The organism is Burkholderia sp. SRS-W-2-2016 (genome assembly GCF_001931485.1).
Taxonomy (GTDB): Bacteria; Pseudomonadota; Gammaproteobacteria; order Burkholderiales; family Burkholderiaceae; genus Paraburkholderia.
Window position 1 is genome coordinate 1 of the sequence record NZ_MSDV01000020.1, and the last position, 57671, is coordinate 57671.

Consider the following 57671-nt stretch of genomic DNA (forward strand, 5'->3'; position numbering starts at 1 on the left):
GGTGGAACCTGGCCGGACGTGCGGGCCTTCATGCACAGTCAGGCTTACGGTGACGCGAAGCAGTACGTCGAATCGTTCGACTGGTCGGGGGGCGGGAAGAATGCTCAGGCCGAGACTCAGGCGTGGTTGAAGGTGCTGAAGGAGGAAGACGACAAGCTACGGGCGGCATCGAGCCTGGTTGCTTTTGTGGCTCCCGACAATTCGCCGTGGCTGAGAAGTCCCCCCGTCTTCGACGTGCCCAACCCCGTACTTCCCGCCGCAGCGGAAGCGGAAGCATCGGTCCTGACGCGGATATTGACGAAACTGACATCGCTGCCAGTCATTGCCGGGATTGCACTGCTTACCTATTCACCGGGTCTGAACGAAGGGGAAGACGAGGAGCTGGAAAAAATCCGCCGGCAGCAGGAAACCTATGCGCGTCAGAAGAAGCTGGCGATTCCTGCGCCGCAGGTGAAGACCGTTGTCCAGGTCAATACGGTCAACAACGAGTGCAAGCCGCAGACGGAAATCAACAAGCAGAACGGGGCGAAATGCGAGAACGATGGCTACGTCCTGATGGAGAGGTCGCTTCGCTACAAACGGCTTGTCGATCCACCGAAGGGCCGGGGCCTCGACGGCCTGTTCGAGAAGCAGGGCGATATGAGCGCACCGAACCCGATGCCGAATATCGTGAGCGAGCCACCACCCGGAGGCAAGCTCGTGTTCATTCCTGAAACCATGAGGCCGCCGAAGCCAGAATACAAGATGCTCAGCCCGGAGGCGACGAGTCCGGTAGCCTATCCGCTGTTCGTGGTATTCGAAGCAAAGCACATATCGAAGAGCTTCGATCCCGACGATACCGAGGGTATAAAGAAGGAAACAAAGCGGCGGCTGGGGGAAACCTGTGATGGCACGCAGATGAGTGTGCCGTGGACTGAAGAACGGATTCCTCAGGCTCTGAACCGAGGTACTAGAGCTGGGAATCTGACTCTAGAGGCTAGTCTAAAAAAAGAACAAAAGATTCGTGATAGCCGATATGCGCGTTGGATTTTCGTTTGCCTCCCCGGCGCAACCGGATCATCGTCCAAGCTGTTCGTGTTGATTGATGTGGTAAGGGCTGGAATGAACATTGACAAGCCAGCCCAGCCTGCCTCACCTTCTCCTGGTACTAGTACATCTGAGAGTTTCGAATGACTGATTTCAACAAAACCCGGCGGCAGAAATTTCTGGATGAGAAGACGTACCTGGATAATAAGTACAGCTATAGCTATGGTATTGAACTCGCAAGTGAATCGCTGGCTTCAGACAAGCCTAAGGCACCCGGCGCCGATGCGAGTAACCGATGGGCAATAGCGTCCAAGAGTCTGCAATTGCTTCTCCTGCAGTACACGGCAGGCTCTCCAGTCGGAGAATTGAAGGCGCTGTTACCTGAGATTATCGAGCGCTTTGATATCTACATTCAGCACGAGGTTTCGCCACGCAGTAAGAACCCGCCCGAGAATGTGGCTGACACACTGGAGATTACCCAGCTTGACGCGTACGTGTATGTGTTCTGGCTGCTGGCGCTATGCAGGCTACTGGGCCATTCCGAGTTCATTCCCAAGATAATCGGTTGGGTGGACAAGACCCGGGAGTACAACCGGGGGCGTGACGGCCTTTTCGAAAACGTAGTGCAGGCACTGACTGGCACGCACGTTGAAGCGCCTCGCGTGGTGCTCCATGCCGTGCCGTATCGCCCGCTCGCGAGTGCGACGGTAAGAGCGCCACAAGAGAGGCCCGCGCTGGTCAATGAGTTTGTCGATGGCTGGTACAAAGGCATGAAGCCGGCTTACTGGCATGGCGCGCACACGGACGGCCTGTACTTCGGCTACTGGTGCCTGGAAGCCGCGCTGGTGACGGTGCTGTGGGACATTGATGACAGCAGCTATCGCGACAATCTCGTGTATCCGAAGGACCTGGTGGACTACGCGCGCCAGCAACAGGCCGCAGCCCGCGCCGCTGACACGCCGAAGCCGCATATCTCGCGTCGAACCGGCGAGCAATGCCCGCATGCAGGGCGCTGGGGGGTTCTCGAATCGCCGGGGGCATTCGTCCAGGAGCGCTTCTTCAAGGAGGGCGATACGTTCCCCGCGGGCATCGGTCGCGACGGCAAGGAAGGCCCGGTGACGTGGGTCGTGATGGGTCGTGAGGATGGTGGTCCGACCCGCGAAGACTGAAGGCATGATCCTTGAGGGAAATTTCGGCACCCGGACGCGGTGCCGCTTTTCGTGTCACCGCTAGCCTCGGTGCTCGTCCACGAGCGCACGCCTGGTGAATTGCGCGTCGCCACGGAAAGCGCAGATGAAGGCCGCGCGGTTCTCTGCTTGTTGATGTTCGTCCAAAACTGACCCACGGGGAGTGCGGCGCGGTCATTGCTTCCGTCTGGCTCGCCAATAGAAAACGTAAGCCAGAGCTTCGGCTGACTGTCGGGCTGAAGGTCCTGCTTGGACGGCGGTCCGCGTTATGCGCCGACGGGGCGGTTTGTTATGCTGTCGCTTCAATTCCGGCGGCGGCTTGCGGGCCCCGCTCGCCAGCCACCGCCTGATCCGAATCCATGCTTCAACTCTTCTACTCGAACCGCTACGAAACGCTGGTCGGCGCGCTGCTCGACGACCTCGGAGAGGCGCCGTCCGACCCGTGGACCGCGCGTCCGGTGATCGTGCCGAGCGCGGCCGTGCGCCGGCGGCTCGAACTCGATATCGCCGCGCGCCAGGGCATCTGCGCGAACATCGACTTCGGTTATCTCGCGCAATGGCTGTGGGCGCGGATCGGCGGCGTGATCGACGTGCCGAAGCATTCGCCGTTCGCGCCGGACCGGCTCGTGTGGCGCTGCTACCGGCTGCTCGCCGACGCGGACGAAGCGCTGCCGTGGAACGCGTCGCCGCGTCTGCGCACCTATCTGGACGCGGCCGATCCGTCGATGCGCTACGAACTCGCGCGACGCGTCGCGACCGTGCTCGACCACTATCTGACCTATCGCCCGGAGTGGCTGCTGCAATGGCAGAAGGGCGGCTCGATCTTCGCGAGCGGCACACCCGACGACACGGGTCCCCGTTTGACCGGCGCGAGCGAGTCGGCGCGCGAGGACGAGCGCTGGCAGGCCGCGTTGTGGCGCGCGGTGCTGGCCGAACTGGCGCAAAGCGCGGAAGAAGCGAGCGGCGCCGCGCGCGGTTCCGTCAACGCGCTGCCGCCCGCGTATCGCTTCCTCGATGAAATCGGCAAGCTCGATCTCGACGCGATTTCGAAAGCGCAGTGGCCCGAGGCGGTCAGCGTGTTCGCGCTGCCGACCATGCCGCCGCTGCATGTCGCGCTGCTACGCGCGTTGTCGCGCTGGATCGACGTACGCCTGTACGTGATGAATCCGTGCCGCGAGTTCTGGTTCGACGTGGTCAGCGAAGGGCGCGTGCAGGCGCTCGACGCGGCCGGCAAGCTCGACTATCAGGAAGTCGGCCATCCGCTGCTGGCCGAATGGGGCCGCCAGACCCAGGCGCAACTGCATATGCTGCACGAGCTGACCGAAAGCGCGGCGTCGGCGGAGACCGGCGAGTTCAGCGAGAACCCCGAACCGAGCTGGCTCGCCGCGGTGCAGAACGGCATCCTCGAACTGCGCGCGGAGAGCGACGCGGAAGAGTTGCCGATCGAACGCGGGATCGAGGTGCACGTGTGCCACAGCCTGTCGCGCCAGCTCGAAGTGCTGCACGACCGCCTGCTCGGCTGGTTCGACGAATTCGACGACTTGCAGCCGTCGGATGTGCTGGTCGCGGTCTCGGATCTGGCCGCGGCCGGCCCGCTGATCGACGCCGTGTTCGGCACCACGCCGGCCGGCGACACGCGTCGCATTCCGTACCGGATCACCGGCTTGCCGCCGTCGCAGGCGAACCCGGTCGCGCGTCTGCTGCTCGACTGGCTCGCGCTGCCCGAGCGCAGCGTCGGCGCGCCGGATCTGATCGAATGGCTGCGCGTCGATGCGATCGCTGTGCGCTACGGGATCGATGCGAACGCTTTGGAGGCCGCGCAGGAATGGCTCGCGGCGGCCGGCGCGCGGCGCGGGCTCGCGCCGCTCGAACCGGTCGGCGAGCACGTGCCGGTCGCGCGCCATACGTTCGCCGATGCGCTGACGCGGCTCTATCTCGGCTACGCGATGCCGGCCGGCGGCGAGCCGGTCGATGCGTGGCTGCCGGTCGAAGGCGCGGACGGCTCGGGCGCGGAACTGCTCGGCCGGCTGTCGCGCTTCGTTGAAGATGTCGAGAGCTTCGCGGCGAACTGCGCGCTCGAACGCACGCCGGCCGAGTGGTCGCAGCTGCTGCTCGAAACGCTCGGCCAATGCTTCGACGGCGGCGTCGAGTTCGCCGATTCGCTGGCGGCGGTGCGCGATGCGCTCGACGCGATGAGCGCCGCGATGCAGGCGGGCGCGCAGCAGGTGCCGTTGCCGGCGTCGGTGGTGCGCAGCGCGCTCAGCGAAGCGCTCGACGACCCCGCGCGCGGCGGCGTGCCGTGGGGCAGCGTGACGTTCTCATCGCTGACCAGCTTGCGCGGCTTGCCGTTCCGCGTCGTGTGTCTGGTCGGCATGGACGACGGCGTGCTGCCGTCGCTCGCGCGGGCCGACGAGTTCGATCTGATGGCCGCGTTCGGCAAGGCCGGTGACCGCCAGCGCCGCGACGACGAGCGCAATCTGTTTCTCGAGCTGCTGCTGGCCGCGCGCGAGCGGCTCTTCATTTCGTACACCGGCCGCAGCATTCGCGACAACGCGCCGTTGCCGCCGGCCGCGCTGGTCGATGAACTGCTCGACCACCTCGCGCAGGTGTCGGCGGGCGAACACGCGAGTCCCGCGGAGGTCGAGCACGCGCGGCGCGAGTTCCTGGTCGAGCATCCGTTGCAGGCGTTCGCATCGGACTATTTCGCCGCGCAGCCCGATCTGTTCACTTACGACGCCGACCGCGCCGAACTCGCGACGCTGCTCGCCGAACCGCAGCATGCGCCCGCCGCGCCGTTCTTCGACCAGCCGTTGCCGCCGGAAGACACGCGGGAAATCGAGTTCGACGACTTCGTGCGTTTCTGGCGTCATCCGGCGCGCGCGCTGCTGCGCGATCGCCTCGGCATCGCGCTCGCCGATGCGCAGGGCGAGCTGCTCGATACCGAGCCGTTCGAACTCGACTACGCGGGCCGCGACGCGCTCGCCGACCGTCTGCTGCCGGTGCTGCTCGATACCGATACCGACGACGACACGATGTTCGGCCGCGTACAGCGCGTCGCCGCCGCAAGCCCCGAACTGCCCAACGGCGCGACCGGCGCGGTATGGCGTTCGCGCGAACTGAACGCGTTGCGTCAACTGGCGCTCGCGGTGCGCCGCGAAGTGGCGTCGGGCGTCGAGCGCCTGCCGTTCGCGCTGGAGATCAAGCCGCGCTGGCCGTCGTTCGACGACAGCGCCGCTCACGGCCAAGGCCCGATCCGGCTGTTCGGTGCGTACGACGCGCCGCTGCGCGAGGCCGCGGAGGCCACCGCTGCCACCGCTGCAACCCAACCACCGCTGCAATTGCGCGGCACCCTGAATCTGCTGACTGGAACCGGACAGGTGATTTTTCGTTACGCCAAGGCCACCGCGCGCGACTACCTGTCCGCGTGGCTCGCGCATCTGGTCTATTGCGCGGCGCAGCCTCAGGGGCCGCGCCGCACGGTCTGGCATGGCAGCGGCGAGAGCTTCGAGTTCGCGCCGGTCGCCGCGCCGCTCGAACAACTCGCGCCGCTCGTCGCGCTGTATCGCGCGGGCCGCCGGTTGCCGCTGCGCTTTTTCCCGAAGAGCGCGTGGACCAAGGTCAGCGAGAGCGACTCCGCTGCACAAGGCGTGTGGATCAACGACCGCGTGCGCGGCGAATCCGACGACCCGGCATTGCGCATCGCGCTGCGCGGCACGCCGCTCACGCTCGACGAACCGTTCGGCAGCCTCGCCGCGCTGGTCTACAAGCCGTTGCTGCAACATCTGCGGAGCGTGTCATGAGCGACGCGCTGCATCATCAGGCACTGGTCGCCGACGAACTCGACGTATTCGCGTGCGCGCTCGACGGCGTGAACCAGATCGAAGCATCGGCGGGCACCGGCAAGACGTGGAATATCTGCGCGCTGTACGTGCGCCTGCTGCTCGAAAAGAACCTGAACGCCGATCAGATCCTCGTCGTCACGTTCACGAAGGCGGCGACCGCCGAGCTGCATGAGCGGATTCGCGGCCGGCTCGCGGAGCTGCATCGCGCGATCGAGATGGACGACGACGGCGGCGATCCGTTCGTGCGCCGGCTGTTCGAAACGACGCTCGCGCCGGAAAACGGCATTGAGCGCGACGCCGCGTTGAAGGTCGTGCGCCGCGCGCTGCGCACCTTCGATCAGGCCGCGATCCACACGATCCACGCGTTCTGCCAACGCGCGTTGCAGGAGGCGCCGTTCGCCGCCGCGATGCCGTTCGCGTTCGAGATGGAAGCCGACGACGCCGCGCTGCGCTTCGAGCTCGCCGCCGATTTCTGGCGCGAGCAGGTCGAGCCGGTCGCGCACGCGCATCCGGCGTTCGCCGCGTGGCTGGTCGCGAAACGCGCGGGCCCCGCGTCGCTCGACGAGCAGCTCGCGCGACGCCTGAAAAAGCCGCTCGCGCAGCTGCGCTGGGGCAATGTCGCGGCCGATGGCGCGAGCGCCGATGCGCAGGCCGGCTTCGACGCCGCGTGCGAACTGTGGCAGGCCGAGCGCGACGCGATCGTCGCGCTGCTCAACGACGCGCAGGAGCGTCTGAGCAAGACCAGCCACAAGCCCGAGCACGTTAGCGCCGCGATTGCCGCGTGGAACGACTACTTCGCGCAGGGCGACTGCCACGCGGCGCCGCCGCGCGCCGCGTTGAAGCTGACCGTGTCGGCGTTGAAGAAGGCGACCAAGGTCAAGTTCGAGCCGCCCGCGCATCCGTTCTTCGAGCACGCGGAGGCGCTCGCGGCGGCGGTGGTCGCGGCCGAAGCCGCGCAGCGCGCGCGCTGGCTCGCGCTGGTGCAGACGTGGCTCGACTACGCGCCGGTCGAACTGGTCGCGCGCAAACGCACCCGCCGGGTGGTGTCGTTCGACGATCTGCTCGCGAACCTGTATCGCGCGCTGGCCGCGCATCCGTGGCTCGCCGAGGCGCTGCGCAGCCGCTATCCGGCCGCGCTGATCGACGAGTTCCAGGATACCGATCCGTTGCAGTTCGCGATCTTCAGCCGGATCTTCGCGCCGGCCGGGCCGCTGTTTCTGGTCGGCGATCCGAAGCAGGCGATCTACAGCTTCCGCGCGGCCGATCTGCACACCTATCTGGCGGCGCGCGAGTCGGCTTCCGCGTGCTACACGCTGGCGGTCAACCAGCGCTCGACCGCGCCGATCGTCGACGCGTGCAACCGGGTGTTCGAAGCGAACCCGCGCGCGTTCGTGCTCGACGGGCTCGACTATCAGCCGGTGCGCGCGGGCGAGCGGCGCCGCGCGCCGTTCGTCGATGCGGATGTTGCCGCGGACGAACGCGATTTCCGCGTCTGGACATTGCCGCAAGGCGACGCCGCGCTAAGCAAACGCGACGCGCAGCGCGCCGCGAGCGAGGCGTGCGCGGCCGAGATCGTGCGGCTGCTGCGCGGCGCGCGCGGCGGCGCGGTGACGCTCGGCGAACGGGCGCTCGCGCCGGGCGATATCGCGGTGCTGGTGCAGACCCACAAGCAGGGCAGCCTCGTCAAACGGGTGCTGGCGGCGTGGGGCGTCGGCAGCGTGGAGCTCGCGCAGGCGTCGGTGTTCGCGACGCTCGACGCTGAGCAGATCGAACGCGTGCTGGCGGCAATCGATACCCCCGGCGATCTGCGCCGGCTGCGCGCCGCGCTCGCGACCGACTGGCTCGGGCTCGACGCGGCCGCGCTATGGCGTCTGACCCAGGTCGCGGACGCGCCGGCGGTGCCTGACGATCCGACGCAAGCCGCCGATGCGATGGGCTGGGTCGAACGTTTCTCGCGCTACCGGATGCTGTGGCACGACCGCGGCTTCGCGGTGATGTGGCGCACGCTGATGCGCGAGTTGCGGGTCGCGCAACGGCTCGTCGCCGGTGTGGATGGCGAGCGCCGTCTGACCAACGTGAACCACCTCGCCGAACTGATGCAGGCGCGCGCGGCGACCCAGCCGGGCATCGCGCCGACCTTGCGCTGGCTCGCCGCGCAGCGCGAGCAGGGCGGCGGCGAAGACGCGCAATTGCGGCTCGAATCGGACCGCAACCTGGTGCAGATCGTCACCGTGCACAAGTCGAAGGGTCTCGAATACGCGGTCGTGTTCTGCCCGTTCCTGAACGACGGCGGCTTGCGCGAACCGCCGTCGTCGGGCTTGCCCGATGCGCGCGAATATCACGACGACAGCGGCGACGCGGTGCTGCATTACGGCTGCGACGACGAAGAGGCCGAGCGGGCGTCGCGTTACGCGGTGCGCGAGCAGGCGGCGGAGCGCGCGCGGCTCGTCTACGTGGCGCTCACGCGCGCGGTGTATCGCTGCTATCTGGTCGCCGGCACCTATCTGTCGGCGCGCTCGACCAAGGAGTCGCGCCGCAGCGTGCTGAACTGGCTGATCGGCGGCGCGGGCCACACGTTCGACGCCTGGCTCGCGGAGCCGCCCGACGAAGCGGCGCTCGCCGCCAGCTGGCAGGCGCTCGGCGGCGGCTCGATCAGCTTGCAGCCGCTGCCCGAAGTGACGCGCCGCGTGCCGCTCGAAACCTTGCAGGATCAGAGCGCGCATCTGCTGGCGCGCGCAACCCGGCGGCCGCTGCGCGATCAGTGGCGGATGGCGAGCTTCAGCGGACTGATCGCGGCGGGCGGCAGGAGCGCCGACGCGCACGTGCAGGCGCCGCACGAAGAGGTGCGGCCCGATCACGATGAAATCGTCGACGCGCTGGAGGCGGCGCCGCTGCTCGCGCCGCTGCCGGCGACGCCGGCGCCCACCCACGCGGACGACGACATTCTCGGGTTCCCGCGCGGCGCGGCGGCCGGCGAGTGTCTGCACCGGATGTTCGAACTCGCCGATTTCAGCGATCCCGACACGTGGCGCGACGCGATCATCGGCGCGCTGCGCGAGCGGCCCGCGCCGGCCGAACCGGAACTCGCGGTGCGTTTGCCCGCGATGATGCAGCGGCTGCTGGCCGATGTGGTCTCGACCGAGCTGGTGCCGGGGATGACGCTCGCGCAGCTGAATCCGCGTCGCCGGCTGAACGAAATGGAGTTTCTGTTCGCCGCGCCGTCGCTCGATTTTCCGGCGCTGCGCGAGCTGCTGATCGAATACGGTTACCCCGATGTCGCGCTGGAGCCCGGTGTGCTGCGCGGCTTCGTCAAAGGATTTATCGACATGATCGTCGAGCATGACGGCCGCTTCTGGATCGTCGACTGGAAATCGAACCATCTCGGCGATAGCGCCGCCGATTACTCGGCCGCGCCGCTCGAAGCGGCGATGGCGAGCCACGCGTACCACCTGCAGGCGCTGCTTTATACGGTCGCGCTGCATCGCTATCTGAAGACGCGGGTGCGCAACTATGCGTACGACACGCATATCGGCGGCTACCTGTATCTGTTCGTGCGCGGCGTGCGGCCCGACTGGCGCGATGCCGACGGCGCGGCCGGCGTGCACGTGCGGCGCGCGCCGTTCGAACTGGTGGCGCTGCTCGATGCGGCGATGATCGGAGGTGGCGCATGAGCATGCTCGAACAGGACGTGCCGGCGCCGCTTGGGCTCGAAGACATCGGCGTCAATCTGCCCGCGCCGGCCGACTTCAGCATTGCGCTGGCCGAAGGTTTCGCGCGGCGTATCGGGATGCTGGCGCGGCGCGGCGGCGCGTCGACCGAGATCGTGAAGTGGGCCGCGCGCGCCGCGTTCGCGGCGAGCCGCGCGACCGCCGAAGGGCACGTGTGCGTGCCGCTGGCGACGCTCGCGCGCCGCTTCGATGCGTCGAGCGCCGAAGTGCGCGCGGCGCTGTCCGCGAGCGGGATGGCGAGCGTGCTGAGCCACGACGATGCGCAACCGGCCGCCGCGTTGCGGCCGCTCGTGATCGATGCGCAGGGGCGGCTGTATCTCGCGCGTTACTACGATTACGAGCGGCGCCTTGCGCGCGCGCTCGTCGCGCATGCGGCGGGCGACGAGCAGGGTGCGGCTCTCGACAGCGATCCCGCCGCGTTGCGCGAACGTCTGTTGCGCTATTTCGGGGTGCCAAAGGACGACCAGGTCGACTGGCAACGCGTCGCGGCGGTGATGGCGCTGTCGGGGCGGCTGACGATCGTCAGCGGCGGCCCCGGCACCGGCAAGACCACCACCGTGGTCGGCGTGCTCGCGTGTCTGCTCGATGCGCGCGCCGATCTGCGGATCGCGCTCGCCGCGCCGACCGGCAAGGCCGCGCAACGGATGCAGGAAGCGCTGCTCGCGCGCGCCGGCGACTTGCCGCCGGCGCTTGCCGCACGCTTGCCGCAGACTTCGTACACGCTGCATCGGCTGCTGGGCTCGGGGCCGGGCGGGCGCTTCCGGCATCATCGCGACAACCCGCTGCCGTACGACGTGGTGGTGATCGACGAGGCGTCGATGATCGACGTCGCGATGGCCACCCATCTGCTCGACGCGATCGCGCCGCACACGCGGCTCGTGATGCTCGGCGACAAGGACCAGCTCGCGGCGGTCGAGGCCGGCGCGGTGTTCGCCGAACTGAGCGCGCGGCCGGCGCTGACGCCGAGCGGCTTGCGGCGGGTCGCGCAGGCGCTCGATCTCGACGAGGCGCGGCTCGCGAACGCGTTGCCGCGCGCGGCGGGTGAATTCGACGACGCGCCGCCGGACGATTTCTTCGTGCCGCCGGAAGCGTTGGAGCCCGCGTTCGATCAGCGGCCGGGCGCGGGCGGCGATCTGTTCGACGCGCTTGCCGATGAGGGTGCCGAGGCGGACGGTGGTCTGGCCGAAGCGCAACCGCACTCGGTACGCTCGACACGGATCGCGCAATCAGCGCAATCAGCGCAATCAGCGCAGCCCGCGCGCGGCGCCAATCCGCTCGCCGATTGCGTAGTCTGGCTCGAGCGCAACTACCGGTTCGGACTCGAATCGCCGATCGGCCGGTTGTCGCTGGCGATCCGCAACGGCTCGCCCAGCGACGCGCTCGGCGTGCTGCAAATCGACCCGGTCGAACCGTGCGCGGCGGCGTTGCACGAGGACGCGCACACGACGCTGACCGAGCGCACGATCGCGCGACTCGCGGCCGGCTTCGCGCCGTACGCGCGGGCACTGGCCGCGGCGCTCGCCGGCGACGCGCCCGATCCGCTGCCGCTGTTCGACGCGCTGAATCGCTTCCGGATTCTGTGCGCGACGCGGCTCGGCGCGCGCGGCGTCGATCAGGTGAATGCGGCGATGGCGGCCCAGGTGCGCCGGGCGGCGGGCGTCACACTCGCGGTCGGCGCGCAATGGTTCGCCGGCCGGCCGGTGATGGTCACGCGCAACGACTACGCGCTCGGGCTGTTCAACGGCGATATCGGGATTGCGCTGCCGGGCGCGGGCGGCGCGCTGCGGGTCTATTTCCGCAGCGGCGACGGTGGTGTGCGGGCAGTGTCGCCGGCCGCGCTGCCGCCGCACGATACCGCGTTCGCGCTGACGGTCCACAAGTCGCAGGGTTCGGAGTTCGAGCACGCGGTGCTGGTGTTGCCGGCCGCGTTCAGCCGGGTGTTGTCGCGCGAACTGGTGTACACCGCGATCACGCGCGCGCGCGAACGGGTCGAAGTGATCGGCGCGCGCGCGGTGTTCGTGCAGGCGGTGGCGACGCCGACCCAGCGCGATTCGGGGCTGGCCGCGCGGATCGCGGATGCGCGGCGGTGAGCGCCTAGCCGGCGACGCCGCTCGCCGGCGCGCCGTCCTGCAGCCGGCTGCGCATCGTTTTCCGGTACCACAGCGTCCACAACGCGAGGCCGCCATAGATGCCGTAGCCGATGAACGGCGACACGACGAGGAAGCGTTCGACCGGCCACGTCAGCGCCATCCATGCGCGCAGCGCGGTTTCGGCGGTGAGTCCGATGCCCCACACCAGCGTCATGAAGCGCATCGCCGATGCGAGGCCGGGGCGCTCGCGCCACAGCGCCTCGAAGTGAGCGGCGCCACCGGCCATTTCGCGCGCGACGCTCGCGCGGGCGAGATAGAAGATCAGCGGCCGGCGCATCGGCAGCGACAGCAGGAACACCACGCCGATCGCGCCGGAGATCAGCGACTCGCGCAACAGCAGCATGCGCGCGTTGCCGCCGAGCGCCATCGCCGCGACCGACAGCACGATGCCCGCGAGCACCATCACGCTGAGCGCATCGACGCGGCGAAAGCGCGCGAGCTCGATTGCGCTCCACACGAGCGGCGGCACCGCCGACGCGATCAGCGCGCCGGTCTCGCCGACGTACGGCCGCGCGAGCCGGTATGCGAGCCACGGCAGCAGGAAGTTGACGACCAGTTCGAGCACGAAGCCCGGGCGGATTTTCATGCGAATTTACGCTGTAAGCGAAAGCGGCAGTATCGATGGAGCGGACGCGCCGCGGCAAATGGTTTTTCGTTGCCGGCGGCGTGGCGAGGGACCGGCGCTTGCGGGCCGTGTATCCCGTATCTGACGTATGTCGCGTTGGCCGTCCCGCGCACCACTTGTACACTGACGACTCCCCACCTGACCCAAGCTATGACCTCCCGCTACCCGATCCCGCCGAACGAAATCGAATTGACCGCCGTGCGCGCGCAAGGGGCGGGCGGCCAGAACGTCAACAAGGTATCGAGCGCGATCCATTTGCGTTTCGACGTGCGGGCGTCGTCGCTGCCCGAGGTGTTGAAGATGCGCCTGCTGGCGTTGTCCGATCATCGGCTGACGCGCGACGGCGTCGTCATCATCAAGGCGCAGGAACACCGGACTCAGGAGATGAACCGCGCGGCGGCGCTCGCGCGGCTCGATGAGCTGATCGAAAGCGTCAGCGTGACGCGCAAGACGCGTGTCGCGACCCGGCCGACGCGCGCGTCGAATCGGCGGCGGCTCGAGGGCAAGGCGAAGCGCAGCGAGGTCAAGTCGGGGCGGGGGCGGGTTCACGAGTAGGCTTTGCCGCAGAACCGGCTCCCAGCGTTCACTGCCACTGCTCAGGCGTGTCGACTACCGCTTACCGCGCCGGCTGGCGCGAACCTCCGCGAGCGGCGCGGCCGCCGGCACGAAATCGACGCACAGCACGTGGGTGCCGCCGCTGTCGAACGCGATCGCCGCGGTGTAGCAGTCCTGACCATCGGCGAGCGAATAATGCGGACCCATCATCGCGACCCGTCCCGGCGCGGCGAGCGCGTGCCGGAAATACGCGCGCCGCGACCAGTTGCTGCGGGTCTCCGCATAGAGCGGCGCGAGCCGCCGCGGCGGGGGCGGCACCGATGCGGCCGTCACCGAGGGCAGCGTCTGCTCGCCCTGGCCGTCGGTGAGAAACACGCGGCGCGCCTCGGGCAGATGCCAGATGCGCTGCGCAGCCTGTTCGAGATTGCCGGTGCTTTTGTAGACATCGACGGCGGCCAGCACCGCCTCGGCGAAGCCCTCGAAGCCGAGCCGCTGATGGCTCGCATGCGCGCGTTCGTAGTCGGCGAATTTGCTCCAGATCGACGCGATCAGCTCCGGCACCCTGGTGCAGGCCGCCTGCACCGAACTCTTCGGTAGACCGAACCAGAAGCCCTGCACGAAATCGACGTCGGCCTGCATCAGGATCATCAGCTCTTCGTCGGTTTCGACGCCTTCGGCCAGCACCAGCGTGCCCGACTGATGCAGCATCGCGATCAGATGGCTGATCATCGACTCGTCGCCCTCGCGCTTGCCGGCGCGCGCGACCAGCGAGCGGTCGAGCTTGACGATGTCGGGGCGAAAGCGCCACACGCGGTCGAAGTTCGAAAAGCCGGTGCCGAAATCGTCGATCGCGATCAGGAAGTCACGCGGCTGCGACGCGGCGAGCATGCTGGCGACCGCGGATTCGTCGTCGGCCGGCTGCTCGAGCACCTCGATCACGATGCGCTCCTGCGGCAGCCCGAAATGCGCGGACAGTTCATCGATGAACGCGCGCTGCGGCCAGCCGGTCTCGAACACCTGCGGGCGCGTGTTCAGGAACAGCCAGCCGGTGCTGATGCCTTGCTCCATGAAGTTCGCGACATGCAGACAGCGCGCGATGCGGTCGAGCTCGCGCGCCTCGGCGGCCGAGCGGGTGCCGGAAAACAGCACTTCCGGCGAGACCGGCAGACCGACCGGATCGAATGCGCGCAGCAGTCCCTCATAGCCGACCACGCACTGATGGGTGACCGACAGCACCGGCTGAAACACGCTGTGCAAGGTCAGCGCGCGCCATGTCGCGGTCCAGCCGGACTCGCCGCGAACCAGATGCGGGAGCAGGCCGCTCAGACTCAATTCGCTGACGGATGGCATAGACGCGGGCATGAGAGCTGACATGGGATGGTTGCGGCAAGCGGGTGAGAGGGCGCGCAAACCCATTCGGCGCGCAATGGCGGCTCGCCTGAAGCGTCGCCGGGGCAACGCGGATACGGCCCGGGAACGCGGAGGACGATGCCAGTCATGCTGGATTCCGGCGAATTGGTCAAAATCAGTCTAGCAGTTTGGCGCGCGCAACAATGTGCGGGGTATCACAAACACCCACGCCCGAAAATTGCCCGCAAACCGGCCACCCGTGGCCTTCCGACAATGCATTGCGAATAATTCGCCGAACCGTTCGGAGCCGGAGCCGGCGCGAGATCGATTCTCAATCACAATCATTGCCCTACATGCCGAGCGTAACAGGGCGGGAAGTGCCCGCCCGCCAAATTCCAGGCACGGATGATGCGTCCGCGGGCGGCCCACGATAGCGGCTTGCGTAGTTGTGGGACGGGGCTCCGGCCGCGTTCCGGCTGGCCGGGCCGGCGCGGTTCGAGGTAGCCCTGAGAGCCCTGGCGCGCTGGCGGACGGAGACGGGATTGTTGCGCAGCCGTGCTGGTGGCGGGCGTATCGGCAGGTTCACCGCGGCACGGTTATGCTGCTGCTTTTCTTGAAAAGGAGATGAGGTAATGGCGGAAATCGCGGTGGTCGCAATTTCGGTGGCGAAGCCGGGCCATGAGGAGCAACTGCGCGTGGCCCTCGAAGGTATCGTCGGGCCGACGCGCGCTGAAGAGGGCGTGCTGCAGTACGACTTGCACCGCGACCTGCAGGAGCCGCGCCGGTTCGTGTTCGTCGAACGCTGGACGAGTCAGGAGGCGCTGGCCGCGCATGCGCAATCGGCGCATATCCAGGCGTACCGCGTAGCGGTTGCGGACTGGGTCGAGCACGCGGAAATTCGCGTCGTGTCGAAGATTGCGTGATGGTCGGCGGCGCGCCTGCGACGCGCATCCGCGCGCCGCGTGGCCTGCCGCCTCGCGCGTGACCGCGCTTTAGTGCGACGCTTGCGGCACGTCGAGAATCAGGATGATGGTCCAGTCAGCGTCGCCGTCATGGTGATACTGGCGCTCGGCGACGATGAACGGCTGCTGCTTGCCGGCCGGCCCGAGGAACAGCACGTCGCCTTCCATCGGCAGGCATTCGACGGGCGGCAGCGCGAGGTACGCTTCCTGACCGCCGCGCGGCATCAGTTTTTCGATCTTGCGTGATGCTGCTTCGGTCCATTCGATATCTAGCTGGATGTTGCTCATGCTGTCCTCCGCACCTGAGTGCGCACGGGTTAGGGGATGCCGGCGGGGCGCCGGGCGGTGCGCGACTTTAGCATACCGAAAGCCGAGCGCCCGCGGCCTTGCGCGGTGGCGAGGCGGGTGAGCCGGCGTGCTCGCGCCGCGTCGTAGCCGCGGCGGCCGGTGCTGTCTTCATGAGGAACGGGCAGATAACAAAAAAGCCGAAACCGGCGATGCCGGCTTCGGCTTTTTCACCTGCACGGCGAGAACCGCGCGGCGAGACCGTTACGTGGGCTTAGGTGCCCGCGTCGGGGGCCTTCTTGTTGTGATGGTGCGGAGCCATCTTGTGATGCTTGGCCGGCGTGGCAGGCGCGCTGTCCATCGCTTGCTGGCGATTTTGCAAGTCTTGCGCGCGCTGTTCGATGTCCGCTGCCTTAGCCGGATCGGTGCTGGTTCTGATGCCGGCATCTTGCGCGTAGGCCGCGCCCGTTACGGCACAGAGGGAAACCAGGATCGCCAGGGACACTTTCTTCATCGTTACCTCCGTAGAGTGGTGGTGGACCCAAGTATTGCCTGTCCATCAGGAAAGACAATGCATTCTATCCAGCAAACTCCGCTCCAGCCGATGGGTTTGTAACCGCGCTAAACATTTGTTACATCTCGTAATTGCCGTCGATGCGCAATGCGTCGAACCGGCCTGCGCAGCGGGGCTCTCCCCATCTCGGCCTGGCGTTCGAGCGCGTGGCGGCCGCGTCCGCAAATGCTTCGCACGGTTAAATAACGCGCGTTCCCGCACCGGCTGCTCAGAACCAGCCGATCGCGCTATACACATGAAACTGCGCAATCCCGACCAGCTCGTGCAGCGCGATTTCGGCGACCGCCAGATTGCCGAAGCGCGGCAGCACGCCGAGTCGGGCGGAGCGCGCGCTGGAGATCTGCGGCTGCGGTTCGACGCCGAAGTGCTCGAAGTCGAGCAGCGCGCGCGGCATCTGATACGCGGACGTGACAAGTATCAACGTGTCGTAATGAGATTGGCCAACAATGGCCGATACGTTGCGGGCGTTTTCGTAGGTCGTGCGGCTGGTCGCTTCGAGCACGATGTCCGAGCGCGCCACCTGTCGATCCAGCAGGTAGGGCAGGTAGGTGTCGGCTTCGGTCGCGCTGTGTCGCTGCGGATTGCCGCCGCTCACGATCACCTGGCAACTGAGCGCGGTGCGCTTGCAGGCGGCGTAGTTCTGCGCGGTGACTTCGATGCGCGTGAGCACGTCGCGTGGCGGCACCAGCTCGTGGTCGTCGTCGTAGACCGTGCCGCCGCCGAGCAGAATGATTGCGGTGTGGGGCGCAAACTTCGCGGGCGCGGCACTGTTGCGTTGCGGTTGCGCGAGATCGAGCAGCGGCGCGGCCAGCCAGCCGGCCGCGAGTAGCCAGAACAGCGCAAGCGCGCAGATTACAAGGGGGCGACGGGCGCTTTTCCACAGCACGATTGCTGCAAAAAAAAGCGCTAATAAAATGAATAGAATCAATTTAAATGGGGTAACGTATGTCTTTCGGGACAAATCTACGGGCTTGCCATCGCGCCGCGGCGGTTGCATCGTCGGTTCGTAGAGAGAACGCTAGCACGACGTTCAGACGGGGGTTCCGAAAGCGAGACCAGGCAGCATCTGCTGGGAATCCGCTGCCGCATGGGCGGCGAGCTTCCGGACAGAAGCGGGTGCCACGCGCGTCACCGGTGGCGCGGTGAAGCGTGGGCACGGATGTGTCATAGCTGCACTTTAAGAAAGAAGTGAGATGACCACGTATTCCAACGAAGCCGTACTTGAAGCGCTGCGGCGAGCGCAATATCGTCAGGTTCCCTGGGCCAGAAGGCCCGGTGTCTTCCAATATCTCCGCGCGCTGGGTCTGATGGATACCGTTAGACAGCGCACCGTTGCACCGGCCCCCGGCTTTCATGCCCCAGTCGACATCGCCGTGCTCACCGAGCGCGGCAAAGCCGAGTTCGCGCGGCTCGAGCACGACGAGCGTCTGCTCACGTGGACCGCGCAACGCATGAACGATTACGTTCTGGCCGCCGAGCGGCAGTCCGTTGCGGCGGTCGAGGTAAGGCCTTAGCTCAGGGTTCATCGCTGTTCAGATTCGTTGTCCGCCAGGGCGTACCGCCCCTGGGCGGGCCGCCTGTTCCGCTGACCGGCTGCCGCGCGCGGCAGGGGAGCGATACGCTGCTCTCCCGTCGCGCGCGACCGCGCGTGCGCGCCGGCCGATCTCCAAGGTGTTTCGCATACCCTTCCGCCCGAAAAAAAAGCCCGTATCGCGAAGATACGGGCGTACCGGAATTACTACTGCCACGCTGTGCTAATGGCGTTGAATCAGACTGGCGCGGCGCCAGGTGGTTCCCCGCTTATTCAGCGTTGCGACAGCGATCGTTCCGGTATTTCGCGCGGCATCCATCGTTTCCGTCCGGCCTGGCACGTCAACGGCGCCGCGGTTCATCGCGAGGCGCATCGGACCGCGCCCGCACGTTGCTGGCGATATCCCCGCGCAGATCCCCGCGCGGCGCCGGCGGCGTGAAGTCGCGATTGCGCGCTTCGCTTTGCTGCCACGCTTCCAGCGTAGCCGGTCGATCCGGTCGCCAGTTCCATCCTTGCGGGCGTTGTTGAGCGAATGCCGGTGCGGCCATCGATGAAATCACAATGCCGCACAACAGCAGTGACATTGGTTTCATACCAAGCTCCCCCCTAAGCCAATTGACTCAAGGTCTGTTTGCATAGGTACAAACTTATGCCGCGTTGCGAAAGCACGCTGTAATTAATAGTAAATGGATGTTTCGCGCGGAGCGTTTTGCTCGCTTCGGGTGTCAGAGGCAGCGCCGGCGACAGGTGGGGAAGGTCGTGCGCAATGGGTCGTCCAAAGGGCGCCGCGGGATCGCCGAAGCACGTTTGGGCGTGTCGGGCAGGAGAGGGGCGCGCACCGCGAAGCCGCGCCGGTGATGAACGCTAACCGGATCGGATGGCGGCGCCGATAAAAAACCGGGCGCCCGCAGGCGCCCGGTATAAGGCAGTGTCGCGTCAGGCCATCTTGACCGGCGCGCGCCACGATTCCGGATTGGTCCAGAATGCGCCGCGCAGACGGTCCCGACTCGGCGGTGCCGGCGGTTTGGCCGCCGTCGCGCCGATCCGGCCGCGCAGCGAAATTTCGCGGCCGCTGGTGCCAAGCCGCTTCACAATTTCAGCGAGCGTGCCGTCGGCTTGCCACTCGTCGAAGCGTCGCCGGCACGTCGGCGGCGACGGGTAGCGGCCGGGCAGCTTGGACCAGCCTTCGCCCGTCGACAGCACCCACAGCACCGCATTAACCACCGCGCGCGCTTCCACTCGCGGCCGGCCACGCCGTTCGCTCCGCGCCGGCTCGGCACAGAACAAAGCCTCGACTAGCGCCCACTCGTTGTCTCTCAAATCATCGAACAGCATCATGTTTCACCTCAGCGAAGCTAACTCCGGTGCGCTGCCCCGCGCCGCGCACTCTTCAGGGACTCGATAGGCGAGTGTTAAAGGGAACGGGCTTGCCACGCTTTGCCAGCCAGCCGGAAATCATGGCGCCGTCCCTGTGCGTCTCGTAATGCACGAACTATGCCAATCTGATTCCGATTGCCTGAAAGCCTTGTGGCGGCGGGCCAGCACGGGCGCCGACCAGGGCCGTATAAGAATCCAAAAAACCCATCTCGCAAATCGGGACAATCACCAATCTTGTGCAGACAGGCCCGGCCAGCGTGCGTCCGCGCCTTTTTGCTGCATTGCAGCGAAGACGCCGAAACGCCCACCCCAGCACGGGCTTGGCCGTACAATGCGCATCAAATTGCATTATTGATGAGGGCTGCAAATGAATGTGACGCTGCGACAACTAAGGGTTTTCATTGAGGTCGCGCGCCTGCAAAGCTTCAGTCGGGCCGGCGATGAAATCGGGCTCACGCAGTCGGCGGTCAGCCGCTGTGTGCGCGAACTCGAAAGCGAGATCGGGCTGAAGCTGATCGATCGTACGACGCGCGAGGTGCAGTTGACCGATGTCGGCGGCAACCTGGTGTCGAGCGTGTCGCGCCTGCTGTCGGATCTCGACGACGCGTTGCGCGAGATCCGCGAAATCGGCGAGCAGCGCCGCGGCCGGGTCGTGGTGGCGGCGAGTCCGACCGTCGCGTGCCGCTTGATGCCGCGGGTCGTGGCCGCGTGCGTGCGGCAGTTTCCGTATGTGACGCTCGGCTTGCGCGACGACGTGCAAAGCGACGTGGTGCGCAAGGTGAAGTCGGGCGAGGTCGATTTCGGCGTGATCATCGGCCCGTTTGCCGACGACGATCTGCTCAGCGAGACACTGATGACCGACTCGTTCTGCGTGGTCTCGCGCGACGACCATCCGCTCGCCGCCCTCGAACAGGTCGCGTGGCAGGATCTCGACGGCGAGCAGCTGGTGATGCTCGATTACGCATCCGGCAGCCGGCCGATCATCGACGCCGCGATGCAGGCGCAGGGCGTCAACGCCAGCGTGGTGCAGGAGCTCGGGCATTCGGCGACGGTATTCGGGCTGGTCGAAGCGGGCGTCGGCATCAGCGTGTTGCCGTGGCTCGCGCTGCCGCTGCCGGCGGGAGCGTCGCTGGTTGCGCGGCCGCTGGTGCCGCGCGCGGAGCGGCGGGTCGAACTGGTGCGGCGGCGCGACCGCTCGCTGTCGCCGGCCGCCGAAGCGGTGTGGGATCTGATCCGGCAACTGCCCGGACGGGCGGAGGAGTTGAACTGACGGGGGCGCGCGCTACACTAGCGCCTCCGCGGCGCCCGCTGGTAGCGTGTGCGCCGAATCTGATCTTTTCATCCCCCCGGAAGCCCCGATGAGCGAATTGGACCTGCCTGTGCCCTCCATCCCGAATGCACGCGACGCGGTGCGCGCGCTGCGCCCGTCGCAGATCCGTGAAGTCGCCAACGCCGGTTTCGGCGTCGAGAACGTGCTGCCGTTCTGGTTCGGCGAGTCCGACCGCGTGACGCCGGCCTTCATCCGCGACGCCGCGAGCACCGCGCTCGCCGCCGGCGCGACCTTCTACACCCACAACCTGGGCATCGCGCCGTTGCGCGCCGCGCTGGCCGGCTATGTGAGCGAACTGCACGGCGCGACTTCCGCTGAGCAGATCGCGGTCACCAGCGCGGGCGTCAACGCGCTGATGCTCGCCGCGCAACTGGTGGTCGGCGCGGGCGACCGCGTGGTCGCGGTGACGCCGCTGTGGCCCAATCTGGTCGAGATTCCGAAGATTCTCGGCGCGCACGTCGAAACGGTTTCGCTCGGCTACGGCGAGCACGGCTGGCAGCTCGACCTCGGGCAATTGCTGGCTGCGCTGACGCCCGACACGAAGATGCTGATGATCAACTCGCCGAATAATCCGACCGGCTGGGTGATGAGCCGCGATGATCAGCGCGTCGTGCTCGAGCACTGCCGCCGGTACGGCATCTGGATCGTCGCGGACGAAGTGTACGAGCGGCTTTACTACCCCGAGGCCGCGAGCGCCGCCCGCACCGCGCCGTCGTTCCTCGATCTGGCGACGCGCGATGAACGGGTGATCTGCGTCAACTCATTCTCGAAGGCGTGGCTGATGACCGGCTGGCGGCTGGGCTGGATCGTCGCGCCGACCGCGTTGATGGACGACCTGGGGAAGCTGGTCGAGTACAACACGTCGTGCGCGCCGTCGTTCGTGCAGCAGGCGGGCATCGCCGCGCTCGAGCAGGGCGAGCGCTTCACCCAGGAGCTGGTGCAGGACCTGAAGGCCTCGCGCGATCACCTGGTGCGCGCGTTGTCGGCGGTGCCGGGCGTCGACGTGAAGGCGCCGCTGGGCGCGATGTATCTGTTCTTTTCGATGCCGGGCTCGGCGCACAGCCTCGAGTTGTGCAAGGCGATGGTGCGCGAGGTCGGGCTGGGCATCGCGCCGGGCAGCGCGTTCGGGCCGCAGGGCGAGGGTTTCGTGCGCTGGTGCTATGCGTGCGATACCGCGCGGCTGGATGCGGGCGTCGAGCGTCTGCGGCAGTTTCTGGCGCGGCACCCGCGCGGCTGACGGGCGTCTGCGCTGACAGCTGTGCACGGTGGCGCGGGCCGCGGTCGGGTCGCGCCACCGCCGCAAGCGCGCCGGCTTGGGTGCGCACCCACGCCGCAATTTCCCTCGCGGCGGGTTTTCCTGTCGCGCGTCAGGCGTGTTACACACCTTGCCGCACGGGCTCGCCGGCCCGCTCGCGGCAAGCGATGCACGGCTGATGCGGCTTTACGCCCCGGTCGTTTTTGCGTAATATGGCGCTCAGTCACGCGATTCCCTTCAGGAATATCGCTGCTCCGTCCGGCTGGGTCTGGCTCGATAAGTCTGTTCGCCGCCCCCCGGTGCGTGCTCCCATCAATATGACCGATCAGAATCGGGCGAGCGCGTCTTCAGTTCCACATCGTCTGTTTGATCCGGTTCTTTGACCACAGGGTCTGACCTAGCTGCATGAATACCCAAGAGGCGAAGATCGTCCTCGAGACTGCCTTGATCTGCGCGCAGGAGCCGTTAAAGCTCGGCGAATTGCGCAAGCTCTTTGCCGACGGCGTGTCGGCAGACACCGTTCGGACCTTGCTCGAAGACCTTAAGCGGGACTGGTCTGGGCGCGGTGTGGAGCTGGTCGGGCTGGCGTCGGGCTGGCGGTTTCAAAGCAAGCCCGCGATGCGTTCGTATCTGGATCGTTTGCATCCGGAAAAACCGCCGAAATATTCGCGCGCGGTTCTCGAAACGCTCGCGATCATTGCCTACCGGCAACCGGTGACGCGGGGCGATATCGAAGAAATTCGCGGTGTGACGGTGAATACACAGGTCGTCAAGCAGCTGGAGGATCGCGGCTGGATCGAAGTGATCGGACATCGCGACGTGCCGGGACGTCCCGCGCTGTACGCGACTACCCGGCAGTTCCTGGACGACCTGGGCCTGACGGCGCTCGACGAATTGCCGCCGCTCGCGGATCCGTCCGCGCAACTGAACGCCGATCTGCTGGGCCAGCACGCGATTGAATTCGCCGAGGGCGACGCGCAGAGCGCGGCTTCGGACGAAACGCTCGAACACGCGCCGCAAGCCGAACCGGCAGGCGAGCCGGATTCGCAACCGGCAGCGGAGCCCGCCGGCGCGACCGGCACGGCAGATGCTGCCGATCCGGATAGCGCGGCGCAGGAGCAAGAAGCAACAGAACAGACTGAACCGGCACGCGCGGCGACCCAGCCCAGCGTCGCCGGCTCGGCGCAGCATCACGATCCGGTCCCCCAGACCGATCCGGCAACACCCGCGCACGACTCGGGCGTGTCTCGCGATACGGAGCACGTCGCCGAGCCGAACCCGATCGAAGCGGCGCACGACGATCCCGAGGATCGCCGCGATGCCGCGCAGGACGCAGGCTTTCTGACCGACGACGAAACCGAGTCGCGCAGCGCCTGACGTAACCGAACTTTTTAGCCGCGCCCGCAATGGGCGCGCGCGACCTGACACTTTGAGGTTGTTTTGACACATACCCACGACACCGATTCGTCCGAATCCGAGCGCGCCGTGCCGTCGGCGCGGACCGACGAAGCGCGCACCACGCAAGCGTCGGCCGGCGAGGGCGAGCGCCCGGCGCAGAATCCGGAAGCGGACGGCGAAGAGCGTCCGCGCCGCGGCCTGCGTCGCGGGCCGCGCAGCCTGATCGCGCGACGCCGCGCCGGGGCGAAGACGAAGGCCGCCGAAGGCGCGCCCGCCCAGGGCGCGCCGGTCGTTACCGAGGCGCCGCCGGACGGTGAGGTCGTCGCGCAGGTGCGCATGCCGCGCAAGGACGCGGGCGCGCGCCAGGGCGGCCGACGTAATGCAGCTGGCGCGAAGCAGGGCGCGCCCCGCGAAGGCCAGCAGCGCGAGCGTCAGCCGCGCGAAGGCGGTCAGCGCCAGAACCGCCGCGGCGGTGGCGATGCGCCCGCGGCCGCCGAGACTCCTCAAGACGATCTGTTCTCGTACGTGACGTCGCCGGCGTTCGACGCCGACAACAGCACGACGGGCGGCGTGCGCGCGCCGATGCTGCGCCGTGGCAAGGCCGCGGCCCCGAAACGCGTGCTGTCGCCGGACGACGACGCGCCGAAGCTGCACAAGGTGCTGGCCGAAGCGGGCATGGGTTCGCGCCGCGACATGGAAGAGCTGATCATCGCCGGCCGCGTGTCGGTGAACGGCGAGCCGGCCCACATCGGTCAGCGCATCATGCCGACCGACCAGGTTCGCATCAACGGCAAGCCGGTCAAGCGCAAGCTGGCCAGCAAGCCGCCGCGCGTGCTGCTGTACCACAAACCGACCGGCGAAATCGTCAGTCACGCGGATCCGGAAGGCCGTCCGTCGGTGTTCGACAAGCTGCCGCCGATGAAAACCGCCAAGTGGCTCGCGGTCGGCCGTCTCGACTTCAACACCGAAGGTCTGCTGATGCTGACCACCTCGGGCGATCTCGCGAACCGCTTCATGCATCCGCGTTATAGCGTCGAGCGCGAGTACGCGGTGCGGGTGGTCGGCGAACTCGCCGAAGGGATGCGCCAGAAGCTGCTGCACGGCGTCGAACTCGAAGACGGTCCGGCGAACTTCCTGCGCATTCGCGATGGCGGCGGCGAGGGCACCAATCACTGGTATCACGTCGCGCTGGCCGAAGGCCGTAACCGCGAAGTGCGCCGGATGTTCGAAGCAGCCGGCCTGATGGTGAGCCGGCTGATCCGTACGCGTCACGGCCCGATTTCGCTGCCGCGCGGTCTGAAGCGTGGTCGCTGGGAAGAGCTCGAGGACAATCAGGTGCGCGCGCTGATGGCGTCGGTCGGCCTGAAGGCGCCGGCCGAAGAGCGCAGCGGCGGTCGCAATGCGGCGCCGGAGCGCCGTCAGCCGGATCCGATGCAGACTTCGATGGGCTTCATCAACCGTGAGCCGGTGCTGATGTCGCATAGCCGGTTCGAGCAGCAGCCGCGTGGCCAGGGGCGTCGCGGCGCGGCGGGCGGTGGTTTCGGTGGCGGTGGCGGTGGTGGCGCTGGCGCGGGCTTCGGCGGCGGCCTGGGCGGCGGTTATGGCAATCGCGGCGCAGGCGGTCAGCGTGGCCGGGATGTCGACGGCAATCGCGCGCCGTCGCCGAATGGCAATCGCGCGCGTCCCGGCGCGGGTGCCGGTGCTGGTGCCGGCGGCAAGCGTGCCGGCGCGCCGGGCAATGCGGGCAACCGCGGTGCCGGCGGTAATCGTGGCGGCAACGGCAATCGTGCAGGCGGCAATACGAATCCGGGTGGCGCGAATCGTGGCGGCGCAGGCGCGCCGCGGGGTCGCTCGCGCGGCCGTTAAGCGGGATTGCGGGCGCTGGCGGAGATGGTCACGGCGAGTGGCCGTCGTCTGCCGGGCCGCAAACGGCCACCACTGTGGTCGCGCCCGGGTGGCGCTCCTACAAGCTCCGAGCAGAAATACTGCTCGTGCAAAAAGGCGAGGCGGTTACTCGCCTTTAAGTATTTATGGCGCTTCGCCACGTATCGCATTCGACGAGCTTCCGGATCTTTTGGCGCCGATTGAACGCACGTGGCAGCCCAATAAGGGCTGGATCGCAGCAACGCATCTACCGCCTCCTGCCGACACAGCTTCGCAGCACTGCCGGCCGCCTTGCAAAAGCCGCGGATCGCAGCCATATCGGCCAAAGATTCCCATGAAATCAAGCGGAAATGCATGCTGCACGGCATCCGGCAGATTGCGTTTGAACCGAAAAAAGGCTACAATCGCGAAGTCGCTGGGCGTACGGTTTCAATGTGCGGCTCAGGTGCGACCACCGGCAATAAGATGATGGGCGTTCAGCCCATTTTTTTTTGCCGCTCAGTTCTTCGTGGTTCGGCATCTCGGGTTCGCATGAACGTGCGCCGGCTTGGCGCGCGGCCCGCTTGGTTGTTTGCAGCAGAGGCGCGAGGCTCGCTGCGCGAACATCTAAGAGGGCACTGTGCAACTGACGGAACTGATTGAAACCACGGTCGTGGGACTCGGCTACGAGCTCGTCGATCTCGAGCGCACCGGGCGCGGCATGTTGTGTATCTATATCGACCAGCCGGCCGGCATTGCGATCGAAGACTGCGAGAAAGTCACGCGTCAGCTCCAGCACGTTCTGACGGTCGAAAATATCGATTACGAGCGGCTCGAAGTCTCGTCGCCTGGTCTCGACCGCCCGCTGAAAAAACTGGCGGACTTTGAACGCTTCGCGGGCAGCGAGGCGGTTATCACACTGAAAAAGCCATTCGACGGACGGAAATCGTACCGGGGCATTCTGCATGCTCCGCAGGGCGAAACGATCGGTCTGGAATTTGAAGGAAAAGAAGGCGCCGCGATGCTCGATTTCACGCTCGCGGACATGGACAAGGCGCGCCTTGTTCCAAAAGTTGACTTTAGGAGCCGCAAACAATGAGTCGCGAAGTGTTGATGCTGGTGGATGCGCTGGCACGCGAGAAGAATGTCGATAAGGACGTGGTATTTGCCGCGCTCGAAGCGGCTCTCGCTTCGGCCTCCAAGAAACTCTTCGAAGAAGATGCGGACATCCGCGTCCATATCGACCGTGAAAGCGGCGAACACGAAACGTTTCGCCGCTGGAAAGTGGTGCCGGACGAAGCCGGTCTGCAGGAACCGGATCAGGAAATCCTGTTGTTCGAGGCGCGCGAGCAGCAACCCAGCATCCAGCTCGACGAGTACATCGAAGAGCCGGTGCCGTCGATCGAATTCGGCCGGATCGGTGCGCAGGCCGCCAAGCAGGTGATCCTGCAGAAGGTGCGCGACGCGGAGCGCGAGCAGATCCTGAACGACTTCCTCGAGCGCGGCGAGCACATCATGACCGGCTCGGTGAAGCGCCTGGACAAGGGCAACTTCATCGTCGAATCGGGCCGCGTCGAAGCGCTGCTGCGCCGCGACCAGCTGATCCCGAAGGAAAACCTGCGCGTGGGCGACCGCGTGCGCGCGTACATCGCGAAGGTCGATCGCACCGCGCGCGGTCCGCAGATCGAGCTGTCGCGTACCGCGCCGGAATTCCTGATGAAGCTGTTCGAGATGGAAGTGCCGGAAATCGAGCAGGGTCTGCTGGAGATCAAGGCGGCCGCCCGCGATCCGGGCGTGCGCGCGAAGATCGGCGTGGTCGCTTATGACAAGCGCATCGATCCGATCGGCACCTGCGTCGGCATTCGCGGTTCGCGCGTGCAGGCCGTGCGCAACGAGCTCGGTGGCGAAAACGTCGACATCGTGCTATGGTCGGAAGACCCTGCCCAGTTCGTAATCGGCGCGCTCGCGCCGGCAGCCGTGCAGTCGATCGTCGTCGATGAAGAAAAGCACTCGATGGACGTCGTCGTCGACGAGAACGAACTGGCGGTCGCAATCGGCCGCAGCGGCCAGAACGTGCGACTCGCCAGCGAACTTACCGGCTGGCAGATCAACATCATGACGCCGGATGAATCTGCGCAGAAGCAGAATCAGGAACGCGGCGTCCTGCGCGACCTGTTCATGGCGCGTCTCGATGTCGACGAAGAAGTCGCCGACATCCTGATCGACGAAGGCTTCACGAGTCTCGAAGAGATCGCCTACGTGCCGCTCAACGAAATGCTCGAAATCGAAGCATTCGACGAAGACACCGTCCACGAACTGCGCAACCGCTCGCGCGACGCGCTGCTGACGATGGCGATCGCGAATGAAGAGAAGGTCGAAAACGTCGCACTCGACCTGAAGAGCCTGGACGGCATGGACGCCGACCTGCTCGCGAAGCTGGCCGAACACCAGGTGCAGACGCGCGACGAACTCGCCGAGCTGGCCGTGGATGAACTGGTCGAGATGACCGGGATGGAAGAGGATGCCGCTAAGGCGTTGATCATGAAAGCACGTGAACACTGGTTCCAGTGAGAAATGACCATGGCGCACTGAATTGAACGCGGCCGCGAGGCCGCATGACCCGATGCTAACCGCAAGGAATCGGTCCTTGCATTAAGAGGAATGAATGGCGAGTAACAACGTAGCCCAATTTGCCGCGGAACTGAAAATGCCTGCAGGCGTGCTGCTTGAGCAGCTGCAGGCAGCGGGCGTCCAGAAGGCGAGCGAAGACGACAACCTGTCCGAGGCGGACAAGGCGCGTCTGCTCGATCACTTGCGCAAGTCGCATGGCTCGAACGATGCCGACAAGCGCAAGATCACGCTGACGCGCCGACATACGTCGGAGATCAAGCAGTCCGATGCGACGGGCAAAGCTCGCACCATTCAGGTCGAGGTGCGCAAGAAGCGCACGTTCGTCCGCCGTGACGAAACCGTCGCGGAAGGCGGAGACGCATCGAATCATGTGGCCGAAGGCGCGGATGTCGAAGATCTCGAACTGCAGCGCCGTGAGGAAGAAGCGCGTCACGAAGCCGAGCTGCTCGAAAAGCAGGCTCAGGAACTGAAGGCGCGTCAGGAAGAGCTCGAACGCGAAGAAGCGGAGCGTCAGGCACGCGAACGCGCGGCCGAAGCCGAGCGTCAGCGCGCGGAAGACGAAGCGAAGAAGCGCGCGGCGGCGGCAGCCGAAGCGGCGGCTCGCGAAAAGGCTCAGCAGGCGGCGGCGCAAGCCGCGCAGCCGGCCGCGGAAGCCAAGGGCAACGAGCAGGACGAAGAGCGCGCGGCAGCCGAGCGCGCCGCGCAACGCGAAGCCGCGAAGAAGGCCGAAGACGCTGCGCGTCAGGCGGCCGACAAGGCGCGCGCCGAGCAGGAGCAGATCGCCAAGCGCCGTGCGGCGGCGGAAGCCGAAGCGCGCGCGATTCGCGAAATGATGAACACGCCGCGCAAGGCGCAGGTGAAGGCGCCGGAACCGGCACCGAAGCCCGCCGAGCCGGCCAAGGCCGCCGAAGCCAAGGGCACGCTGCACAAGCCGGCGCGTCCGGCAGGCGAAACGTCGGCACGTCCGGCCGCGAAGAAGCCGGCTGCGGCGGCTCCGGCCTCCACGGCTGCGCCGTCCGCTGGCGACAAGAAGAAGCCGGGTGCGGGCAAGGGCAGCTGGCAGGACGACGCAGCGAAGCGTCGCGGCATCAAGACTCGCGGCGACAGCAGCGGCGGTGTCGATCGTGGCTGGCGCGGTGGTCCGAAGGGCCGCGGCAAGCATCAGGAACAGTCCACCACGTTCCAGGCGCCGACCGAACCGATCGTGCGTGAAGTGCACGTGCCGGAAACCATCACGGTTGCCGATCTCGCGCACAAGATGGCGGTGAAGGCGTCGGAAGTCATCAAGTCGATGATGAAGCTCGGCCAGATGGTCACGATCAACCAGATGCTGGACCAGGAAACGGCGATGATCATCGTCGAGGAACTGGGCCATCGCGCGGTCGCGGCGAAGCTGGACGATCCGGAAGCGATGCTGGTCGAAGGCGAAGTGAGCGACGCGGAAGCGTTGCCGCGTCCGCCGGTCGTCACGGTGATGGGTCACGTCGACCACGGCAAGACCTCGCTGCTCGACTACATCCGTCGCGCGAAGGTTGCCGCCGGTGAAGCGGGCGGCATTACGCAGCACATCGGCGCTTATCACGTCGAAACGCCGCGTGGCGTGATCACGTTCCTCGACACGCCGGGTCACGAAGCCTTTACGGCAATGCGTGCCCGCGGTGCGAAGGCAACGGACATCGTGATTCTGGTGGTGGCCGCCGACGACGGCGTGATGCCGCAGACCAAGGAAGCGATCTCCCACGCGAAGGCCGGCGGCGTGCCGCTCGTCGTCGCGATCAACAAGATCGACAAGCCGGACGCGAATCCGGAGCGCGTGAAGCAGGAACTCGTCGCGGAAGGCGTCGTGCCGGAAGAGTACGGCGGCGACTCGCCGTTCGTGCCGGTGTCGGCGAAGACCGGCGCGGGCATCGACGATCTGCTCGAAAACGTGCTGCTGCAGGCCGAAGTGCTGGAACTGAAGGCACCGGTCGAAGCGCCGGCCAAGGGTCTCGTGATCGAAGCGAAGCTCGACAAGGGTAAGGGTCCGGTTGCAACGATCCTGGTCCAGTCGGGTACGCTCAATCGCGGCGACGTCGTGCTGGCAGGCAGCGCCTACGGTCGCGTGCGGGCTATGCTCGACGAAACCGGCAAGCCGACCAAGTCCGCTGGTCCGTCGATCCCGGTCGAAATCCAGGGTCTGTCGGAAGTGCCGCAGGCTGGCGAAGAAGTGATCGTGATGCCGGACGACCGCAAGGCGCGTGAAGTTGCGCTGTTCCGTCAGGGCAAGTTCCGCGACGTCAAGCTGGCGAAGCAGCAGGCCGCGAAGCTCGAGAACATGCTCGAGCAGATGGGCGAGGGCGAAGTGCAGTACATGCCGCTGATCGTCAAGGCCGACGTGCAGGGTTCGCAGGAAGCGCTGGTGCAGTCGCTGCAGAAGCTGTCCACCGACGAAGTGCGCGTGCAGATCGTGCACGGCGCGGTCGGCGGGATCAGCGAGTCGGACGTCAACCTCGCGACGGCGTCGAAGGCGGTCATCATCGGCTTCAACACCCGCGCGGATGCGCAGGCTCGCAAGCTCGCGGAAGCCAATGGCGTCGATATCCGCTACTACAACATCATCTACGACGCAGTGGATGAAGTGAAGGCGGCGATGTCGGGCATGCTGGCACCGGAGAAGCGCGAAGTCGTGACCGGTACCGTCGAAGTGCGTCAGGTCTTCAAGGTGCCGAAGGTCGGCGCGGTGGCCGGCTGTATGGTCACGGACGGTTTCGTCAAGCGCTCGTCGTCGGTGCGCGTGCTGCGCAACAACGTCGTCATCTTCACCGGCGAGCTCGATTCGCTGAAGCGCTTCAAGGACGACGTGAAGGAAGTCCGTCAGGGCTTCGAGTGCGGTATGTCGATCAAGAACTTCAACGACATCGTCGAAGGCGATCAGTTCGAAGTCTTCGAAGTCACCGAAGTCGCGCGTACGCTGTAATTCATGCAGCACTGAACAACGGGCGGAACGGGCTTGACGCCCGCTCCGCCCGTTTTGCATCCGTCATCACGGAGCACATAACACCATGACCAAGAAACGTTCTTCCCCCAACCGCAACGTGCAGATCGCCGATCAGATCCAGCGCGACCTCGCCGAGCTGCTGCGCGAAGTCAAGGATCCGCGTATCGGCATCGTTACGTTCCAGAGCGTCGAGCTGACGCCTGACTACGCGCACGCGAAGGTCTACTTCACGACGCTGACCGGCGACCCGCAACAGACGCTCGAGGCGCTCACGCACGCGGCCGGCCATCTGCGCAATCTGCTGTTCAAGCGCCTGCACATCCATACGGTGCCGACGCTGCATTTCCACTACGACAAGACGATCGAGCGCGCCGTCGAAATGTCGCGTCTGATCGACGAGGCGAATTCCACCCGCGCGAAGGAAGACTGAGCGTTTGCCGCGCCGCGCCGTGAGCGTGTTCAGCAACGCGCGGCGCCGTTGTTCGTATCCATCGAAGAAGTCTTTGCCTCACTGACATGACCGCACCTCAACGCCCCCGCGTGCCGCGTCGCGCGCTCGACGGCGTGCTGCTGCTCGACAAGCCGCTCGGCCTGTCGAGCAACGACGCGCTGATTCGCGCCAAGCGTCTCTATCTGGCGAAAAAGGCGGGCCACACCGGCACGCTCGACCCGCTTGCCACCGGTCTGCTGCCGCTGTGTTTCGGCGAAGCCACCAAGTTTTCGCAGGACCTGCTCGAAGCCGACAAGACCTACGAGGCTACGATGCGCCTCGGTATTCGCACGACCACCGGTGACGCCGAAGGCGAAGCGCTCGAGACGCGCGCCGTTGACTGCGACGAAGCTGCGGTGCTAGCCGCGTTGCCACGCTTTATCGGTGAAATTACCCAGGTGCCGCCGATGTATTCGGCGCTCAAGCGCGACGGCAAGCCGCTGTATGAATATGCGCGCGCGGGCCAGACGGTCGAGCGGGAAGGGCGCCAGATCACCATTCATGCGCTCGAGCTGATCGCGTGCGCGCTGCCGGACGTGACGTTTCGCGTTACGTGCAGCAAGGGCACCTATGTGCGCACGCTCGCCGAGGACATCGGCGAGGCGCTCGGTTGCGGCGCGCATCTGGTCGCGCTGCGTCGCACCGGTGTGGGCGCGCTGACGCTCGACGGTTCGGTCACGCTCGACGCACTGTCCGACGCGACCGAAGCCGAGCGCGATGCGTGGCTGAAACCGGTCGATGCATTGCTGTCGACGTTCCCGCAGGTGAACCTGAGCGACGACGACACGCGCCGCTTTCTGCACGGTCAGCGCCTGAAGCTGTCGACGCTGGCAATTACCGCCGACGCGGCGAACGCCGCGCGGGTCCGGGTGTATTCGGCGCAAGGACGGCTGCTCGGCGTGGCGAAGCCGGGCGAGGGTGTTCTGGCACCCGAGCGCCTCGTCGTGACCGCCGAAAGCTAAACACCACGCGCGGGCTCATCGTCTGGCTCAGATTGGGCGCAACAAAAAAGCGGGATCGCCTTCATAGCGATCCCGCTTTTTTTTATGCTGAGGCGGAAAGTTGGACTAAATCCGCTTCACTGAACAGCCAACGCGCTCAATGCGCCGCAGCCGCCGCCGCACCCGCATCGCCACCGCCCGCGCGTTCCGGCCGCGTGATCCAGATCAGCGCGATCAGCGCGACAAAGATGCCGGCCGAGATAAAGAACAGATCGTTCACGCCGAGCTGCGCGGCCTGCTGCGTGACCATCGAGTTGAACAGACCGTATGCCTGCGGCTGACTGTAGCCCGCGGCGCCCATCTGATGAATCGATTGCCCGAACACCGGGTTGTACGCGTTCGCCTGCTCGGTGAGCTGCGCGTGATGCATGATCGTGCGGTGGTCCCACGCGGTCTGGAAGATCGACGTGCCGATCCCGCCGCACATGATCCGCACGAAATTCGACAGCCCCGACGCCGCCGGAATCCGATGGCCCGGCAAGCCCGACAACGTGATCGACACGAGCGGAATGAAGAAGCCCGCCATGCCGATGCCCTGAATCAACGTGGGCAGCATCAGCGAGCGAGTGTCGACGCCCGTCGTATAACGCGAGCGCATCCAGAAACTCAACGCGAAGATCAGGAACGCCAGCGTCGCGATATAGCGCGGATCGGTGCGCGGCAGAAACTTGCCGGTCACCGGCGACAGCAGAATCGCGAACACCCCGACCGGCGCCATCACCAGACCGGCTTCGGTCGCGGTGTAGCCGATATCGGTTTGTAGCCACAGCGGCAACAGCACCAGATTGCCGAAGTAAAGCCCGTAACCGACCGACAGCGCGATTGTGCCGCCGGTGAAATTGCGCCGGCTGAACAGCGACAGGTCGACCACCGGATGCTCGGCCGTCAGTTCCCAGATGATAAAAAACGCCAGCGCGATCACCGCGACGAGGCCGAGCACGACGATCGTCGTCGACGAGAACCAGTCGAGGTCTTTACCCTTGTCGAGCATCACCTGCAGCGAGCCGACCCACACGATCAGCAGAGCGAGACCGACTCCGTCGATCGGCGCTTTTCTGATCACCGAATCGCGGTTGCGGAAGATCGCCCAGGTGGCGGCCGCCGCGGCCGCGCCGACCGGAATGTTGACGTAGAAGATCCACGGCCACGAGATGTTGTCGGAAATCCAGCCGCCGAGAATCGGACCGGCGACCGGCGCGATCAGTGTGGTCATCGCCCACATCGATAGCGCCATTGGCGCCTTCGCGCGCGGATAGCTGGCGAGCAGCAGCGTCTGCGACAACGGAATCATCGGGCCGGCGACCGCCCCTTGCAGCACGCGGGACGCGAGCAGGAACGGCAGGTTCGGCGACAGTCCGCACATCCAGGACGACAGCACGAACAGCAGGATCGACGCCATGAACAGCCGCACCTGACCGACCCGGTCGGTGAGCCAGCCGGTCAGCGGCACCGAGATCGCGTTGGCGACCGCGAACGACGTGATCACCCACGTGCCCTGGTCGGACGACACGCCCAGGTCGCCGGAAATCGACGGAATCGACACGTTCGCGATCGACGTGTCCAGCACGTTCATGAACACGGCGAGCGACACCGCGATGGTGCCGATCACCAGTTGCGCGCCCTCGAGCGGCGGATGAGGGGCTTGCGCCTGAGCCTGAGCCATTAAAAATGCCTTCTATTGATCGTCCAGGCCGCTTAGCTCTTCGCCGCCGGCCTGGCCGCGGCCGCGCCGGTTTGCGTGGACTTCGGCGTCGCGCCGTTCGCGCCCGCGTTTTCCGCGATGATGCGGGCGATGACCGCGTCGGCTTCCGCGCCGTACTTGTCGAACACGTTGGTCTGGTAGGCGGTGTTCGACGCGTTGCCGAGCTGGCCGCCGGTATCGTCCTTGATGTTCACGTCGGCCTGCATCGACAGACCGATACGCAGCGGATGCTTCTCGAGTTCCTGCGGATCGAGCGCGATACGCACCGGCAGACGCTGCACGACCTTGATCCAGTTACCGGTCGCGTTCTGCGCCGGCAGCAGCGAGAACGCCGACCCCGTACCCGCCGAGAAGCCGACCACCTTGCCGTGATACGGCACCGACGAACCGTACACGTCGGCGGTCAGTTCGACCGGCTGGCCGATCCGCATATGCTTGAGCTGCACTTCCTTGAAGTTCGCGTCGACCCACACGTCGTGCAGCGGCACGATCGCCATCAGCGGCGTGCCCGGCGACACGCGCTGGCCGACCTGCACCGAGCGCTTCGCGACATAGCCGGTGACCGGCGCCGGCAGCGTGTTGCGTGCGTGATTCAGGTACGCGTCGCGGACCTTCGCGGCGGCGGCCTGCACGTTCGGGTGATCGGAGATCGTGGTGTTCGCGGTCAGCGCGTGATTCGCGGCGAGCTGCTGCCTGGCGGCGTCGAGCGCGGCCTGCGCGGACTTCACCGTGTCGCGGGCGTGCGAGATTTCTTCCTGCGAGACCGCGCCGGTCTGCGCGACCGCCTGGCGGCGCTTCAGGTCGTCCTGGGCGCGCGACAGATCGGCCTGGCGGGCGACCACTTGCGCTTCGTACTGGCTGTCGTCGGCGAACAGGCCGCGCACCTGGCGCACCACCTGGGCAAGATTCGCTTCGGCCTGTTCGAGCGCGACGCGCGCGTCGGCCGGATCGAGCACGACGAGCGGATCGCCGGCCTTGACGATCTGCGTGTCGTCGGCGTTCACCGCGATCACGGTGCCGGTGACCTGCGGCGTGATCTGCACGACGTTGCCGCTCACATAGGCGTCGTCGGTGTCTTCGTGGAAGCGCGCGACGAGGAAGTAGTACAGGCCGTAAGCGACCGCGGCGATCAGGATCACGATGACGAGCAGCGTCATCATGCGCTTGCGTTTGCCGTTATTCGCCGCTTGCGGTGGAGTAGCGGGCTGCTGGGGGGTGCTCATTGATGTGCTCCGGGTTCTTTTGAACGTCGTCGTTTATTCGGGTATTCGGGCTGTGCGGCAGAGGGCGCGGGCTCGCTCAGTTCGACGCGGTGCGCGCGGCCGGCGCCGATGCCGGGGCGTCGGTCGGCACCACGAGGCCGGTTTGCGTTGCGTCGAAGCCGCCGCCCAGTGCCTTGATCAGGCTGATCTGCAGACTGCGGCGACGCATCTGCAGGCCCGTCACCGTTTGCTCGGCGGCGAGCCGGTTTTCGTCCGCGGTCAGCACCTGCAGCTGCGGCGACAGGCCGGCCTTGTAGCGCACCACGGCAAGCTGGTACGCCTTGGTCGACGCATCGAGCGCGCGCTGCGCGTCGCCCGCCTGGCGATCGATCGAGCGGATCGACGAGACTTGCGTCGACACGTCCTGCAGCGCGTTGATCAGCGTCTGGTTGTAGTTCGCGACGTCGAGGTCGAAGTCGGCGTAGCGGCCTTTCAGTTGCGAGCGCAGCGCGCCGGCGTCGAAGATCGGCAGATGGATCGCCGGGCCGAACTGGATCTGACGGCTCGATGCGGTCAGGAAACGGCCCCAGCCGAACGCGTCGAAGCCGAAGCCGGCCGCGAGGTTCACGTCCGGGAAGAACTCGGCCTTCGCTTCCTTCACGTCGTGCATTGCGGCTTCGACCTGCCAGCGGGCGGCGACGATGTCCGCGCGGCGCGACACGAGATCCGCGGGGATGTTGTCGGGCAGCGCGACCGAGTTGCCGCCGCCGAGCGTCGGCTTGTCGATCTGCAGGCCGCGGTCCGGCCCCTTGCCGAGCAGCGCGCCCAGCTGGTAGCGCACGACGGTGATCTGGCCGTCGAGGTCGGTCAGGTTCGACTGGCTGGTCGCGATATTGCCGGTCGCGGTCTGTTTCTCGACGTTGGTGTCGAGACCGGCGCCGACGCGGTCATTGGTAATGCGGCCGATGTCCTGGCGGTTCGCGATCTCGTGCTGGGCGATGTCGCGGAACGCATACAGCTGCGCGAGCTGGTTGTAGGTGCTCGCGACCGATGCGGCGAGCGTCACGCGCGCCTGCTGCATGTCGGCCTCGGCGGCCATTTTCTGCGACACGGCCTGGCCGAGCCGCTGACGGTTCTTGCCCCACAGGTCGAGATCCCACGACGCGCTCGCGAGCACGTTGTTTTCGCTATACCAGGTGCCGCCGTACGGGGGCGGGAACAGCGCATTCTCGGAGTACAGCTCGCGGGTCCACGAGTACTTGAAGTCGGCCTTCGGGAACAGCGCGGAGCGCGAGCTTTCGATATACGACGACGCCTTCGCGAGCCGCGCCTGAGCCTGCGCGATCGACGGGCTGCCGTCGAGCGCTTCGGCGATCAGTTTGGACAACTGCGGGTCGCCGAACTGGTCGGCCCAGTCGAGCGACGGCCACTGGCCGCCTTCGCCCGGCAGGCTGCGGGTCGACTCGTACTGCGTCGGCGCGGCGATCTGCTTGTCGCTCTTCACGCCGAAGTAGTTCGCGCACCCCGTGAGGGCGAGCGCTGTCACCGCGGCGGCGACAGCGGCCCGGCTCGACAGCGCGGGCGCGGACAGGGAAAGGGATTTCATCGTTCGACTCTTTGAGTGGAATGTAATGATGGACGCAGCAAGTAATTTCTTACGATTTGCTGTCGACACTGCCTGCGGCGTCACGGGCAAGGCCCGTCTGTTCGCCGGAATTGACGAGCACGCGGCGCAGCATGCTTTTGAGAAACCCCACTTCCTCGGGGGTGAAGCCGTTCAGCAGGCTATCGAGCACGCCATTGAAAATGCCCGGCATGCGGGCGGCGATCGCGTGGCCTTCCGGGGTCAGGGCGAGGCGCACGACGCGCCGGTCTTCGTTGCTGCGCACCCGGGTGAGCAGGCCGCGCTTCTCGAGCCGGTCGATCAGCCGCGTGACGGCGCTGGCGTCGATCCCGTATTCGCGGGCGAGTTCGGCGGCGAGCAGGCACTTGCCGCTGGCCACCATGAACAGGATGCTGCCTTGCTGACTGGTGATGCCGAGTTCGGCCATGCTGCGCTGCGTGACCAGATTCGACATCGTGGATTTCACTCGTGAGAGCAGATAGCCGACGCTTTCGCCAAGCTGATACTCGCTTAGGTCCGGCGTGGGTTCGTTGGACGGCTCCGTCATGATTCTCGTGCGAATGCAATGGTTGACTAGGCAGTAGTATAGTCGGCTGTTGGTTGACGCGACAAGCGTTATTACAGCTTAGGCAAGGATTTTTTCGCGCTTGTGCAAGAAAGGGTGCGGATCGCATAAAACGCGGTGGGGCGTGGCTTCGCGGGGTCTCGCAGCGGGGCAGGGCGACGGTCTATTCGGGAATACCAGAAAGCATCATCTGTCCATGCTATAATGTTGGGTTCCCAAAAGTGCGCTTTGGGCTGGTCGTGGTTTCGGGTTGGTGATGGTTGAACTTTCGGGTTGAACCTCCGGCCGGTATCAGCAGGCGGCAGCAAGCGGCGCACTCCAACTGTCTTCAGGTTTCCTATGACCCGCGCCCTACGCAATATCGCCATCATTGCTCACGTCGACCACGGCAAGACCACGCTCGTCGACCAGCTCCTCCGCCAGACCGCCACGTTCCGCGACAACCAGCAGGTTGCCGAGCGCGTGATGGATTCGAACGACATCGAAAAAGAGCGCGGCATCACGATCCTGTCGAAGAACTGCGCGGTCGAGTACGAAGGCACACACATCAATATCGTCGACACGCCGGGACACGCGGACTTCGGCGGTGAAGTGGAGCGCGTGCTGTCGATGGTCGACTCGGTGCTGCTGCTGGTCGATGCGGTCGAAGGCCCGATGCCGCAAACGCGTTTCGTGACCAAGAAGGCGCTCGCGCTCGGTCTGAAGCCGATCGTCGTCGTCAACAAGGTTGACCGTCCGGGCGCGCGGGTGGACTGGGTTATCAACCAGACCTTCGATCTGTTCGACAAGCTGGGCGCGAACGACGAACAGCTCGACTTCCCGATCGTCTACGCATCGGGTCTGAACGGCTACGCCGGCATGACGGCCGACGTGCGCGACGGCGACATGCGTCCGCTGTTCGAAGCTATCCTGAAGCACGTGCCGGTGCGTCCGGCCGATCCGGAAGCGCCGCTGCAGCTGCAGATCACCTCGCTCGACTACTCGTCGTACGTCGGCCGTATCGGTATTGGCCGTATCACCCGCGGTCGCATCAAGCCGGGTATGCAGGTCGTGGTGCGCTCGGGTCCCGAGGGCGAAATCATCAACCGCAAGATCAACCAGGTGCTGTCGTTCAAGGGTCTCGATCGCGTCCAGGTCGATTCGGCCGAAGCGGGCGACATCGTGCTGATCAACGGTATCGAAGAGATCGGCATTGGCGTGACGATCTGCTCGCCGGAACAGCCGGAAGCGCTGCCGATGATCACCGTCGACGAACCGACGCTGACGATGAACTTCCTCGTCAACTCGTCGCCGCTCGCCGGCCGTGAAGGCAAGTTCGTGACGAGCCGCCAGATCCGCGACCGTCTGACGAAGGAACTGAACCACAACGTCGCGCTGCGCGTGAAAGACACCGGCGACGAAACGACTTTCGAAGTGTCGGGCCGCGGCGAGCTGCACCTGACCATTCTGGTCGAAAACATGCGCCGTGAAGGCTACGAGCTGGCCGTGTCGCGTCCGCGCGTCGTGATGACCGAAATCGACGGCGTCACGCACGAGCCGTTCGAAAACCTGACCGTCGACATGGAAGACGGCCACCAGGGCGGCGTGATGGAAGAGCTGGGCCGCCGCAAGGGCGAACTGCTCGACATGACGTCGGACGGCCGCGGCCGTACCCGTCTCGAGTACCGTATTTCGGCGCGCGGTCTGATCGGCTTCCAGTCGGAATTCCTGACGCTCACGCGCGGCACGGGTCTGATGAGCCACACGTTCGACTCGTACCAGCCGGCCAAGGACGGCGCGGTCGGCGAGCGTCGTAACGGCGTGCTGATTTCGCAGGACGACGGCGCTGCTGTCGCCTACGCGCTGTGGAAGCTGCAGGATCGCGGCCGTATGTTCGTGTCGCCGGGCGACGCGCTGTACGAAGGCATGATCATCGGCATTCACAGCCGCGATAATGACCTCGTCGTGAACCCGATCAAGGGTAAGCAGCTGACCAACGTGCGTGCGTCGGGTACCGACGAAGCCGTGCGTCTGGTGCCGCCGATCCAGTTGTCGCTCGAATACGCGGTCGAATTCATCGACGACGACGAACTGGTCGAAGTCACGCCGCAATCGATCCGTCTGCGCAAGCGTCACCTGAAGGAACACGAGCGCCGTAGCGCGAGCCGTAACAAGGCTGCGAGCGAGTAAGCGCGCTGCGCTATTTCAGGTAGAAGCAGTTGAACGAAAGCCACCCTCGGGTGGCTTTTGTGTTTCTGGCGCATTCAATCTCGCGATCCGCGTGTTGTTGGGTCGCGACCACGCAAACGCTTTCCCATCACTTCCCGCAGAACACTGTTTCACGCCGTGAAGAGATCCCCGGTAAGTGCTGAAAACCCCGTGATGACGGGGCTTTGCGGCTACGCTGTTCGCTATCTGGGCTATTCGTTCTGTGCTATGCTCCCGGGTGCAAAGTTTTAGGTCCTTCCAAGCAAGACTTGATTCGCGCAATCCGCTAAACGGTCAGGCCGTGTCGCGGAAGGTTCTGTAACCCGCTATTTCTCGAGAAGCTCGAAGAAAGGTGAGCGTAAAAATGATGAAGCAATTCCAGTCGAACTCTTATCTGTTCGGCGGCAATGCTCCGTACGTTGAAGAAATGTACGAAGCGTATCTCGATAATCCGGCGTCAGTGCCCGAGACCTGGCGCAGCTATTTCGATGCGTTGCAGAACGTGCCCGCATCGGATGGCAGCAATGCCAACGACGTGGCCCACGGCCCGATCGTCGAATCGTTTGCCCAGCGCGCCAAGGCCAATGCCTTCCTGCCGCGTGCAACGGCCGGCGGCGAAGACCTCGCTACCGCCCGCAAACAGGTTTACGTCCAGTCCCTCATCGGCGCATATCGCTTCCTCGGCTCGCAATGGGCCAACCTCGATCCTCTGAAGCGCCGCGAACGTCCCGCGATCCCCGAACTTGAACCCGCGTTCTACGACTTCACCGAAGCCGATATGGACCAGGAGTTCAGCGCCACGAATCTGTACTTCGGGTTCGAGCGCGGCACGCTGCGCGACATCGTCAAGGCACTGCGCGACACGTACTGCGGCACGATCGGCGCCGAGTACATGTACATCAGCGATCCGGAGCAGAAGCGCTGGTGGAAGGAACGCCTCGAATCGATCCGTTCGACGCCGAACTTCAGCAACGACAAGAAGAAGCACATCCTGAACCGCCTGACGGCCGCCGAAGGCCTCGAGCGTTTCCTGCACACCAAGTACGTCGGCCAGAAGCGCTTCTCGCTCGAAGGCGGCGAGAGCTTCATCGCGTCGATGGACGAAGTGGTCCGCCACGCTGGCGCCAACGGCGTCCAGGAAATCGTCATCGGCATGGCCCACCGCGGCCGTCTGAACGTGCTGGTCAATACGCTCGGCAAGATGCCGGCCGACCTGTTCGCCGAATTCGAAGGCAAGCACGTCGACGATCTGCCGGCTGGCGACGTGAAGTACCACAAGGGCTTCTCGTCGGACGTCGCAACGGAAGGCGGCCCGGTTCACCTGTCGCTCGCGTTCAACCCGTCGCACCTCGAAATCGTCAACCCGGTGGTCGAAGGTTCCGCGAAGGCGCGGATGGACCGTCGCGGCGACGAGTCCGGCGTGCAGGTTCTGCCGGTGCAGATCCACGGCGACGCGGCTTTCGCTGGCCAGGGCGTCGTGATGGAAACGCTGAACCTCGCGCAAACGCGCGGTTACGGCACGCACGGCACGCTGCACATCGTCATCAACAACCAGATCGGCTTCACGACGTCGGACCCGCGCGACTCGCGCTCCACGTTGTACTGCTCGGACGTCGTCAAGATGATCGAAGCGCCGGTGCTGCACGTGAACGGTGACGATCCTGAAGCGGTCGTGCTGGCTACCCAGCTCGCAATCGACTTCCGGATGCAGTTCCATAAGGACGTCGTCGTCGACATCGTCTGCTTCCGTAAGCTGGGTCACAACGAGCAGGACACCCCGGCGGTCACGCAGCCGCTGATGTACAAGACGATCGCCAAGCACCCGGGCACGCGCGCGCTGTACGCTGAAAAGCTGGTGCAGCAGGGCGTGATCACCGCGGAAGAAGGCGACGAATTCGTCAAGGCCTACCGCAAGGCGATGGACGAAGGCCATCACACGGTCGACCCGGTGCTCTCGAACTACAAGAGCAAGTACGCGGTGGACTGGGTGCCGTTCCTGAATCGCAAGTGGACCGACGCAGCCGACACGGCTGTGCCGCTCGCGGAACTGAAGCGCCTCGCCGAACGCATCACCACGATCCCGGAAAGCTTCAAGGTTCACCCGCTCGTCGAGCGCGTGATCAACGACCGTCGCGCGATGGGCCGCGGCGACGCGAAGCTCGACTGGGGCATGGGCGAACACCTCGCGTTCGCATCGCTGGTCGCATCGGGCTACGCAGTGCGCCTGACCGGTCAGGATTCGGGCCGCGGCACGTTCACGCACCGTCACGCGGTGCTGCACGACCAGAACCGCGAACGCTGGAACGACGGCACCTACGTGCCGCTGCAGAACATCGCCGAAGGTCAGGCGAAGTTCACGGTGATCGACTCGGTGCTGTCGGAAGAAGCAGTGCTCGGCTTCGAATACGGTTACTCGACCGCTGAACCGAACACGTTCGTTGCATGGGAAGCGCAGTTCGGCGACTTCGTGAACGGCGCGCAAGTCGTGATCGACCAGTTCATCTCGTCGGGCGAAGTGAAGTGGGGCCGCGTGTCGGGCCTGACCATGTTGCTGCCGCACGGCTACGAAGGCCAGGGTCCGGAGCACTCGTCGGCGCGTATCGAGCGTTTCCTGCAACTGTGCGCAGACCACAACATGCAGGTCGTTCAGCCGACCACCCCGGCGCAGATCTTCCACCTGCTGCGTCGCCAGATGATCCGCCTGTTCCGCAAGCCGCTGATCGTCGCTACGCCGAAGTCGCTGCTGCGTCACAAGGAAGCCGTGTCGGATCTGTCCGAACTCGCGAAGGGTTCGTTCCAGCCGGTGCTCGGCGAGACCGACGAGTCGATCGACGCGAAGAAGGTCAAGCGCGTGATCGCCTGCTCGGGCCGCGTGTACTACGACCTGGTTGCGCATCGCCGCGAAGCGAAGGCCAACGACGTCGCGATCATCCGTATCGAGCAGCTCTATCCGTTCGCGCACAAGCAGTTCGAAGCAGAACTGAAGAAGTACGACAACGCGACGGAAGTGGTGTGGGTGCAGGACGAGCCGCAGAATCAGGGCCCGTGGTTCTACATCGAACACCACCTGAAGGAAGGCATGAAGGAAGGGCAGAAGCTGGCATACAGCGGCCGTCCGGCTTCGGCTTCGCCGGCAGTGGGCTACTACGCGAAGCACTACGAGCAGCAGAAGGCGCTGATCGAAGGCGCTTTCGGCCGCCTCAAGAGCGCGTCGATCGCTAAATAAGGAAACAGACGAACCGGGAAAGCGCTGAGCGCTTTCCCGCGCCGCGCTCAAGGACCAACGAAGGTACAGGCGCGGCGCCAATGGTTCGCAGGCGGTCGTGAACAAGCGCCGTCACCCGATACGTATTCAGGATACTCATAATGGCTATTGTTGAAGTCAAGGTTCCCCAGCTGTCCGAGTCGGTCTCGGAAGCCACGATGCTGCAGTGGAAGAAGAAGCCCGGCGAGGCTGTCGCTCAGGACGAAATCCTCATCGAAATCGAGACCGACAAGGTCGTGCTCGAAGTGCCGGCACCGTCGGCAGGCGTGCTCGCGCAAGTCATCTCGAACGACGGCGACACCGTCGTCGCCGACCAGGTGATCGCGAAGATTGACACCGAAGGCAAGGCTGGCGCCGCTGCTGTCGAAGCCGAAGTGAAGCCGGCTCCGGTTGCCGCCGCTGCTGCCGCACCGGCCGCTCAGGCTGCTGTCGCAACGGGCTCGAACACCGCTGCTTCGCCGGCTGCCGGCAAGCTGATGGCCGAGAAGGGTCTGGGCGCTGGCGACGTCGCCGGCACGGGCCGCGACGGCCGCATCACCAAGGGCGACGTGCTGACCGCCGGCGCTCCGGCTGCCAAGGCTGCACCGGCACCGGCTGCCGCACCGAAGGCTGCGAAGCCGTCGCTGCCGGACGTCAAGGCACCGGCATCGGCCGACCAGTGGCTGAAGGACCGTCCGGAACAGCGCGTGCCGATGTCGCGTCTGCGTGCGCGTATCGCCGAGCGTCTGCTCGAGTCGCAGCAAACCAACGCGATCCTGACCACGTTCAACGAAGTGAACATGGCTCCGGTGATGGACCTGCGCAACAAGTACAAGGACAAGTTCGAGAAGGAACATGGCGTGAAGCTCGGCTTCATGTCGTTCTTCGTGAAGGCGGCCGTGCACGCGCTGAAGAAGTTCCCGCTGGTGAACGCGTCGATCGACGGTAACGACATCGTTTATCACGGCTACTTCGACATCGGTATCGCGGTCGGTTCGCCGCGTGGTCTGGTGGTGCCGATCCTGCGCAACGCGGATCAGCTGAGCCTCGCCGACATCGAGAAGAAGATCGCCGAATTCGGCCAGAAGGCCAAGGACGGCAAGCTGTCGATCGAAGAAATGACCGGCGGTACGTTCTCGATCTCGAACGGCGGCGTGTTCGGCTCGATGCTGTCGACCCCGATCATCAACCCGCCGCAGTCGGCAATTCTCGGCGTGCACGCCACCAAGGAACGCGCTGTGGTCGAAAACGGCCAGATCGTGATCCGCCCGATGAACTACCTCGCGCTGTCGTACGACCACCGCATCATCGACGGCCGCGAAGCAGTGCTGTCGCTGGTCGCAATGAAGGACGCGCTGGAAGATCCGGCACGCCTGCTGCTCGACCTGTAAGCGCACGTTCCAAAGTGGCGCCGGCCGGCCATCGCTTGCCGGCGTCATCCGCAGTAAGTCTTCAAGCATTCAGCAGTACCGGAACGGCGCGCGCCACCTCGAGTGGCCCGGCGCCGTTCCGCCATCAAAGGGATTGTCATGTCCAAAGAATTTGACGTCGTCGTGATCGGCGCCGGCCCTGGCGGTTATATCGCCGCCATCCGCGCAGCGCAGCTCGGCAAGACCGTCGCATGTATCGAAAAGTGGAAGAACCCGGCCGGCGCGCTGAAGCTCGGCGGCACCTGCCTGAACGTCGGTTGCATTCCGTCGAAGGCGCTGCTCGCGTCGTCGGAAGAATTTGAAAACGCGTCGCACCACCTCGCTGACCACGGCATCACCGTGGGCGACGTGTCGGTCGATATCTCGAAAATGCTGGCCCGCAAGGACGGCATCGTCGAGAAGATGACCAAGGGCATCGAATTCCTGTTCCGCAAGAACAAGATCACGTGGCTCAAGGGCCATGGCAAGTTCACCGGCCGCACCGACGCCGGCGTGCAGATCGAAGTCAGCGGCGAAGGCGAAACCGAAGTCGTCAGCGCGAAGAACGTGATCATCGCGACGGGTTCGAAGGCGCGTCATCTTCCGGGCATGCCGGTCGACAACAAGCTGATCGCCGACAACGAAGGCGCACTGAGCTTCGACACCGTACCGAAGAAGCTCGCCGTGATCGGCGCGGGCGTGATCGGTCTGGAACTCGGCTCGGTGTGGCGCCGCCTCGGCGCGGACGTGACCGTGCTCGAAGCGCTGCCGGAATTCCTCGGCGCGGCTGACCAGGCGCTGGCGAAGGAAGCGGCCAAGCAGTTCAAGAAGCAGGGTCTGGACATCCACGTCGGCGTGAAGGTCGGCGAAGTGAAGACCAGCGCGAACGGCGTGTCGATCGCTTACACGGACAAGGACGGCAACGCGCAGACGCTCGACGCCGACCGCCTGATCGTGTCGGTCGGCCGCGTGCCGAACACCGACAACCTCGGCCTCGAATCGATCGGCCTGAAGGCCAACGAGCGTGGCTTCATCGACGTCGATGACCACTGCGCGACGTCGGTGCCGAACGTGTACGCGATCGGCGACGTGGTGCGTGGCCCGATGCTCGCGCACAAGGCCGAAGACGAAGGCGTGCTGGTTGCCGAAGTGATCGACGGTCAGAAGCCGCACATCGACTACAACTGCGTGCCGTGGGTGATCTACACCGAACCGGAAATCGCGTGGGTCGGCAAGACCGAGCAGCAGCTGAAGGCCGAAGGCCGCGAGATCAAGACCGGCCAGTTCCCGTTCATGGCGAACGGCCGCGCGCTCGGCATCGCGAAGGCGGACGGTTTCGTCAAGATGATCGCTGACGCGAAGACCGACGAACTGCTCGGCGTGCACATCATCTCGGCGAACGCATCGGACCTGATCGCGGAAGCCGTGGTGGCGATGGAGTTCAAGGCGGCGTCGGAAGACATCGGCCGCATTTGCCATCCGCACCCGTCGTTGTCGGAAGTCATGCGCGAAGCGGCACTCGCCGTCGACAAGCGCGCGCTGAACATGTAATCGCGCACGCCTGACTGAACGCAACCTTGGCATCACCAAAGGCGGGCGGGGTTCACTCCCTCCCGCCTTTCTTTTTGCAGCAAGCAATACGATGAACGTCACCGAATACTACGAAAAAGAACTGCAGACGCGGGGTTATCAATCCGATCCGGCACAGCGCGCGGCGGTCGACCGTCTGCAGCGGTGCTATGAAGAGTGGGTCGAATACAAGTCGCGCCGCTCGAACGCGTTCAAGAAACTGATCAACCATCCGGACCAGCCGCGCGGCGTCTACATGTGGGGCGGGGTGGGCCGCGGCAAGAGCTTCCTGATGGACAGCTTCTACATGATCGTGCCGGTGCAGCGTAAAACGCGGCTGCATTTCCACGAATTCATGCGCGAAGTGCATCGCGAGCTGGAAGAGTTGAAAGGCCAGGCGGACCCGCTCGACGAACTCGCGCGCCGCATCTCGAAGCGCTACCGGTTGATCTGTTTCGACGAATTCCACGTGTCGGACATTGCCGACGCGATGATCCTGTACCGCCTGCTCGACAAGCTGTTCGAGAACGGCGTGCAGTTCGTGTTGACCTCCAACTACGCACCGGACACGCTGTACCCGGACGGTCTGCATCGCGACCGCATGTTGCCGGCGATCGAGCTGATCAAGCAGAAGCTCGACGTGATCAACGTCGATGCGGGCATCGACTACCGGCGCCGCACGCTGGCCCAGGTCGAGGTCTATCACACGCCGCTCGACGCCGCCGCCGGCAAGGCGCTGCGCGCCGCATTCTCGCAGCTCGCCGCGGTGCCCGACGAGAGCCCGATCCTGCATATCGAAAAGCGCGAGCTGAAGGCGCTGCGTCGCGCGGACGGCGTCGTCTGGTTCGATTTCGCGACGCTGTGCGGCGGCCCGCGCTCGCAGAACGACTACCTCGAACTGGCGAGCCGTTTTCATGCGGTGATCCTGTCGGACGTGCCGCAGATGTCGGTGCGGATGGCCTCCGAAGCGCGCCGCTTCACGTGGCTGATCGACGTGTTCTACGACCACAAGGTCAAGCTGCTGATGTCGGCCGCGGTGCCGCCGGAGCAGTTGTATCTCGACGGTCCGATGGCCAACGAATTCACCCGCACGGTGTCGCGCATCGTCGAGATGCAGTCGAAGGAATATCTCGACGCGCCGCGCCGGATCGTCGATACGTCGCTGACCTGACGCGTCCTGGGCGGATCCGTCGCACTCCAGGCGGGGCGGCGTCCGCGCGGAGGCGCTCCCGGTTGGTGTACCTGGTTGCCCAAAAAGGCATTCCAGGAATCAGAATGGTCTGATGGCCTGCGCGTGGATGACTGGCTATCTTTTGTCGTAGTTCTGACAAAGGAGTAACCATGAATCCGTACCGCGAGATGACCGAAGAGCAATGGCTGAGCGTCGAGCCGTTGCTGCCCGAACTGCGGCCGCGCAGAGACATGCGCGGCCGGCCGCTGGCCGACACCCGCGCGGTGCTCAATGGCGTGCTGTGGGTGATGCACAGCGGCGCGAGCTGGTCGTCGATGCCGCGCCGTTACCCTTCATATCAAACCTGTCATCGCCGCTTCAAGGCATGGCGCGACGCCGGCGTGCTCAGGCGTGTGATCGAAGAACTGCTGGGCGGCGCGAGCGCGGATCTGTGCGATTTGATGGATGCCCGCATGCGCACGCGGGTGCCCGCGCGGCCGAAGCGCAAAGTCCGCGTTCGTCCGCCGGTGCCGTTTCAGGTGGAGTCCGCGCCGCTGCAGGTCGAGTCCGCGGTGCGCAAGCCGGCCAGCGCCGCGCTTCAACCGGGCGCGCCGTTCGTTCATGCGGGCTCGATCCGGCAGGCGGCTTAGGGTGGTTTTTTGCGCGGGGCGCCTGCGCAGATCTTTCACGCACGCTATGCCACCAAAGAAAACGGCCGCGCGATCATGATCGCCGGCCGTTTTTCATGTTGCCCGGTTTCGTTTGCGGGAAGCGCTCGCTTCAGCGCAAGCTCTTTGGCAAGCGCGCGAATCCAGCCAACGCTTGCCGCGCCCGTCGCACGTTACTGCTGACGGACCCACGTCTGCGAGCGGCCGAGCAGCGCCACGCCGATATAGCCGCGCACCACCAGCTTGTTGCCCGCGTCTTCGAGATGCATCTTGCACTTATAGAGCTTGCCGTTTTCCGGGTCGAGAATCTGCCCGTGGTCCCACGCGTCGCCATCCTTCTTCATGTTGTCGATGATGGTCATGCCGAGAATCGGTTGATCCTTGCGTGAGTCGGTGCATTCGGTGCAGCGGCGATCCGGTCGATCGTTCGGGCTCAGCCCCTTGATGACCTTGCCGCTCAGTTCGCCGTTGCCGTCCTGTGTGATCTGCACGAGCGCTTTCGGCTGGCCGGTGTGATCGTCGATTGTTTGCCAGGTGCCGACCGGCGACGTGGTTTGCGCGAGCGCGCCGACCGCGCTCGCGAGCAGCGCGCCGGCGAGTGCCGCGTGGCGGACGGTGCGCAGCGCGACTGTGCGAGCGTGTTGAGTGAATTGCGTCATTGCCTTCCTCCTTGATGAAAGACGCGCGATCGTGGTCGCGCGGCGTTATGGGCATCGCGGAAGGACGTTGCGGGCGTGGCCTCGCGCGATGCGGGACGATGCGCGCGGCGGGCCGCATACATCGTCAGCGAGAATACGCGAAACTCCCGGTGCCGTTTGATAGTGGAACTTCTAATCTGCACGCGGCACGCCGACGCACGCATCGATTGACTGCGCGCTCAATTCAACTGATACGAGAACGTCGCGTTGATGCGCGGACTGCGCGACGCACTTTCGACCGGCGCGTCGCCGACCGCCTTCGCGACCGACAGATCGAGGCTGTAGTAGCGCGCATCCGAAATGCGGAAGCCGAACGCGATCGATGACATGTGCGACGGCGAAGGCGTGCCCGCATGCAGATACACGCGCGCCATGTCGAACGACACGTACGGCGTGAACGAGCGCAGATACGTGAAGCCGAGCGCGATCGGCCGGTTGACTTCGAACATTGCGCCCCAGCCCGAATCGCCCGATGCCTCGCCGGGCTGATAGCCCTGCGCGAAACGCTGCGCGCCGAACGAGATCTGTTCGGAGGTCGGCAGCGAGACCGCGCTGTACTGGCCGGTCAGCGAAATCGACGTGCCGATCTTCAGCGGCCATTCGTTGCTCTGCGAGAAGCTCGCGCCGGTGCGCACGAAAGTCAGCGACGCCGGGTTCGTGATCACCGTGCCCGGCACGTTCGAGTCGCCGGCCTTCGACGCGCCGAGAATATCGAACGCCTTCGCGACATTGACACTCGCGCGCCGCACCTGGCCCGGATCGACCGCGGTGTAGTCGGCCTGCAACTGCATCACCCGCACCTGCGAGCGCAGGCCGATCTGCGCGCCCGTCTGCGTGTTGTGATAACGATCCTCGTTGTGCGACGCATAGACCGACGCGGTGCCGAACAGACTGCGCGAATCGCTGAGGATCAGTGGATAGGACAGCGAACCGCCGAGCTTGTCGTTGATCACCGTGCGCTCCACATAGGAGGGCAGGCCCGGGTTGTCGGTCGGATTGCCGCGATAGTGCGACGCATCGATATTGCCGGTCAGGCCCTTGCTGCCGATCGGCACGCCCGCATGCGCGGCGAGATAGGTGACGTTGTCGCGGCCCTTCGGCAGCAGCGCCGAGATGCTTAACTGTTCGCCGAGCGCGGTCAGTCCGTTGGACGTCGCGGTCAGCAGACCTTGCACGCCGGGCTGATTGAAGTTCACGCCCGCGCTGAAGTTGAACGGCTTGCGCTCGACGGCCAGTTCGAGCGTGGTCGCGCCGTCGGTGTTCTGCGGCGACGGCACGTTGGCGGTGACCTTGATGCCCGGAATCAGCCCGAGCACATGGATGAAGCGTTCGAAGGTTTCGCGCCGCAGCGGCCGGTCGGCGACGATGTGCTCGGAGATCGCGCGGATCTTGTCTTCGACCGGCCCCGGATTGCCGGTGATCTTCACCGCCGACACATAGCCTTCCACCACGGTCACGCGCACCACGCCGCCTTCGAAGGTCTGCGCGGGAATGAAGGCCATCGACAGCGCGTAGCCGCGCTCCTGGTACAGCTTCGTCACGCCGTTCGCGACTTCGATCAGCTGGCCGATCGTGACGTCCTTGCCGACGAGCGGCGTGAAGCGTTGCGCGACTTCGTCGAACGGAATCGACTTCACGCCCTCGACCTGTACGCGCGACGGCGTCAGATGGCGGGCCAGCAGTTCCTGCAATTGGGGCGCTTGCGGCGCGACCTGCACGGTCACGTTCGGACCGCGGTCGGGGGCTTTGACCTGCGGCAGCGAATCGAGCGGATTGCCGCCGACCACCGCGCCGGCGGGGCGGCTTTGCGCGTGGGCTTGCATCTGCGTCGCGCCGGCCGCGAGTGCCGCGAGCGCGAGGGTCCAACTGCTCCAGTGAAGCCGGTTACTGCGATACCCGAATGTCATCGGACTTCCCTCGTATGCTGTTCTTGTTTTGCGGGTCGCGCCGCCTGGCCGGGCGGGTCGCGCTCGCTTATGTCACGCTCGCCGCGGACTCGCGGCGCTTGCATCTGCGTGCATCTGTTTGCATCTATAACGTCACCCCGGCGGCCAGCTTGAGCCGTGCATCGCCGCGCGACATGCGTTCGAGAACCACACCACCCGATGCGCGCCCGCGTCGCGGCGCGCGCATCGTCCAACTCTTCCAGCGCTTACTTATGGCTGACCGGCAACAGGCTGCCAAGCAGTGTCGTCACGCCGCTGGCCGCATTGCCCGAGCTGCCGGACGTGCTCGACGCCGATGAACTGCTCGAGCCGCTCAACGTGCCCAGCGAGCCGGTCACCGTCGTCACCGTGGTGGTCAGCTGACCGACCAGCGACGTCACCGGCGCGAGCGCCGAGCTGCTGGCGCTATTACCCGAGCCGCTGTTGCTCAACCCGCTGAGCGTGCCCGTCAACGTCGTCAGCGGATTCGACGTGCTGCCGCTGCCGCCGAGCGTCGAGGTCAGCGAAGCGAGCGGCGTGCCGCTCAACGTGGTCGTCAATGTGGTCGTCAACGAAGCGAGTGGGGTGCCGCTTGCCGTCGAGCTGAGCGTCGCGAGCGGCGAGCCGCCGAGCAGCGTGGTCAGCGAACCGAGCGGATCGTTGCCGAGCCCGAGACCCGCGAGCGAGCCCTGCAGCGCGCTCAGCGGATTGACGTTCGACGACGTGCCGCTCGCGACCGCCACATTGGTGCTGCCGACGAGGCTCGTCAGCAGACCGGCAACCGGATACGCGCCGTTCGGGCCGTTCGGATTCACGAGGCCGCCGGCATTGGTCACCGTGTTGCCGAGCGAGCTGACCAGCATGCCGACATCGTTGCCGAGCGCGTTACCGGTCGCCGAGCCGACCTTCGCGCCCGCCGTATCCAGCGCGCCGCCGACCTGTGCGAGCACGCCGCTGAGCGGGACGCCGAGGCCGGTCTGGGTGCCGACCGTCTGCGTGATCAGGCCCGCGCTGGTGACGAGCGGCGTGATCGCGGTGCTGAGCGGTTGGGTGACCTGCTGCACGGTCGATGAATCGAGCACGTTGCCAAGCGTCGCGCCGCCCGCGTTCAGCGTGGTGGCGGCCGTCGCCAGCGTGCTCGCGAGCGGGGTGGTGAGCGGCGCCAACGCCGACAACTGGCCGCTGCCGAGTCCGTCGACCGCGTTGCTCACGCCTTGCACGACGCCGCTGGTCGAGCTGACCACCGAGCCGAGGCCGGCCACCGTGGTGCCGACCGGGTTAGCGGTGCTGCCGGTCTGGCCCAGGCCGTTGCTGACCGCGTCGGCGAGTGCGTTCAGCGTGGTGCCGGTGTTCGACACCGCATCGCCGAGCCCCTCGGTGACCTTCGAGCTGACGCCGGGAATGCTTTGCGACGCGATCGTATTGCCGAGATCGCTGGTGGTTTGCGCGGCGGCGGTCGCGAGACCGTTGGTGCCTTGCGCGCCGGTCGTGCTGGTCGTGGTGGCGGTGCCCGCGCCGCTGCCGCTGCCGGTGCTCGACGCGCTCGGCGGCGCGCTGACGGTGCTGCCGCCGCACGCGGACAGCAGGCTCGCGACCGCGACGGCGATCAGCGGCGCACGCAGCGACGACACGGTCGCGCACGCGCTCTGGAGAGAAAAGAGACGTTGAGTGGACATGGTGCTCCTCCGTGTTGTTTGGGCTTATTGGCTGCGGCTGTTGCGGTGCGCCGCGTGATGCCGATGCGGGCGGCGCGGCGCTCTCACGTTCGCGTGAGCTCGCCGCGCGCGTCGCGCAGAGCGCTTACTTCTTCGTCAGACCGCCGAGCAGGCCGCCGACCAGCGACGTCACCGGCGCGAGCGCGTTGCTCGCGGTGCCCTTGGTCGAGGTCGTCGACAGCGCGGTGGTGGTGGCCGCGGTTGTGGTCGTCGCGGCGCTGGTCGTTGCCGCGCTGGTGGTGGTGGCGGCAGTCGTCGCCACGTTGCCCAGCGTGCTGGTGACGCTGGTCAGCAGACCGGTCACCGGGGCAAGCGGGCTGCTCGTGCCGCCGGTCGCGCTGCTGAGGGTGGTCGTCACCGTCGACAGCAGGCCGGTGACCGGAGCGAGCGGGCTGCTGCTGGAGCTGCCGGTCGTCGAAGCGGTGCCGCCGGTCGCGCTGCCGACGCTACCCGTCACGCTCGACAGCAGGCTCGTCACCGGTGCGAGCGCGCTGCTCGCGCCGGTGCTGCCGGTGCTGCCGGTCGCGCCGCTGAGCGTGCCGGTCACGCTCGACAGCAGCGTCGTCACCGGGGCCAGCGGGCTGCTCGCGCCGGTGCTGCCGGTGCTGCCGGTCGCGCCGCTCAGCGTGCCGGTCAGGCTGGTCAGCGTGCCGCCGAGCGAGCTCAAGGAGCCGCTGCTGGTGCCGCTGGACAGGCCGCTCGTCAGACCGCCGAGCGCGCTCGTTACCGCGCTGAGCGGATTGCTGCTGTTGCCGGTCACGAGGCCGCCGACCGACGCGACCACGGTGCCGGTATCGCTGACGGTCTTGCCGAGCGCGGTCGTGATCGGGTTGTTGCCGGTCGACGCGACCGTGACGCCGGCCTTGTTCAGGCCGCTGCCGAGCGTCGCGAGCAGCGAGTTGACCGGCGCGCCGAGCCCCGTGACGTTGCCGACCGTCTGGGTGGTCGACGACACCACCGAGGTGATCGGCGTGATCGCGGTGCTGAGGGTTTGCGTGACCTGTTCGACCGGACCGGTCGACAGCACGTTGGTGAGCACGCCGCCGCCGTTCGCGACCGTCTGGCCGAGCGTGCTGACCGCGTTGCCGAGCGGCGTCGTGACAGCGGACAAAGGCGCCAGCGCGCCGCTGCCGAGACTCGTCACGAGCGTGCCGGTGTCGCTGACTGCGTTGCCGACATTGCCGACCGCGCCGCCGACGCTGGCGACCGTGGTACCGACCGCGTTGCCGTTGGTGCCGAGCTGGCCGAGCCCTTGCGATACGCCGTTGCCGAGCGTCGACACCGCGGCGCCGACGTCCTGCACGACGCTGCCGGCGGCCTGGGTGGTCTGCGAGCTGAGGCCCGGCAGCGTTTGCGACGCGATCACCGTACCGACGCTGGAGACCGTGGAACCGACATCGCTGACCACGCCGCCGCCGTTATCGGCGACCGTGCCCAGCGCATTCTTCGCCGTCGACGTATTCGTGCTCGTGCTGGTGTCGGTGCCCGTGCCCGACGTGCTCGAATCGGTGCTGCTCGAGGTGGTCGTGGTGGTCGTGGTGGTCGTCGCGCCGGAGCCGCCCGAGCCCGCCGAACCGCTGCCGGTGGTCGACAACGTGCCGCCGGCCGAGCCGCTGCCGCTGCTGCCGGTGCCCGTGCTGAGGCTGCCGGAGCCGCCGCACGCGCCCAGTGACAGCATCGCGGCGACGCTCGCCGCGATCAGGGTTGCCCGAATAGTCGTGTTGGTCGTTTGAATGTTCATGTCGCCCTCGTATCGCATGGTTTGTTGGGTGTTGCTGCGGGCCAATCTCTGCACGAGCCGTGCCATTTCTCACGGGCGACGTCGAGATTTTTTGCGGCGCTGCGCGCAAAGCGTTATCGGGCAAGGCCCGGCGGGATTTCCGAAAACACGGCGCGGTGCGCGGCGACGACGGAAAGAGCGCTGTGTTTATGCGTTTGTGTGGGCTGCGTAACGTAACGAGCCGTGCGCGCCGTTACGGCGCGGCGCGTAACGCGCTCGAGCGGGAGAGGCCCGCGTGCTTGAAACGTGCTGTTGAAACAGTTAATTAGTGCACCGAATCTAACTTATGGTTAGCCCTATGTGGTCTGGCGCACGGACTGCCGTTACTCTGGTAGAGACAAAAAACAGACAGAGTTCCGGCAACGAGGCAACGGACAATTGCTTAAAAATGTTTGTTCGGCTATAAATCCGGCAAGCATCAAACAATTGATGTGGGAGGTGCGTTATCGAACAGACAGCTCTAATACATCTGTTTTAGCCAAAGGCGGCTGCAGGGTGGAGCGACTTCGACGCAATCGGCAGGACCGGAAATGAGAGAAGTACGGTCCATGAAGCCGGTAGAGTTCGAGCGTACAGGCAGCACGAAACAACGAATAAAGAAGTTCCGAGGGTACAAAATGAAAAAGTTCACACAGCGCTTCCTGAGAGATAACAAGGGCGTGACGGCCATCGAATACGGGCTGATCGCGGGGTTGATCGTGCTGGTCATCGCGGGAGCGGTGACTACGCTGGGTACAAACCTCACCACGGTATTCGACAACCTTTCGAACAAGATCACCGGCACCACTCCGGCGTCCTAAAGGGCAATCCATAAGCGTCTCACAAGGCATTCGGCGTAATCGCTCCGAATGCCTTGCCTGCGCTTTGCCGAATAGCGGTATTGATTAATGCGAATTGAATAATTAATTCGCATGGCACTGCTTCGCCTGTCGAGTTCGAAATGAGCGTCTCTTTGGGAATGGTTTTATTTATCGCCTGGGCTGTAGTCGTTGCAATAAGCGACTGCCGCGCGAGGCGTATTCCCAATTCAATTGTGATTGCGGGATTAGCGGCGGCATTCGGCTGCGCGTTATTCGCGGGCAATCCATTTCACACTACCTTCATTCAGTCGGTAATCGGCGCGGTGGTCGGTTTGCTCGCGCTGTTGCCGTTCTTCGCATTCGGTCTGATGGGCGCCGCGGACGTCAAGGTTTTCGCGGTGCTCGGCGCATGGTGCGGAATGCACGCGCTGCCCGGACTGTGGATGGCCGCGAGTCTCGCAGCCGGCGTGCACGCGTTGTGGCTGCTGATCGTCACGCGTACCCGGCTTGCGAGCCTCGGCCGCGCCGGTGCGGGCGGGCGGGGCGGCGCGACCTTCGAACTGGCGGGCCGCGCGTCGACACCGTATGGAGCCTGTCTGACGGTCGCGGCGACGCTCTGGCTGGTACTGCAAACGACCGGCGGGAGAGTGTGATGAACGCTCGCAACAGACAGCGCGCACCGCGCACGCTCAGTCGCCGCGCACGGACCCAGCGCGGGATGGCGGCGATCGAATTCGCGCTGGTGTTCCCGCTGTTCTTCGTGATCCTCTACGCGATCGTCACGTACAGCCTGATCCTCGTCGCGCAGCAGAACCTGACGCTCGCCGCGTCCGAGGGCGCGCGCGCCGCGTTGAACTGGCAGAGCAATTCGTCGATGAGCGATGCGCTCACCAGGCGCGCAAGCGCGGCATGCGACGCCGCGAAACTGGTCGCGGCCACGCTCGTGCAGTCGATGCATTGCACGACCACCACGACGAGCTGCGGCCCGGGCAACGCGATGCAATGCATCAGCGTGTCGCTGAGCTTCGACTACAGCGCGACTCCGCTCGTGCCGACCTTGCCCGGCTTCGGTATCGCTCTGCCGAACAAGCTGTACGGCAACGCCACCGTCCAACTCAATCCGGAGAACATCCAGTGATGCATGCGCCGGCCTTCCTCGTTGCGACCGCACGTGTGCCAGCACGCGCGCGGCGCAACGCTTCGCGCGGGGTATCGCGCGGGGTTCCTTTCAACCGACGCGGTTTTTCGCACGACCTGTCATGCCGAATCTGACCAAAATTCTTGCCGGTGTCCTGATCGCGATCGCGCTGCTGCTCGGTCTGTTCGCGTGGTCGCTGTCGCGCCGTCCGGCGCCGGTCGCGGCCGCGCCGGTGGCCGAGGCGAGCTTCCCGGTGGTGGTCGCGACCCGCACGCTGCCGGGCGGCAAGCCGATCACCGTCGACGCGCTGCGCGTGCAGAAGCTGCCGATCAATCCGAACGGCGCGTTCACCGATCCTTCGCAACTGCTCGGCCGCGTGCCGAACGCCGACATCGGCCCCGACTCGCCGGTGCTCGAAGCGCAACTGTCGTCGGGTCTGGCCGAGCGTATCGAGCCGGGCGAGCGCGCGTTGTCGGTGCGCGTCGACGAAGGCAATGCGGTCGGCAACCGGCTGCGCCCGGGCAATTTCGTCGACGTGTTCTTCACGCTGAAACGCGACGGCAATCCCGGCAGCGGCGCCGAGATCGACCGGACCCAGGCGCGGCTGCTGCTGTCGAAAGTGCGCGTGCTCGCATTCGGCGGCGCGACCACCACCAGCGACGCCGGCGGCGATCCGAACGGGCTGGTGCGCACCGCGGTGCTGGCGGTGCCGGTCGCCGACGTCGACCGTCTGACGCTCGCCGAGAGTTCGGGCCGGCTGGTCCTCGCACTGCGTAATCCGAAGGATCCCGAAGTATTGGATCAGGACTCGCTGCCGGCCTATCCGGCGGTGCTGAAGACTGCCGCGCGAGCGGGCGCCGAGCCGCTGCCGGATTCGACCCGCGCGGCGGCCGGCGTCGCGCTCGACGCATTGTCGGGAGTCGGCAACGGCGCCGCGCGGCCGGCGGCGCCGCGCGCGCCGACAGCGGCACCGATGGCGCCGACCCGCGTCGCGGGCAATACGGGCGGCGCGAAAGGCGGTATCGAAGTGATACGGGGTGGGCGAGCCGAAACGGTCGCCTGGTAAGCAGTTTCAGGGAGCGGGCGGCCAGTCGCGTCCATAACTACATGACAAAACGGATTTTTGCTTTGAGGAAGGCTGCGTGGCTCGGGCTGGCGTTGCTGGGCGTGTCGGCGGCGACCGACGCGGCCGGGCCGGCGCAGCGGACGGCGGCCACGCGCGCGTCGCAAACCCAACCGCAGACCAGCGAGTCCGCTGCGGCGGCGTATAACCCGGCGTCGCAGAACGTCGAGCTGACGGTCGGCGCGCAGCGTCAGCTCGCGGTCGGCCATGCGTTGCAGCGGGTCGCGATCGGCGACCCGAACGTGGCCGACGTGCTGATCGTCAAGGGCGACAAGCGCGGCGGCGTGCTGCTGGTCGGCAAGGCGGCCGGCACCACCAGCCTGATGGTGTGGACCCGCGATCGCGAGCTGCCGCTGAACTACACGGTCAACGTGATCACCCCGGCAGCCGCTTCGCTGCTCGGCGCCGATACGCCGAGCGTCAAGGTGCTCGGCAGCACCGCGCTGGTGTCCGGCTCGACCGCGACGATGGAATCGCACCAGCGCGCGGTGGTCGCCGCGCAAGGCGCGCTCGGCAAGGACGGCACCGTGTTCGACACGTCGACGGTCGCGAACCGCGCGGTCGTGCAGGTCGACGTGCGGGTGGTCGAGTTCAGCCGCTCGGTGCTCAAGGAAGTCGGCTTCAACTTCTCGAAGAACAACAACGGCTTCACGTTCGGTTCGTTCGCGCCGTCGTCGTTGACTTCGGTGACGGGCGGCGGCACCCCGGCGCTCGACGTGACCAGCACGACGCCGATCTCGTCGGCCTTCAACCTGATCTTCAACTCGGCCTCGCGCGGGCTGTTCGCGAACCTGAGCCTGCTGGAAGGCAACAACCTCGCGCGCGTGCTGGCCGAGCCGACGCTGGTCGCGCTGTCGGGGCAAAGCGCGAGCTTCCTCGCCGGCGGCGAAGTGCCGGTGCCGGTGCCGCAGGCGCTCGGCGAGACCTCGATCGAATACAAGTCGTACGGGATCGGGCTGACCGTCACGCCGACCGTGCTGAGCCCGCAGCGGATCGCGCTGAAGGTCGCGCCGG

At 65.8% G+C, this 57671-nt stretch carries 42 protein-coding genes and 1 pseudogene (1 of these 43 running past the window's edge); 28 read left to right on the plus strand and 15 right to left on the minus strand.

Going from position 1 to position 57671, the window contains the following annotated elements:
* The 5 genes from BTH42_RS35370 to BTH42_RS08635 all read left to right on the plus strand — a co-directional run.
* On the plus strand, positions 1-1173 hold a 1173-nt coding region (locus BTH42_RS35370), incomplete at its 5' end, for a hypothetical protein (RefSeq protein ID WP_075297910.1).
* Complete coding sequence (locus BTH42_RS08620; protein WP_075297912.1) at positions 1170-2195, plus strand: PoNe immunity protein domain-containing protein; 1026 nt, start codon at positions 1170-1172, stop codon at positions 2193-2195. The genes BTH42_RS35370 and BTH42_RS08620, both read left to right, overlap by 4 nt.
* Before the next feature lie 377 nt (positions 2196-2572).
* Positions 2573-6013, plus strand: coding sequence for an exodeoxyribonuclease V subunit gamma (gene recC / locus BTH42_RS08625; protein ID WP_075297914.1), 3441 nt, complete (start codon positions 2573-2575; stop codon positions 6011-6013).
* The gene (gene recB / locus BTH42_RS08630) at positions 6010-9726 is read left to right on the plus strand and encodes an exodeoxyribonuclease V subunit beta (RefSeq protein WP_075297916.1); all 3717 of its coding nucleotides are present in this window, start codon (positions 6010-6012) and stop codon (positions 9724-9726) included. The genes recC and recB overlap by 4 nt, the downstream gene beginning before the upstream one ends.
* Positions 9723-11873 carry an AAA family ATPase gene (locus BTH42_RS08635; RefSeq protein WP_075297918.1) on the plus strand — a complete coding sequence of 717 codons (2151 nt, stop codon included), beginning with the start codon at positions 9723-9725 and terminating at the stop codon, positions 11871-11873. The genes recB and BTH42_RS08635 overlap by 4 nt, the downstream gene beginning before the upstream one ends.
* 4 nt (positions 11874-11877) lie before the next feature.
* Here BTH42_RS08635 and BTH42_RS08640 read toward each other — a convergent pair whose 3' ends face one another.
* A complete protein-coding gene (locus BTH42_RS08640) occupies positions 11878-12519 on the minus strand; it encodes a VC0807 family protein (protein WP_075297920.1) in 642 nt (213 codons plus the stop codon).
* 189 nt (positions 12520-12708) lie between these two features.
* Here BTH42_RS08640 and arfB point away from each other — a divergent pair, with 189 nt between their 5' ends.
* Positions 12709-13113, plus strand: coding sequence for an alternative ribosome rescue aminoacyl-tRNA hydrolase ArfB (arfB, locus tag BTH42_RS08645; protein WP_075297922.1), 405 nt, complete (start codon positions 12709-12711; stop codon positions 13111-13113).
* Between the two features lie 54 nt (positions 13114-13167).
* Here the strand turns inward: arfB and BTH42_RS08650 are convergent, their stop codons facing one another.
* Entirely contained in the window at positions 13168-14463 is a 1296-nt protein-coding gene (locus tag BTH42_RS08650) for an EAL domain-containing protein (protein ID WP_075297924.1), read from the minus strand.
* Between the two features lie 632 nt (positions 14464-15095).
* On the opposite strand from BTH42_RS08650, the gene BTH42_RS08655 reads away from it, so the two are divergent.
* Entirely contained in the window at positions 15096-15386 is a 291-nt protein-coding gene (locus tag BTH42_RS08655; RefSeq protein WP_075297926.1) for a putative quinol monooxygenase, read from the plus strand.
* A gap of 69 nt (positions 15387-15455) precedes the next feature.
* Here the strand turns inward: BTH42_RS08655 and BTH42_RS08660 are convergent, their stop codons facing one another.
* The 3 genes from BTH42_RS08660 to BTH42_RS08670 form a co-directional block, all read right to left on the minus strand.
* Complete coding sequence (locus tag BTH42_RS08660; RefSeq protein WP_075297928.1) at positions 15456-15713, minus strand: DNA-binding protein; 258 nt, start codon at positions 15711-15713, stop codon at positions 15456-15458.
* A 271-nt stretch (positions 15714-15984) separates the two neighbouring features.
* The gene (locus tag BTH42_RS08665) at positions 15985-16224 is read right to left on the minus strand and encodes a hypothetical protein (protein ID WP_075297930.1); all 240 of its coding nucleotides are present in this window, start codon (positions 16222-16224) and stop codon (positions 15985-15987) included.
* 268 nt (positions 16225-16492) lie between these two features.
* Positions 16493-17212, minus strand: a complete 720-nt coding sequence (locus BTH42_RS08670; protein ID WP_372237251.1) for a YdcF family protein — start codon at positions 17210-17212, stop codon at positions 16493-16495.
* Between the two features lie 265 nt (positions 17213-17477).
* Between BTH42_RS08670 and BTH42_RS08675 the strand changes: the two genes are divergently transcribed.
* The gene (locus BTH42_RS08675; protein WP_075297934.1) at positions 17478-17798 is read left to right on the plus strand and encodes a hypothetical protein; all 321 of its coding nucleotides are present in this window, start codon (positions 17478-17480) and stop codon (positions 17796-17798) included.
* 358 nt (positions 17799-18156) lie between these two features.
* Here BTH42_RS08675 and BTH42_RS35925 read toward each other — a convergent pair whose 3' ends face one another.
* Together BTH42_RS35925 and BTH42_RS08685 are read right to left on the minus strand one after the other, a co-directional pair.
* Positions 18157-18408 (minus strand): hypothetical protein, encoded by a 252-nt coding sequence (locus BTH42_RS35925; protein WP_075297936.1) that lies wholly within the window; start codon positions 18406-18408, stop codon positions 18157-18159.
* Positions 18409-18754: 346 nt separating this feature from the next.
* A pseudogene (locus tag BTH42_RS08685) lies at positions 18755-19150 on the minus strand (transposase); the annotation flags it as partial.
* 409 nt (positions 19151-19559) lie between these two features.
* Here BTH42_RS08685 and BTH42_RS08690 point away from each other — a divergent pair.
* The 9 genes from BTH42_RS08690 (at position 19560) to truB (ending at position 32098) form a co-directional block, all read left to right on the plus strand.
* Positions 19560-20462 carry a LysR family transcriptional regulator gene (locus BTH42_RS08690; RefSeq protein ID WP_075297938.1) on the plus strand — a complete coding sequence of 301 codons (903 nt, stop codon included), beginning with the start codon at positions 19560-19562 and terminating at the stop codon, positions 20460-20462.
* A gap of 88 nt (positions 20463-20550) precedes the next feature.
* On the plus strand, positions 20551-21759 hold the full coding sequence (locus tag BTH42_RS08695; RefSeq protein ID WP_075297940.1) for a pyridoxal phosphate-dependent aminotransferase: 1209 nt from the start codon (positions 20551-20553) through the stop codon (positions 21757-21759).
* Between the two features lie 423 nt (positions 21760-22182).
* Entirely contained in the window at positions 22183-23154 is a 972-nt protein-coding gene (gene scpB, locus BTH42_RS08700; RefSeq protein WP_075297942.1) for an SMC-Scp complex subunit ScpB, read from the plus strand.
* Positions 23155-23217: 63 nt separating this feature from the next.
* Positions 23218-25041 carry a 23S rRNA pseudouridine(2605) synthase RluB gene (gene rluB / locus BTH42_RS08705; protein ID WP_075297944.1) on the plus strand — a complete coding sequence of 608 codons (1824 nt, stop codon included), beginning with the start codon at positions 23218-23220 and terminating at the stop codon, positions 25039-25041.
* A gap of 637 nt (positions 25042-25678) precedes the next feature.
* Positions 25679-26137: a ribosome maturation factor RimP gene (gene rimP / locus BTH42_RS08710; protein ID WP_062123533.1), complete on the plus strand. Its 459-nt coding sequence runs from the start codon at positions 25679-25681 to the stop codon at positions 26135-26137.
* On the plus strand, positions 26134-27609 hold the full coding sequence (gene nusA / locus BTH42_RS08715) for a transcription termination factor NusA (RefSeq protein WP_075297946.1): 1476 nt from the start codon (positions 26134-26136) through the stop codon (positions 27607-27609). The genes rimP and nusA overlap by 4 nt, the downstream gene beginning before the upstream one ends.
* A 94-nt stretch (positions 27610-27703) precedes the next feature.
* Entirely contained in the window at positions 27704-30625 is a 2922-nt protein-coding gene (infB, locus tag BTH42_RS08720) for a translation initiation factor IF-2 (protein ID WP_075297948.1), read from the plus strand.
* Between the two features lie 85 nt (positions 30626-30710).
* Positions 30711-31076, plus strand: a complete 366-nt coding sequence (gene rbfA / locus BTH42_RS08725; protein ID WP_075297950.1) for a 30S ribosome-binding factor RbfA — start codon at positions 30711-30713, stop codon at positions 31074-31076.
* Between the two features lie 86 nt (positions 31077-31162).
* The gene (truB, locus tag BTH42_RS08730; RefSeq protein ID WP_075297952.1) at positions 31163-32098 is read left to right on the plus strand and encodes a tRNA pseudouridine(55) synthase TruB; all 936 of its coding nucleotides are present in this window, start codon (positions 31163-31165) and stop codon (positions 32096-32098) included.
* 136 nt (positions 32099-32234) lie between these two features.
* Here truB and BTH42_RS08735 read toward each other — a convergent pair whose 3' ends face one another.
* The 4 genes from BTH42_RS08735 to BTH42_RS08750 form a co-directional block, all read right to left on the minus strand.
* Positions 32235-33800, minus strand: coding sequence for a DHA2 family efflux MFS transporter permease subunit (locus BTH42_RS08735; RefSeq protein ID WP_075297954.1), 1566 nt, complete (start codon positions 33798-33800; stop codon positions 32235-32237).
* Between the two features lie 32 nt (positions 33801-33832).
* Entirely contained in the window at positions 33833-35062 is a 1230-nt protein-coding gene (locus BTH42_RS08740) for an EmrA/EmrK family multidrug efflux transporter periplasmic adaptor subunit (RefSeq protein WP_075297956.1), read from the minus strand.
* A gap of 76 nt (positions 35063-35138) precedes the next feature.
* The gene (locus BTH42_RS08745) at positions 35139-36647 is read right to left on the minus strand and encodes an efflux transporter outer membrane subunit (protein WP_075297958.1); all 1509 of its coding nucleotides are present in this window, start codon (positions 36645-36647) and stop codon (positions 35139-35141) included.
* A gap of 49 nt (positions 36648-36696) precedes the next feature.
* The gene (locus BTH42_RS08750) at positions 36697-37212 is read right to left on the minus strand and encodes a MarR family winged helix-turn-helix transcriptional regulator (protein ID WP_075297960.1); all 516 of its coding nucleotides are present in this window, start codon (positions 37210-37212) and stop codon (positions 36697-36699) included.
* 357 nt (positions 37213-37569) lie between these two features.
* Here BTH42_RS08750 and typA point away from each other — a divergent pair, with 357 nt between their 5' ends.
* The 6 genes from typA to BTH42_RS08780 all read left to right on the plus strand — a co-directional run bounded on the left by typA (position 37570) and on the right by BTH42_RS08780 (position 47460).
* Positions 37570-39399, plus strand: coding sequence for a translational GTPase TypA (gene typA / locus BTH42_RS08755; protein ID WP_075297962.1), 1830 nt, complete (start codon positions 37570-37572; stop codon positions 39397-39399).
* Positions 39400-39781: 382 nt separating this feature from the next.
* Positions 39782-42643 carry a 2-oxoglutarate dehydrogenase E1 component gene (locus BTH42_RS08760; RefSeq protein ID WP_075297964.1) on the plus strand — a complete coding sequence of 954 codons (2862 nt, stop codon included), beginning with the start codon at positions 39782-39784 and terminating at the stop codon, positions 42641-42643.
* Between the two features lie 140 nt (positions 42644-42783).
* Positions 42784-44052, plus strand: a complete 1269-nt coding sequence (odhB, locus tag BTH42_RS08765) for a 2-oxoglutarate dehydrogenase complex dihydrolipoyllysine-residue succinyltransferase (protein WP_075297966.1) — start codon at positions 42784-42786, stop codon at positions 44050-44052.
* Between the two features lie 138 nt (positions 44053-44190).
* Positions 44191-45621: a dihydrolipoyl dehydrogenase gene (gene lpdA / locus BTH42_RS08770; protein WP_075297968.1), complete on the plus strand. Its 1431-nt coding sequence runs from the start codon at positions 44191-44193 to the stop codon at positions 45619-45621.
* 91 nt (positions 45622-45712) lie between these two features.
* Positions 45713-46810 carry a cell division protein ZapE gene (zapE, locus tag BTH42_RS08775; RefSeq protein WP_075297970.1) on the plus strand — a complete coding sequence of 366 codons (1098 nt, stop codon included), beginning with the start codon at positions 45713-45715 and terminating at the stop codon, positions 46808-46810.
* Positions 46811-46980: 170 nt separating this feature from the next.
* A complete protein-coding gene (locus tag BTH42_RS08780; protein WP_075297972.1) occupies positions 46981-47460 on the plus strand; it encodes a transposase in 480 nt (159 codons plus the stop codon).
* Between the two features lie 191 nt (positions 47461-47651).
* Here the strand turns inward: BTH42_RS08780 and BTH42_RS08785 are convergent, their stop codons facing one another.
* The 4 genes from BTH42_RS08785 to BTH42_RS08800 all read right to left on the minus strand — a co-directional run bounded on the left by BTH42_RS08785 (position 47652) and on the right by BTH42_RS08800 (position 53557).
* Positions 47652-48137, minus strand: coding sequence for a DUF2147 domain-containing protein (locus BTH42_RS08785; protein ID WP_075297974.1), 486 nt, complete (start codon positions 48135-48137; stop codon positions 47652-47654).
* Positions 48138-48355: 218 nt separating this feature from the next.
* A complete protein-coding gene (locus tag BTH42_RS08790; RefSeq protein ID WP_075297976.1) occupies positions 48356-50083 on the minus strand; it encodes a ShlB/FhaC/HecB family hemolysin secretion/activation protein in 1728 nt (575 codons plus the stop codon).
* Positions 50084-50328: 245 nt separating this feature from the next.
* Entirely contained in the window at positions 50329-51777 is a 1449-nt protein-coding gene (locus BTH42_RS08795; protein ID WP_075297978.1) for a collagen-like triple helix repeat-containing protein, read from the minus strand.
* Positions 51778-51901: 124 nt separating this feature from the next.
* A complete protein-coding gene (locus tag BTH42_RS08800; RefSeq protein WP_075297980.1) occupies positions 51902-53557 on the minus strand; it encodes a collagen-like triple helix repeat-containing protein in 1656 nt (551 codons plus the stop codon).
* A gap of 656 nt (positions 53558-54213) precedes the next feature.
* Here BTH42_RS08800 and BTH42_RS08805 point away from each other — a divergent pair.
* The 5 genes from BTH42_RS08805 to BTH42_RS08825 all read left to right on the plus strand — a co-directional run.
* Complete coding sequence (locus tag BTH42_RS08805; RefSeq protein WP_075298075.1) at positions 54214-54396, plus strand: Flp family type IVb pilin; 183 nt, start codon at positions 54214-54216, stop codon at positions 54394-54396.
* 140 nt (positions 54397-54536) lie between these two features.
* Positions 54537-55049 (plus strand): prepilin peptidase, encoded by a 513-nt coding sequence (locus BTH42_RS08810; RefSeq protein ID WP_075297982.1) that lies wholly within the window; start codon positions 54537-54539, stop codon positions 55047-55049.
* Positions 55049-55534, plus strand: coding sequence for a TadE/TadG family type IV pilus assembly protein (locus tag BTH42_RS08815; protein WP_075297994.1), 486 nt, complete (start codon positions 55049-55051; stop codon positions 55532-55534). The genes BTH42_RS08810 and BTH42_RS08815 overlap by 1 nt, the downstream gene beginning before the upstream one ends.
* A gap of 121 nt (positions 55535-55655) precedes the next feature.
* On the plus strand, positions 55656-56600 hold the full coding sequence (gene cpaB / locus BTH42_RS08820) for a Flp pilus assembly protein CpaB (protein ID WP_075297996.1): 945 nt from the start codon (positions 55656-55658) through the stop codon (positions 56598-56600).
* A gap of 41 nt (positions 56601-56641) precedes the next feature.
* On the plus strand, positions 56642-57671 hold the 5' portion of the coding sequence (locus BTH42_RS08825) for a type II and III secretion system protein family protein (protein ID WP_083654706.1). It continues 401 nt past the right edge of the window; the window shows 1030 of its 1431 coding nt (coding positions 1-1030); the start codon lies at positions 56642-56644; its stop codon lies beyond the right edge, outside the window.

Bases quoted from the DNA above. Each gene is read 5' to 3' on its own strand.
- BTH42_RS08780 (WP_075297972.1), top strand. From the start codon at position 46,981: ATGAATCCGTACCGCGAGATGACCGAAGAGCAATGGCTGAGCGTCGAG.
- cpaB (WP_075297996.1), top strand. From the start codon at position 55,656: ATGCCGAATCTGACCAAAATTCTTGCCGGTGTCCTGATCGCGATCGCG.
- infB (WP_075297948.1), top strand. From the start codon at position 27,704: ATGGCGAGTAACAACGTAGCCCAATTTGCCGCGGAACTGAAAATGCCT.
- BTH42_RS08650 (WP_075297924.1), bottom strand. From the start codon at position 14,463: ATGCCATCCGTCAGCGAATTGAGTCTGAGCGGCCTGCTCCCGCATCTG.
- BTH42_RS08785 (WP_075297974.1), bottom strand. From the start codon at position 48,137: ATGACGCAATTCACTCAACACGCTCGCACAGTCGCGCTGCGCACCGTC.
- BTH42_RS08635 (WP_075297918.1), top strand. From the start codon at position 9,723: ATGAGCATGCTCGAACAGGACGTGCCGGCGCCGCTTGGGCTCGAAGAC.
- BTH42_RS08810 (WP_075297982.1), top strand. From the start codon at position 54,537: ATGAGCGTCTCTTTGGGAATGGTTTTATTTATCGCCTGGGCTGTAGTC.
- BTH42_RS08655 (WP_075297926.1), top strand. From the start codon at position 15,096: ATGGCGGAAATCGCGGTGGTCGCAATTTCGGTGGCGAAGCCGGGCCAT.
- typA (WP_075297962.1), top strand. From the start codon at position 37,570: ATGACCCGCGCCCTACGCAATATCGCCATCATTGCTCACGTCGACCAC.
- BTH42_RS08665 (WP_075297930.1), bottom strand. From the start codon at position 16,224: ATGAAGAAAGTGTCCCTGGCGATCCTGGTTTCCCTCTGTGCCGTAACG.
- BTH42_RS08805 (WP_075298075.1), top strand. From the start codon at position 54,214: ATGAAAAAGTTCACACAGCGCTTCCTGAGAGATAACAAGGGCGTGACG.
- BTH42_RS08620 (WP_075297912.1), top strand. From the start codon at position 1,170: ATGACTGATTTCAACAAAACCCGGCGGCAGAAATTTCTGGATGAGAAG.
- BTH42_RS35925 (WP_075297936.1), bottom strand. From the start codon at position 18,408: ATGAAACCAATGTCACTGCTGTTGTGCGGCATTGTGATTTCATCGATG.
- arfB (WP_075297922.1), top strand. From the start codon at position 12,709: ATGACCTCCCGCTACCCGATCCCGCCGAACGAAATCGAATTGACCGCC.
- BTH42_RS08800 (WP_075297980.1), bottom strand. From the start codon at position 53,557: ATGAACATTCAAACGACCAACACGACTATTCGGGCAACCCTGATCGCG.
- BTH42_RS08760 (WP_075297964.1), top strand. From the start codon at position 39,782: ATGATGAAGCAATTCCAGTCGAACTCTTATCTGTTCGGCGGCAATGCT.
- BTH42_RS08690 (WP_075297938.1), top strand. From the start codon at position 19,560: ATGAATGTGACGCTGCGACAACTAAGGGTTTTCATTGAGGTCGCGCGC.
- lpdA (WP_075297968.1), top strand. From the start codon at position 44,191: ATGTCCAAAGAATTTGACGTCGTCGTGATCGGCGCCGGCCCTGGCGGT.
- BTH42_RS08695 (WP_075297940.1), top strand. From the start codon at position 20,551: ATGAGCGAATTGGACCTGCCTGTGCCCTCCATCCCGAATGCACGCGAC.
- nusA (WP_075297946.1), top strand. From the start codon at position 26,134: ATGAGTCGCGAAGTGTTGATGCTGGTGGATGCGCTGGCACGCGAGAAG.
- BTH42_RS08640 (WP_075297920.1), bottom strand. From the start codon at position 12,519: ATGAAAATCCGCCCGGGCTTCGTGCTCGAACTGGTCGTCAACTTCCTG.
- BTH42_RS08745 (WP_075297958.1), bottom strand. From the start codon at position 36,647: ATGAAATCCCTTTCCCTGTCCGCGCCCGCGCTGTCGAGCCGGGCCGCT.
- BTH42_RS08795 (WP_075297978.1), bottom strand. From the start codon at position 51,777: ATGTCCACTCAACGTCTCTTTTCTCTCCAGAGCGCGTGCGCGACCGTG.
- BTH42_RS08675 (WP_075297934.1), top strand. From the start codon at position 17,478: ATGACCACGTATTCCAACGAAGCCGTACTTGAAGCGCTGCGGCGAGCG.
- zapE (WP_075297970.1), top strand. From the start codon at position 45,713: ATGAACGTCACCGAATACTACGAAAAAGAACTGCAGACGCGGGGTTAT.
- BTH42_RS08740 (WP_075297956.1), bottom strand. From the start codon at position 35,062: ATGAGCACCCCCCAGCAGCCCGCTACTCCACCGCAAGCGGCGAATAAC.
- rbfA (WP_075297950.1), top strand. From the start codon at position 30,711: ATGACCAAGAAACGTTCTTCCCCCAACCGCAACGTGCAGATCGCCGAT.
- scpB (WP_075297942.1), top strand. From the start codon at position 22,183: ATGAATACCCAAGAGGCGAAGATCGTCCTCGAGACTGCCTTGATCTGC.
- truB (WP_075297952.1), top strand. From the start codon at position 31,163: ATGACCGCACCTCAACGCCCCCGCGTGCCGCGTCGCGCGCTCGACGGC.
- BTH42_RS08750 (WP_075297960.1), bottom strand. From the start codon at position 37,212: ATGACGGAGCCGTCCAACGAACCCACGCCGGACCTAAGCGAGTATCAG.
- BTH42_RS08735 (WP_075297954.1), bottom strand. From the start codon at position 33,800: ATGGCTCAGGCTCAGGCGCAAGCCCCTCATCCGCCGCTCGAGGGCGCG.
- recB (WP_075297916.1), top strand. From the start codon at position 6,010: ATGAGCGACGCGCTGCATCATCAGGCACTGGTCGCCGACGAACTCGAC.
- odhB (WP_075297966.1), top strand. From the start codon at position 42,784: ATGGCTATTGTTGAAGTCAAGGTTCCCCAGCTGTCCGAGTCGGTCTCG.
- BTH42_RS08660 (WP_075297928.1), bottom strand. From the start codon at position 15,713: ATGAGCAACATCCAGCTAGATATCGAATGGACCGAAGCAGCATCACGC.
- BTH42_RS08815 (WP_075297994.1), top strand. From the start codon at position 55,049: ATGAACGCTCGCAACAGACAGCGCGCACCGCGCACGCTCAGTCGCCGC.
- recC (WP_075297914.1), top strand. From the start codon at position 2,573: ATGCTTCAACTCTTCTACTCGAACCGCTACGAAACGCTGGTCGGCGCG.
- BTH42_RS08790 (WP_075297976.1), bottom strand. From the start codon at position 50,083: ATGACATTCGGGTATCGCAGTAACCGGCTTCACTGGAGCAGTTGGACC.